Below are 55,630 nucleotides of genomic sequence, written 5' to 3'. Positions count from 1 at the left end.
GGGTGCGCCGCGGTGCCAGTGCCGCGTGAAGAACAGCCGCGTCTTGCCGATGGGGCTGCGCGGGGTCACGTCCGCAACCGGGACGTCCACTGCCTTGGCCATGCGGACATCATGGCCGGTCGTGGTCACGAGCGGGCCAAGACAGTGGCAAACGACGCCAAAATCGGGGTTCACCCCTACGGGTGGACGATTTGCTTTCGAGCTGCGTCCGTTGGCAAGGTGTGCCGCCATGATGCCGAAACGAGTTGTGGCCGCGGTCCTGATCGGCGCGCTGGTGCTGGCCGGCGGCGGGGTTCTCGCGGGCCTGTTCTTCTGACCCACCAGCCCCTGACCCGCGGGCGTGAGCAGAATGGGCGCATGACGCACAACCTGCTCGGCCCCGAGCCGACGCTGCTGCCCGAGCACACCGCCGCCCAGGCCGCGCTCGACGCCGGGAACGACCCGGCGACCGTCGCGGCCGAACACCCCTACTACAGCGAGGCGTGGGCGTCGCTGGCCGAGAAGGCCTTCGAGTCGGGTGAGACCGTCGCCGCCTACGCCTACGCGCGCACCGGCTACCACCGCGGTCTCGACCAGCTGCGCCGCGCGGGCTGGAAGGGCTTCGGCCCGGTGCCGTGGACGCACCGCCCGAACCAGGGCTTCCTGCGCGCCCTCGCCGTGCTGGGCAAGGCCGCCGGCAAGATCGGCGAGACCGAGGAGTACGACCGCTGCCGGACGTTCCTCGCCGACTCCGACCCGGCCGCCGCGGAAGCCACCGGCCTGAAGTGACCCACCCGTCGTGAGTGGTAATGAGGGTTCTAACCCGAATTACCACTCACGACCGGCCACGGCAGACCCGGAAACGCATCAGGTGAGGTGGGTCACCATGTCGAGCCCCGCTCCGCGCGGGCGGCCGCGGAAGCTCCCGGTCGCGGAGCAGCGCGCCCGCGTGCTGCAGGCGACGGCGAAGGTCGTCGCGCAGCACGGGATGCAGGGCGCGACGATCGAGCAGATCGCGCGCGAGGCCGGCGTCTCGCGCCAGGCCGTCTACGAACGGTTCGGCGACCGGACGGCGCTCTTCGCCGAGGTCGTGGCCGAGATCGAGGAGCGGGCCTTCACGGCCATCGCCGGCGCGTCGGTGGCCGATCCGCAGGCCAGGCTGCGCGGCTGGGCGCGGGCCAACTACGCCACCATGGTCACGTTCGTCGCCGACAGCCCGGAGGCCTACGGCGTGCTCCGGGCGGCGGAACGCGCGGGCGACCCCGCGCTCACGCGGCTGCGGGAGCGGCTGGCCGTCGTCTACGCCGACGCCAGCGCCAAGCGGTGGGCCGCGCACGGCATCGACTCCGGCCGCGCCGACCGCGCGCTCGTCACGCTCTTCTTCGCGATGACCGAGTCACTGGTCCAGGCGACCTGGGACGGCGAGCCGCCGCCGCAGGACGCCCTGATCGACCTGCTGACCGAGTTCACCGTGGGTGGCGTCGCCCGCCTGCAGACCAAGGCGAGCGACGTCATCGACCGGCTGCGGTGAGCTAAGCCGCCGCCATCGCCAGGTCCGGCGACCCGACGACGCGGTTGCGCCCACCGTCCTTCGCCGCGTACACGGCCGCGTCGGCGGACGCCATCACCGCCTCGATGGACGTTCCGTCGAGTGGGTACGCGGCGACGCCGATGGACGCCGTCTGCCGTCGGATGTCCACCGCCTCACCCTCGTTGGTGGTGGTGCTGATGATCAGCTCGCTGACCCGTTGCCGGATGCGTTCCGCCGTCACGATCGCGTCCGCTTTGGACGTCGACGGCAGCAGCGCGACGAACTCCTCGCCGCCGAACCGGCCGACCAGGTCGTGCGCCCTGGTCTCCTGCTTGACCACGGCCGCGACCGCCTTGAGCACGTCGTCCCCCGCGAGGTGCCCGTAGGTGTCGTTGATCCGCTTGAAGTGGTCGAGGTCGATCATCATGGCGCCGAAGCTGCCGTTCTCCCGCTCAGCGCGGGAGATCTCGCGCGTGGCGCCGTCCTGCCAGGTGGTCGCGTTGAGCAGCTGCGTCTTCTGGTCGGTGGTCGCGAGCTCCTCGAGCCGCTTGATCAGCACCGACCGCTGCAGCACGTACAGCGGCAGGATCACCAGCACCGACAGCAGCGGCTCGTCGGTCAGCACCATCACCAGCAGCGCGCCGACGCACAATGTGGACAGTTCCAGCAGGTTGTCGTCCATGGTGCCGAGGCACGACACGGGGGTCGCGCTCTCGGGGTCGGCGAGGTAGAGGCCGAGACCGGTGAGCGCGGTGTTGACCGTGAAGAAGGCGAGTCCGGCCAGCGTCACGGTCGCGACACCGCTGCCGAGGGTCATGTGACCCACGACACCCCCGGCGAAGGCCGACAAGATCATCGTCGTCGCGTTCGCGGCCACGCGGTGAAATTCACCCGGACGGGTGCCAGACCAACTACGGAACGCGAGGTACACGTAGAGCACAACCCCGAGCGCGGCCACCAGTTGGGCCGGCAGCAGCAGGCCGGCGGGCAGCAGCCACACCGAAGTCATCGAGATGTACGGCCCCCGGCTGAGGATGCGACGCTGTCGCTCCAGCCGCCGGCTGACCTCCGTTTGGGCCACGGCCAGCGCTGTGAGCAGCGCAAACGTGCCCAGTTGGGCGAGTGTGACCGGCACGGTCAACAGCGAAACGGCCGTCCACGTGAGCATGACCGTGATGGCGGTCAGTGTGGCGATGATCCAGTCGCGCGGGCGAGTCCACAGTGCCCAGTCCCGCACGCGAGAAATCAAGTCTTGGCCGCGCTGTTCCCCCGATGTGACCATTTTTCCCCCAGCCCCTTGCGCAGATCTACGGTGACAAAGTACTCACAGACAGTTTCAGACCGTTTGCCCGCTGTCCACAAGGGCAATCGGTGTGTACTTTTTCTTTGACACCGGAACGAGAGGTGGCCAGCGATGCGCGGCAAAGAACAGTGACCGCACAGCGCACCGCAAGGTCGCGCAGGTCGAGCCCACGCGCGGGGCATGTCATGCATGTTCGGCGCGTGCGGCTTCTTTGTCGTTCCCTCGTTTCGGCTCGCTCGTCAGGGCCCGGGCCCACAGCGCCGCCAGTGGCAGGGTGAGCACCACCCCGGCGATGCCGAAGATCCCGACGGTGCCGTGCGGGGTCAGCTGATCCGCGAGCACCCCGCCGATCAGCGGGCTGACGCCCATCATCGTGGTCAGCCCGGTGTTGGACAGGCCCATCACCTGCGCCCGCTGCTCGTCGGGCACGGCCAGCGTCAGTGACGCGGTCGCCTGCAGCAGGCAGACGGTGCCGAAGCCGCCGGAGACGATGAACAGCACGATCGACGAGACCGGCCCGGGGTTCAGGAAGCACAGCACGAGCGGGACGGCGCACAGCGCCGAGAGCGGGCCGATCAGCTTCGGTCGCAGCCGCGCGGGCACCCAGCGCGTGTAGATGAAGGTCGCGATGACGCTGCCGATCGGGTCGGCCGCGAGCAGCAGGCCGATCGCCGAGGGACCACCGCCCGACGCGGCCACGTACGGCGCCGCGATGCCCTCGTAAACCGGCAGGAGCCCCATCAGCCAGGTGAACAGCACCAGGGTGCGCAGCGACGAGTTCGCGAACGCCGTCCGGCTACCGCCGCCGAGCGTCGCGAAGAAGGACTTGCGCTGTTCGCCGGTCGCCGCGGCCGGCCGGGCGCGGACGCCGAAGCGAATGAACAGCGCGGAGAGCATGAACGTGCCGGCGTCGATGATCAGCGCGACGTGCGGGTCGAGCGCGATCAGCAGCGCGCCGCCGCCGGCGAACCCGAGCAGCTGGGCGCTCTGCACGGTCATGCTGCGGATACCCATCCCGACGACGAACCGGTCGCCTTCGAGCACCTGCGGCAGCAGCGCCAGCTGGGACGCCTTGAACGGCGGGTTGACCAGGGAGACGGCGCCGACCAGCACGGACATCAGCCAGAACGGCATGTCGGGCAGGGCGACGAGCAGGATCAGCCCGGCCCGCAGCAGGTCGACGAGCACCATCACGGAGCGGCGGGGGAAGCGGTCGGCGAAGCCGGTCAGGAAGATCCCGCCCAGCAGGGACGGGGCGTAGGTGAGCGCGTAGGTCAGGCCGGTCAGGGTCGCCGAGTTGGTGCCGGTGAACACCAGGATGGACAGCGCGACTCTCGCCAGCTGGTCGCCCGCGATCGACAGCAGTTCCCCGAACCAGAGCGCACGGAACTCGGCGATTCCGAACACCTCGCGGAACGTGACCCGGTCCGGCGGTGCTGCCATACGTCTTCTCCCGACCTCTTGTGCACACCGCGTCCTTCGCATGACCGCCGGTGACAAGACGACCAGTCGGTCATAAGGCAGTCACGGTACGTGAGTTACCTCAGACAGTGTCCCGTGACTGTTGGTGAATTCCTAGGTTCTTTCGCCGGTATCGAAGGTGTCACGGAGCTTTCCCGAACGGGTCAAACGATAGCCCGCAGTGTCTGACCGATCGCTCAGGAGTCACCAATGGATCATTCCGTACCCGTTGGCCCAGGACCAGAGGCAAAAGTAGCCACCTCGCGCGGGGCGAGGTGGCTACTTGAGGGAAAGAGACTCAGCCGTCGACGGCGAGGGCGTCCTCCGCGGGGGTCCGGGTGGTCCCGGCGGCCCGGGCCGCGTCGCGCTTGGCGACCTCTTCGCGGACGATCGGGATGACGTAGCGGCCGAAGTCGATCGTGTCGCCGAGCATGTCGTAGCCCCGGGCCGACAGGATCTCGACGCCGAGGTCGTAGTAGTCCAGCAACGCCTGCGCGACCGTCTCCGGCGTGCCGACCAGCGCGTTCGAGTTGCCCGCGCCACCCGTCGCGGCCGCCGTCGGCGTCCACAGAGCACGGTCGAACCGCTCGCCCTGCGCCGCGACCGCCAGGAGCCGCTGGGAGCCCGTGTTCTCCGGCTCGGTCAGCTTGTGCCGGCGGGTCAGCGGCTGCCCGCCCTTCGTGCGGTTCTTGATCGCGCCGACCGTGCGGTGGGCCTTCTCCCAGGCCAGCTCCTCCGTCGGGGCGATGATCGGGCGGAACGCGACCTGGATGCGCGGCACGTCCGTGCGGCCGGCCGCCAGTGCCGCCGCCTTGACCGACTCGATCTGCTCGGCGGTCTGGGCCAGCGGCTCGCCCCACAGGCAGAAGATGTCGGCTTCGGCGCCACCGGCGGCGTACGCGGCCGGCGAGGACCCGCCGAAGGAGACGCCCGGCCGCGGCTGCTGCACCGGCTTGATGTCGCTGACGTAGTCGGCGAAGCGGTAGTACTCGCCCTCGAAGTCGAACGGCTCGTCCGACGTCCAGGCCTTCTTGATGATCTGGATGGCCTCGCGGGTGCGCCCGTAGCGCTGGTCCTTCGTCAGGAAGTCGCCCTCGCGCTGCTGCTCGTGGTCGTTGCCGCCGGTGATGAAGTGGACGGTCAGCCGGCCGTCGGAGATCCGGTCGAGCGTCGCGAACGTCTTCGCGGCGAACGTCGGGTACGAGACGTTCGCCCGGTGCGCGAGCAGGATCTGCAGCTTGTCCAGCTTCGTGGCGACGTACGCGGCCGCCTGCGCGGGATCCGGCGAACCCGAGCCGTAGGCGAACAGCACCCGGTCCCAGCCGAAGTCTTCGTGCGCGCGGGCCAGGCGCAGCGTGTACTCCTTGTCGAACACCCCGCCCGAGCGGGCGTGCGTCTCCGACCCGTCGTGCGTGCCTCCGATGCCCAGGAACTCCACCGGCATGACGTCCACCTTCTCTCGCGTCGCTCCCTCAACGGCTACGCCTGGGCGCACCGGTGCGGCAACGACGTCCGCAGGGTGGAACGCACGCGAAATTCCGCAGAGTGGGAAGGACTTCCGGGGCTCGAAGCCCGGCGTAGCTTCGAACACGTGGCCGATCTCGCGCCGTTCACACTCGCCGTCGTGGGCGCCGGACCCCGCGGGGTCGGCGTCCTCGAACGGCTCGGCGCGAACGCCGCCGAGCTGCTCGGCGGCCGGCGGCTCGAAGTCCACCTGATCGACCCGTTCCCGCCCGGGCCGGGCCGCGTGTGGCGCTACGACCAGTCGCCGTTGCTGCGGATGAACTCCATGCCCGAGGACGTCACGATGTTCACCGACGAGTCGGTGAAGATGGCGGGCCCGGTGCTGCCCGGGCCGGCGCTGCTGGAGTGGGCGCGGCAGGTGCGGGACGGCTCGCTCGAGGCCGAGGTGCCCGCGGACGTCGTCGCCGAGCTGACCGCGCTGGACGCCTTCCACTTCCCGACGCGGCGGCTGCAGAGCGCGTACCTGACCTGGGTGTACCGGAAGATCCTCGGCGACCTGCCCGGCGGCATCGACGTCGTCGAGCACGCGGCGCGGGCGGTGGACGTCGACGGCTCGCTCGTCCGGCTCTCCGACGGCGCGGAACTGCGCGCGGACGCTGTCGTGTTCACGGTCGGGCACCTCGACGCGGAACCGGACGAGCGGGAGCGCGAGCTGGCGTCGTTCGCCGGGCGCCACGGGCTGGCCTACTACCCGGCCGGCTACACCGCCGACGTCGACTACTCCGCCGTCGAACCGGGGGAAACCGTGCTGGTGCGCGGGTTCGGCCTGGCGTTCGTCGACCTGATGCTGCTGCTCACCGAAGGCCGCGGCGGCCGCTTCGAGGAGCTCGACGGCGGCGGCCTGCGCTACCACCCGAGCGGCACCGAGCCGGTGCTGCACGTCGGCTCGCGGCGCGGCGTGCCCTACCACGCGAAGATCGGCTACCGGCTGCGCGGGAAACCGTTGCGGCTGCCCCGGTTCTTCGACGCCTACGCCATCGACGAGCTGGCCGGGGCGCCGGGCGCGCTCGACTTCCGCGCCGACGTCTGGCCGCGGGTGGCGAAGGAGCTGGCCTGGGGCTACTACAGCGAGCTGTTCACCGGGCACCCGGACCGGGTGCGGCTGGACTTCGCCGTGTTCGCCGACGCCTTCGCCGACCTGGCCTGGGATTCGCCGGGGATGCGGGACCTCGTCGCGCGGGCCGTGCCCGCCGAGGAGGACCGCCTCGACCTCGACCGGCTGGACCGGCCGATGGCGGGCCGCGCGTTCGGGACGGCCGAGGAGTTCGGCAAGGAACTGCGCGAATACCTCGAGGCCGACCTCTCGCGCCGCGCCGACCAGACGTTCAGCGCCGACCTGGGCGCGTTCATGGCGTTGCTCTCGGTGTACGGCCAGATGCCGGCGCTGGTCCAAAAGCGACGGTTGAACGCGGCTTCCCAAGTGTCCGATATGGACGGCTGGTTCCACGGGTTCTTCTCCTACTACGCCAGCGGTCCGCCGCCGCGCCGGCTGGAAGAGCTGCTCGCGCTGCACGAAGCCGGGGTGGTTTCGTTCGCGGGCGCGGACATGCGCGTGACGGCGGACGCCGCGCGTGGCGTCTTCGTGGCGTCCGGCGCGAGCTACCCGGGCGAGGTCGTGTCGCGCACGCTGATCGAGGCACGCCTGCCGGGCCCGAGCGTGACGCGCGCGGCCGACGTCCTGCTGCGGCAGCTGCGTGACACGGGCCAGCTGGCGGAGGAGACGGTGGCGGACCCGGAGACCGGCGTGCACCTGCCGTCGGGCCGGATCCACACGCGCGTCTCGGACTCCCGCCTCCTCGACGGCGCGGGCCACCCGCACACGCACCGCTTCGCCGTGGGCCCGCACACCAGCGCCCGCTCGGCGGCGGCCTTCACCCGGCCGCGGACGAACGCGTCGTCGTTCCGGCAGAACGACGCCGTGGCGCGCGAGATCCTGGCGCTGGTCAACCCGCCCAGCTGACGAGCTCGTCGAGCACCTGCTCCGGCGCGGGCATGGCCGCGATCTCCCGGGCGACGCCTTGGGCGATGGCGCGCGGCTTCGGGTCGGCCAGCAGCTCGCGGGCCGCGGCTTCGATCGCGTCCATCCGCACGGCCTCGCCCACCAGGGACTGCGCCGCGCCCAGGGCGGTGAGCGTCTCGGCGTTGACGAACTGGTCGGCGCCCTGCGGCAGCACCAGCTGGGGCAGGCCGGCGGCGAGCGCGGCGAGCACCGTGCCCGTGCCGCCGTGGTGCACCACCAGGCCCGCGTGCCTCAGCACCTCGGCCTGCGGCACGAACCCGGCGGCCCGCACCCGGGCCGGCAGCTCGCCCAGCAGCGCGGGATCGCCGGGGCCGAGCGCCACCAGCACGTCGGCCGGCAGCCGGGCCAGCGCGTGCAGCGCCCCGCGCAACACTGTCGTCGCGCCGAACACCACCGTGCCCAGCGTCAGGTAGACGAACCCGTCGGCCGGCAGCGGCGGCAGCGGGACGTCGGGGTCGACCGGCGTCGGGCGCATCCGGAACACCTTCGGCACGCCTGCGGTGCCCGGGTCGCGGAGGCTGTCGGGCCAGACGTCCACGCAGGCGTCGCCGAACATGGCGTCCGCGGGGAGCGTGCCCCAGAGCGGGGCCAGCCGTTCGGTGGCGAGGGCCAGCAGCTCCGGCGGCATGGACCGGCCGATCACGACGGAGACGGCGGGGATCCCCGCGCGGCGGGCCGCCACGCCGGCGCCGACGTCACTCTGCTCGTAGACGACGAGGTCCGGGCGCAGCCGCGGGAGCAGCGGCGTCAGGTCGTCGAGCAGCGCCACCGGCAGCAGCTCGCCGAACATCGTGATGCCGACCTCGGCGAACCCGGCGTCTTCGCCGTGGCGCCGTTTGGCCTCGGTTTCGGCGTCGCTGATCGCGATGCCGGCGCGGTGGGCCTCGAAACCGAGGTCGCGCACGGTGGCGAGGAAGGCCTCACCGGTGCCGAACACGACGTCGTGGCCGGCGGCTTTCGCCGCGTCGGCCAAGGGCAGCAGGGGGAAGAGGTGGCCGTACGCCGGGCGGCACGAGAAGAGGATTCGCACCACCCGAGCGTACTGGTCAGCCCTTCACGACCGGGGCGATCTGCTGCACCCACTGCCACGGCGCGGACGTGCCGCCGGGCAGGGAGTCGAAGTACTCCCAGCCGTCGATCCCGCCGAAGTCCGGGTACTTAGAGACGAGACCGCGCACCGTCGACTGGAGGGTCGACATGGCGACGTAACCACTGCAGTTGGCCGGGTTCGTCACGGTCCCGGCGACGACCTTGCTCGCGGGCACGATGCCGCGCTTGATGATGTTGTCGTAGCCGGAGGTGCTGCTCAGCGAGCCCCAGCCGCAGTAGAACTGCGTGTTGAACCAGGAGATCTGCGCGCCGCGGTCGCGGTAGAGGGTGTCGTAGTTCAGCCCGGACAGCCCGCCGCCGCCGGTCAGCTCGCTCGCCACCGGGGCGAGCGTGACGAGGAACGAGCTGCCGAAGTCCGCCCGCAGCGCGTCGATCAGCTTGTTGAGCGCGCCGTTGGACATGTGCTCTTCGACGTCCAGGTCGATGCCGGACAGCGAGTACGTCCGGATCAGGTTGCGCAGCAAGGGGTAGTAGGTGTCGAACTGCGTTTCGAGCCGCTGGAAGCTGCCCGCCGCGGCCCCGCCGACGAAGGCGAGCACGTGCACCCCCTGGCTGCGCAGGGTCGCGAGGTCCTGCCACATCCGCGTGAACTTCGACGCGTTCGGCGGATCGTCGTTGAGGTGCACGACACTGTTCGTGTCGAGGTGGATCGCCCCGACGACGACGTCGGTGACGCCGGTGTTGTTCTGGGTGAGTGTGAGCGGTGAGACGTAGGTGGAGCCGTTGTAGATGGTCTGGTAGTAGACGATCACCCTGCGCCCGGCGGCGGCCGAAGCCGGCACCGCACCCGAAAGCAGCATCACCAAGGCCACGAAGGCCACGCCGATCCTCCGCATGGTCCAGACCATACGTCGCGGTGGGTGGTGAGGAAAGAACTCACCGTCGATCCTGTCCGGTTTTGTCTCAACCGACCTCCTGGACCGACCGCCCCGGGATCGCCGCCAGCAGTTCCTTCGTGTACTCCGCCTTCGGCTCGTGCAGCACTTGCGCGGCCGGGCCCAGCTCCACCAGGGTTCCCGCCCGCAGCACGCCCACCTGGTCCGCGAGCTGCCGGACCACCGCCAGGTCGTGCGAGATGAACAGGTACGACAGCCCCAGCTCCGACTGCAGTTCCGCCAGCAGCCGCAGGATCTGGGCCTGCACCGAGACGTCCAGCGCCGACACCGGCTCGTCGCACACCACCAGGTCCGGCCGCAGCGCCAACGCCCGCGCGATCGCCACCCGCTGCCGCTGGCCACCCGACAGCTCGGCCGGCTTCCGGCGGGCCACCGACGCCGGCAGCGCGACCTGCTCCAGCAGTTCCGGAACCCGGGTGCGCGGCAGACCGAACGCCCGCAGCGGCTCCGCGACGACGTCCTCGATCGAGAACTTCGGGTTCAGCGACGCGTACGGGTTCTGGTAGACGATCTGCATCCGGCGCCGCAGCCGGCGCAGCTCGTTGCCGCCGAGCGACGTGATGTCCTGGCCGTCGAACTCGATCGAACCGGCGGACGGCGTTTCGAGCCGCAGCAGCATCCGGGCCGTCGTCGACTTGCCCGAGCCGGACTCGCCGACCAGCGCGAGGGTCTGGCCGCGCGGGATGTCGAACGAGATGCCGTCGACCGCTCGGATGCCGCCGTCGAACGTCTTCGCCAGGTCCCGCACCGTCACCAACGGCTCGGCGGCCGGAGCCGCCGGACGCAGCGTGCTCGTCATGCTCGGTGCCGCCGCGAGCAGTTGCCGCGTGTACGGCTGCGAAGGCGCGCTGACGATTTCGGCGGTCTTGCCCTCTTCGGCGACTTCGCCGCGGGAGAGCACGACGATCCGTGACGCGCGATCGGCCGCGACGCCCAGGTCGTGCGTGATCAGCAGGATCGCCGTCCCCGCCTGGGCGGCCAGCGACGTCAGGTGGTCGAGGATCCGCCGCTGCACGGTGACGTCGAGCGCGCTGGTCGGCTCGTCCGCGATGATCAGCTTCGGCCGCCCGGCCAGCGCGGCCGCGATCAGCACGCGTTGCCGCAGCCCGCCCGACAACTGGTGCGGGTACTGCTTCGCCCGCAGCTCCGGCGAAGGTACGCCCGCGCGTTCCAGCAGCTCGACGGCCTGCAGCGAAGCGGCGCGGCGGTCGGCGAGGCCGTGGATCCGCAGCACCTCCGCGACCTGCTCGCCGATCCGGTGCACCGGGTTGAGCGAGACGGCCGGGTCCTGCGGCACCAGCGCGATCTCCCGGCCGCGCACACTCCGCCACTGCTTGGGGGACAACGACGTCAGGTCGCGGTTGCCGAACGTGATCGCGCCGCCGTCGATCCGGCCGCCGCGGGGCAGCAGGCCGATCGCCGCGTGCGCGGTCGTCGACTTGCCCGAGCCGGACTCGCCGACGACCGCGACGACCTCGCCTTCGCCGACGTCGAGGCTGACGTCCTGGACGGCCGGGACCAGCCCGGCCCGCGTCCGGTACGACACGGCCAGGTTTTCGATGCGCAGCAGGGTCATCGCTCGCCTCCGTCCAGTGCGCGGGAAAGCCGGTTCGCGGACAGGACCACCGCCGCGACCGTCAATCCCGGGAACGTCGTCATCCACCAGGCCGTGGCCAGGAAACTCCGGCCGACGGCGACGAGCGAGCCCCACTCCGGCGTCGGCGGGGTCGCGCCGAAGCCGAGGAAGCTCAGCGCCGACACCTCGAGCACGGCCGTGCCGAGGGTGAGCGTCGCGAGCGCGAGCACCGGGCCCGCCGCATTCGGCAGCACGTGCCGCAGCAGCACGCCGGACCAGCGCACTCCGCTGGCTCGCGCGGCTTCGACGAACACGCCGCTTCGCACGCGAAGCACCTCCGCGCGCATGACTCGCGCGAAGGACGCGAGGTTTGCGATGCCGACGGCGATCGCGACGTTCGTCGTGCCGAAGCCCAGCGCCGTGACCAGGGCCAGCGACAGCAGGATCGGCGGGATGGCCAGGAAGACGTCCACGATCCGCATGATCACGGTGTCGGCCCAGCCGCCGCGGAACCCGGCGAGCAGGCCCAGCGCCGAGCCCGCGATCAACGCCGTCAGCACGGCGATCGCGGTCGCGCGCAGCGAGAGCGACGCGCCGTGGATCACCCGCGCGTAGACGTCGCGCCCGGTTTCGTCGGTGCCGAAGAAGTGGTGCAGCGACGGCCCTTGCAGCCGTTCGGCCGGGACGCCGGTGATCGGGTCGTAGCTGGTCAACAGTCCTGGCACGAAGGCCGCGAGTAGCACGAACGCCAGCACGACGACAGCGATCACCAGACCGGGCGGGAACGCCACTTTCACGTGAAAGTGCCGCTTGGTGGCGAGGTCAACCACGGGCCACCGCCTCGGGGGTACGCGCGATCCGCGGATCGAGCAGGGGATAAAGCAGGTCGACGCTCAGGTTGAGCACCACGAACACCAGCGCGGCCAGCACGATCACCGCCTGCACCACCGGGACGTCCTGCGCGGTGACGGCGGCCGCGGTCACCCGGCCGACGCCGTCGCGCGAGAACACCGTCTCGGTGATCACCGAACCGGCGACCAGGTTGCCCGCCACCACGCCGGCGACGGTCAGCGTCGGCACGGCGGCGTTGCGCAGCAGGTGTCCGAAGTGGACGCGCCAGCGGCTCGCGCCCTTGGCCGCGGCGATCTCCGCGTACGGCTGCTCCTGCTGCGTGGCCAGGCTCTTCGCCAGCACCTGGCCGATGATCGCGCCGGTCGGCAGCGCGAGGGTGATCGCGGGCAGGATGATCGTCTCGAAGCCCTGCGTGCCGAGCGCGGGCAGCAGCCGCAGCCGGAACGAGAAGAACTGGATCAGCACCAGGCCCACCCAGAACGGCGGCAGCGAGATCGCCAGCGACGGCAGGGACAGCAGCGCCTGCCGCAGCCAGCGGAACCGGGTGAACGTGCCCAGGAACGCCGAGCCGCCGCCGAACACGACCGCGAACACCAGCGCCAGGCTCGTCACCGCGAGCGTCGGAGGCAACGCCGTGACGACCATGTGCGTCGCGTCGTCGCCGGTCGCGACACTGCGGCCGAAGTCGCCGTGCAGCGCCGAGACCAGCCGTTTCAGGTACTGGACCGGGAACGGCGAGTCGAGACCGTACTCCGCGCGGGCCGCGGCGAGCTGCTCCGGCGTCGTCGACGATCCGGCCTCCCCGCCGGCGAGCTTCGCCGAAACGGCGTCCCCCGGCAGCAAGTAGAGGATCAGGAACGACAGCGTGAACGCCGCCCACAGCACGAAGACCGCTTGCGCGACCCGGCGGAGCAGGTAGTTCCTCACGACAGCCACGCGTCGAACAGCTGCAGCCGTGACGACGCTTCGAAGTCGACGGCGTGCGCCTTGGCGCTCTCCGCGACGACCTGGGTCAGCTCGAACACCGGCACCGCGTAGGCGTGGTCGACGATCAGCTTCTGCGCCTCGTCGGCCGACGGCTTGCGCTTGGCGTTGTCCACAGTGGACGACTGGGCGTCGAGGGCGACGTCGAGCGGGTTGCCCGGCGTGAGCCGGCTGCGGTTGCCGGCCTTCGTGGAGAACTGGCCGCGCAGGATGTCCGGGTCGGCGCGGGTCACGTTGTACCAGAGGAAGTCGTAGTTGCCGCTCAACTGGATCTGAGTGGTCTCGGCGTTGGTGTGCTGCTCGATCTTGAGGTCGAAACCGATCTTGCGCAGCTGCTGCTGGATCAGCTCCAGCACGCTGCGGTTCTGGTTGAACACCGGCGAGAACACGACGGCCGCGCTCAGTCGCTGCCCGTTCTTCGTGCGGATGCCGTCGGCGCCGGGCACCCAGCCGTCGCCGTCCAGCAGCGCCGCGGCGCCCTTCTGGTCGTACGCGAGCTGCGCGGACAGGTCGCTGTGCAACGGCGTCGCCGAACCCAGGATGCTGGTGGCCGGCTTGTAGCTCGGCGTCAGCACGGTGTTCACGACCTCGGTGCGGTCGACGCCCTTGAGCACGGCCTGGCGCACCTTTTCGTCGGTGAGCACACCGCGGGTGGTGTTCGCGTGCAGGTTGAACACGACCCCCGGGTTCGGCCGGATGTTCTCGGTGAAGCCGTTGCTCGTGAACTGCGGCTCGTCGACCGGCTGGACGTCGGTGATCGCGTCGAGCTGCCCGGAGGCGAGGCTGCCGGTGCGGACGCCGGGCTCCGGCACGATCTTGTAGTCGATCTTGTCGAGGTACGCCTCACCCTGGTGCTTGAACAGCGACGAGCCCCAGGTGTAGCCCTTGCGCTTGGCCAGCACGATCTCCTGGTTCTGCTTCAGGCTTTCGAAGGTGAACGGCCCGGAGCCGACCAGGCCGTTGCCCTGGCAGCGCTGCTCCGGCGTCTTCTTGAACGCCGCGGGGGCCAGCACGCCGAGCGACACCGTCGAGCTGGCCTGCAGGAACTGGGCGCTGGGCGCGGAGAACTCGAGGCGCGCGGTCTGCGAATCGACGACGGTCGTGCTCTTGTAGGCCGCGAGGTAGCCGTAGCCGAGCTGGGCCTTCGTGCCGAGGGCCTTGATGCCGTCGAAGCTGGTCTTGATCGCCGCGGCGTCGACCGGGGTGCCGTCGGAGAACGTCGCGCCGGCGCGCAGGTGGAAGGTGAACGCCGTCGAATCGGCGTTGCTCTCCCACTTCTCGGCCAGCCACGGCTTGATCTCGCCGCTCTTCGGGTCCTGGTCGGTCAGCGAGTCGACCAGCTGGCGCGCGACGTTGATGGACGCGTTCGTGGCGGTCTGCTGCGGGTCGATGCAGTCGGGCGCGGACGAGATGCCGAGCCGGAGCGTGCCGCCGGCCTTGGGCGGACCGGCGTCGGCGGCGCTCTGTTCGCCGCCCGCTGTGGAGCAGGCGGTCAGCAGCAGGGGCAGGGCGAGCAGGGCCGCGGCGTTGCGGGCACGGGAAAGCTGGGACACCGACGGCCTCCAGGGGAGCGGTTGCGACTTCAAGCGCGACGCTAGTTCCGCACTTGAGGCCGTCCCACAGAGCGAGCCGGGGTCCCAACCCCTGACACCGCAACGATTCCCCCTTGACACGCCGTGAGGGGCACCTTCAGGGACTCAGAGTCCCTGAAGGTGCCCCTCACGGCGAACTGGAGGTCAGCAGCGGACGAGCATGTCCGTCAGGGCCGTCTTCTCCGCGGTGTTGACGGTGAGCTTGAACTTCGTCTTCACCGCGACCCACATCTTCGCGTAGGTGCACCAGTAGCTCGTGAGCGGCGGCTTCCACTGGTCGGGCGACTTGTCGCCCTTCGACTGGTTGACGTTGTCCGTCACGGCGATGAGCTGCGGGTCGGTCAGGTCGTTCGCGTACGCCTGGCGCTGGGCCGTCGTCCACGACGACGCCCCGGTGCGCCACGCGGCGGCCAGCGGCACCACGTGGTCGATGTCCACATCGGACGCCGCCGTCCAGGTCTCGCCGTCGTACGGGCTGAACCAGCTGCCGGAGGTGGCGGCGCAGTTCGACCCGGTGACGACGTTCGTGCCGTCGCGCTTCAACACGACTTCGCGCGTGTCGCAGCTGTTGCCCTGGTCGATCCAGTGCGGGAACTTGTCGCGGCTGTAGCCGGTCTGGGACCCGTCGGCCTTCACGGTCAGCGAAGCCAGCTCGGACTTCGCCGTCGCGGCGGACGGGACGCCCGGCGGAGTAGCGTCGGCGACGCCGGCCAATGTTCCGGAGAGCACCGCGGTGGCGGCGAGGACAGCCAAGGAATGACGAACAGCACGCCTGGTTGGCATATTGCTGCCTCCATGTCAGGTGTGGGGACAGCTAACCCTGATACACCTGAGTGGCGTGTGCAACACGTATAGGTGACATGTTGCTGCCCGTTCGCCAACGCTGAGTGTCCACTGGCTCACTTGAGAGTGAAAAACGCAGGTCAGACTGCTCCACGAACGAGTCGCAGATCCTCCGTGTGCCGGTACCAGGTCCACTTGTTCACCGCGCGGTCGAAGACCACGTCGTCGCGCACCGGCCGCGTGGGGATGCAGCCGATCTGGAAGGCGCGCGAGTACAGCGTCGTCGGCCGCTTGAAGACGGTCCCCTTCACCACGCGCACGGCCAGGCCCGGCCCGCCCGGATCCGGCGTCACCTCGATCGACGCGGCCGGCCCGCGCAGCGCGACCTGCTCGTCGCAGTAGGCCACCCCGCGAACGAGCCGCAGCAGCCCGCGCCCGACGAGCACGCCGCCGACGTCGTCGCGGATCAGCGGCACCGGGTCGACCTCGCCGCGCAACGCCAGCGCGAGCGCCTGCAGCGGCGTCTTCGGCAGCCCCCAGAGCGCGGCGACCGACGAGTCCGGCGAGGACGGCACGAACCCGACCGACACGCCGGAGATCGCGTCCTTCCGCAACAGTCGCAGCACGACCGCGGCGAGATCGGCGTCCGTGCCCGACACCACCAGGTGATCGTGTTCGCCCAGCAAGGGGTCGATTTCCGCTTTGCCGGGACGGCTCGGCACGCGGACCGATTCGACGTCATCGACTTCTTCGAAGCCGGCCGCGTCGTCGCCACAGGCCACCACTATTCCGCGCACCCGCGGGTCCTCCGTTACAGTCATGCACCGGCATTTACCAGCGCCACCGGTGTCCGCCCCGGACATCAAACCTCACGTCGTCGAACACCTTGGAGTGTCACATGCCGGCCATCGTGCTCATCGGTGCCCAATGGGGAGACGAAGGCAAGGGCAAGGCCACCGACCTGATGGGTGACCGCGTCCAGTGGGTCGTCCGCTACCAGGGTGGCAACAACGCCGGTCACACGGTCGTCCTGCCGAACGGCGAGAACTTCGCCCTGCACCTCATCCCGTCCGGCATCCTCACCCCCGGCGTGACCAACGTCATCGGCAACGGCGTGGTCGTCGATCCGGGTGTGCTGCTGGACGAGCTGTCCGGACTCGAAGCGCGGGACGTCGACACGTCCAAGCTGCTGATCTCCGCCGACGCGCACTTGATCATGCCGTACCACGTGGCCATCGACAAAGTCACCGAGCGCTACCTGGGCAGCCGCAAGATCGGCACCACCGGCCGCGGCATCGGGCCGTGCTACCAGGACAAGATCGCCCGCGTCGGCGTCCGCGTGCAGGACCTGCTCGACGAGAAGATCTTCCGGCAGAAGGTCGAAGCCGCGCTGGAGTTCAAGAACCAGGTGCTGGTGAAGGTCTACAACCGCAAGGCGCTGGAGGCGAACCAGGTCGCCGACGAGGTGCTCGCCGCGGGCGAGAAGTTCGCGCACCGCATCGCCGACACCCGGCTGCAGCTCAACCAGGCCCTCGAGCGCGGCGAGACCGTGCTGCTCGAAGGCTCACAGGGCACGCTGCTCGACGTCGACCACGGCACCTACCCGTTCGTGACGTCGTCGAACCCGACGTCCGGCGGCGCGAGCGCCGGTTCGGGCATCGGCCCGGGCCGGATCGGCACGGTGCTCGGCATCCTCAAGGCCTACACCACGCGCGTCGGCTCCGGCCCGTTCCCGACCGAGCTGAACGACGAGTCCGGCGAGTACCTGCGCAAGCAGGGCGGCGAGTTCGGCGTCACGACGGGCCGCTCGCGGCGCACCGGCTGGTTCGACGCGGTGATCGCGCGCTACGCGGTCCGCGTCAACGGCATCACCGACTACTTCCTCACCAAGCTGGACGTGCTGTCCGGGCTGGAGAAGGTGCCGGTGTGCGTGGGTTACGAGGTCGACGGCTTCCGCACGCAGGACATGCCGATGACGCAGACCGACGTGCACCACGCGATCCCCATCTACGAAGAGCACCCGGGCTGGTTCGAGGACATCTCGGCGTGCCGCACGTTCGAGGAGCTCCCGGCGAACGCGCGCGCGTACGTCGAGCGCCTCGAAGAGCTGTCGGGCGCCCGGATCTCGGCGATCGGCGTCGGCCCGGGCCGCGAGCAGACGATCGTGCGGCACCAGTTCGTCTGAGGTTCGCTCAGGTCAGCTTCGTGCTGACCGGCGTCTCGTTGCGGAACAGGTCGAGCACCGGGCAGTGCTCGTCGACCTCGCGCTTGAGGTCTTCGTAGCGCTCCCGGCTCGCCGGCCCTTCGAGCTCGACGGACACCCGGACGTCCCCGAAGCCGGGGCGGGTGTTGAGCGAGAAGCCGAAGAAGCCGTGCAGGTCGAGGTCGCCGTCGACGGTGACCTTGACCGAGTCGAGCGGGATCCCGCGCTTGGCCGCCCAGAACTGGTACGTGATCACCTGGCACGACCCGAGCGCGGCAAGCGCGAACTCGACGGGGTTCGCGGCCTGGTTGGCACCGCCGAGCGCCGGCGGCTCGTCGACGGTGAACTCGTGCCCCCGTACCTTGACGGCGACTTCGGTCTTGGTGCCGGGCTTCAGGGTGTGCTCCACGCTGAAGGACACGGCGGCGTTGTGCGGGTCGGCGTCGACGGCCTTGCGAGTGCCGTCGATGACGTCGGTCAGCGACATGGGATCTCCTGAGGATGGTGATCGGGATCTCGCCCAGGGTGGGCGATTTCCTCACGGTTCGCGCGAGTTCCCACGCGCTGGGAGCGCCGGTTCCCGGAATGCGGAAGCGCTTGCCTGACCGGCTGATGCGGGGATCATGGCGCGGTGGTCCGCCCGCTGGATTCACCACGGTGGGGCGGCTTCGAGCTGCGGGTTCGGCCCGCGCGAGGAGACTTCCGGGCCGGCACGGCCATCCCGCCGCCCGCCCGGGCGTGTTGGCCACTCCGGTCACTGTGTTGGCCGTTCCGGTCACTGTGTTGGCCACTCCCGTCGGTGTGTTGGCCGTTCCGGGCGGGAGTCTCGCCAGGGCCCAGCCAGGGAGCGGTGGGAATGTCTGGTCCCTGCTGGGCCGGCTTGCGGAGAAGCCGCTTTTCGTTGCCCTAAAAGGCCAATTTCGCGCCCGGAGCGGTCAACATGAAGGCAGATCGGTTGTCGGCCGTTGCGGATCGGGTGTCGGCCGTTGCGCGAGGAACGCGGCCATCCGCCGCCGAAGCCCACCCCGCCCTTCCCTGGCAGGGTCGCGGTTTCGCCCCCGACTCTCACAACTGTTACAGGCCAAGTCCCGCTTGCAACCGCCGTACGCCCCATACATGACCCATGACGTCCTGAATGGGGCGTACGGCGGTTCCCGGCCCGGACGGCCGACCCCGGTGAGGTGGATGTGCCGAGCCCTATTTCAGGCTCACCACGTCGCAGGCCACCGCCTGAGCGAAACCGACCCGCCGAAACCCGAGATGAACACACCGGAACGGCCAATACAGTGACCGGACTGGCCAACACAGTGACCGGAACGGCCAACACGCCCGGGACTACCTGGGGGGCCGGTCCCGCCTCCAGCGTATCGGTACCCCCGGTCCGAAAACGGGGTCGGGCGAAATCTGTGGACAACCGAACCCGATGTGGATAACTCCGCTTCCCACGCGCTGGGAAGCCGGAAACCGGTGGCATCGCTCGCTAACTTGGAACGCATGACCATCGGAGTCACGCTTCCCTCAGGCGACACCGCCGCCGCGCCCAACCTCGTCGACGAGCTCCTGGCGCAGGCCAGGCAAGCCGCCGGTGCCGGGCTCAAGTCCGTGTGGTTCTCGCAGCTTCCGCTCAGCCAGGACGCCATCACCGTCGCCGCCCTCGCGGGGCGGGAGAATCCCGGGCTCGAGGTCGGCACCTCCGTGGTGCCCATCTACCCGCGGCATCCGCTGGTGGTCGCGAACGCGGCGCAGACCGCCCACGCCGCCACCCACGGCCGTTTCACCCTCGGCGTCGGGCTCGGCTCGAAGGGCTTTCTCGGGCCCGTCTACGGCGTCGAGTACCCGCCGCCCATCAAGCACCTGCGCGAGTACCTGACCGTGCTCAAGCAGGTCTTCACCGGCGAGGCCGTCGACTTCGACGGTGAGACCGTCCAGGCCCACGCGCCGGGACTGTCCACTGTGGGCGGTGACGTGCCGATCATCGTCGCCGCGATGGGGCCGCAGGCGCTGCGCGTCACCGGTGAGCTGGCCGACGGCACCCTGCCGTTCCTCGCCGGGCCGCGGGCGCTCGCCGAACAGATCGTGCCGCACCTGCCCGCGGGCAAGCGGATCCTCGCCGCCGTGCCCGCGATCGTCACGAACGAGCCCGACGCCGTGCGCGCCCTCGCCGTCGAACAGATGGCCTTTTACGCGCAGATCCCTTCGTATCAACGGATCCTGGCCGCGGAAGGTGTCGATCATCCGGCGGACCTGGCGATCATCGGTGACGAGAAGACCGTCCTCGCCGGGCTCCGGCGGTACTACGACGCCGGCGCGACCGACGTCCTCGTGTCGCAGACCGGCATCCGCTCGTCCGAAGAGCGGCGACGGACGTGGGAGGTGATCAGCTCAATCGGTTCGTGAGCGTCGTCGAGACCGACAGCTCCTCCAGGTCCAGCTCGCGCAGCATCTTCCCGAGGATCTCGTCGTCGAGCCGGCCCGCGCGGTTCTCCTCGATCATCGCCTTGCGCTGGGTGATCAGCAGCTCGCGCCGGGCCTTCGCGAACTGCGCCTGCGGGCTGCCGGAGCGGTCCTCGCCGGACAGCGTGATCGCCGCCTTGGCGAAGCGGTAGCGCGTGTCGACGAGCCGTTCGAGCCGCTCCTTCAGGCGCTGGACCTTCTCCGGCGGCAGGTCCAGCTCGGCGAGCCGGTCGCGGCTGATCTCGCGCAACCGCGCGTGCGCCGCCTTCTGCGCGACCTCGCGGGCCGCGAGTTCCTCGGCCTCGTCTCGCGAGGTCTCCGACGGGTCCTGCACCTTCAGCACCCGGATCAACGGCGGCAGCGTGAGGCCCTGGATGAGCACCGTGCCGATCGCCACCGCGAACGCGAACAGCTGGATCTCCTCGCGGCCGGGGGTGTCGGCCGGGACACCGGCCGCGGCGGCGAGCGTGACGACGCCGCGCATGCCGGTCCACGAGATCACCGCGATGGTCTGCCAGCCGGGCGCCCGGCGCACCTGGCCGAACAGCCGCAACGTCTTCGGCAGGTACGCGAAGAGGGCCACCGCCGGGATCCGCACCAGCATCGTCACCGCGAGCACGGCCAGCGCCACCAGCGCGAGGGTGCCGTTGTCGCGGGCCGCGTGCGCCGCGTCGTCGAGCACGAACGGCAGCTGCAGGCCCATCAGCGCGAACACCAGCGCCTCCAGCAGGACGTCGATCGACGCCCAGACGGATCTGTCCTGCATCCGCGTCGCGGGTGACGCGTAGAGCGAGCGGTGGCCGAGGTAGAGGCCCGCGGCGACGACGGCGAGCACGCCGGACCCGCTGAACTCCTCGCCGAACGGGTGCAGGTGCTCGGCGGTGACGTACGCGCCGAACGGCACGATGATCCCGAACGCCGACTCCAGCAGCGGGTCGTCGAGCAGCCGCCGGATCCCCACGACGAGCGCGCCGATCGCCAGGCCGACCGCGATGCCCAGCACGGTCGCGACGCCGAACACCGCGAAGCCGTGCCCGGCCGAGCCCGCGGTGCCGGCGACGGCGGCCAGCGCGACCTTGTAGAGCGTCAGCGCGGCGGCGTCGTTGACCAGGCTTTCGCCGGTCAGCACGCTCATCACGCGCCGCGGCAGGCCGAGCTTGCGGCCGATCGCCACCGCCGTCACGGCGTCCGGCGGCGCGACGACCGCGCCGAGGACGAGCGCGGAGGCGAACGGCACGTCCGGCAGCAGCAGGTGCACGACCAGCGCGACGACCACCGCGGTGACGGCCACGAGCACCACGCCCAGCGCGACGATCGGGCGCAGGTTGCGCTTGAAGTGCGTCACCGAGCTTTCGAGCGACGTCGAGTAGAGCAGCGGCGGCAGCACGACGGTGAGGACCAGCTCCGGCTCCAGCTCGAGCCGCGGCACGCCGGGAATCAGCGCGACCCCGAGCGCGACCACGACGACCAGCAGTGGTGCGGACAGGTTGTAGCGCCGCGCGAACGCCGTCAGCGCGAGCGAGCCGGTGAGCACGCTCATCAGGACCAGGATCTCCACGCGCGTGATCTTCCCGCAGGTAGAGAGCCTGCGCTTGCCTTCCGGTGAATGGAAGTGACCTGGATTACGTCGTACCCCCTGTGCATACTTGTGCGCACTACGCACACCTGTGCGGATGACGTGCACCGACGCACATCCGGAGGTTCCCCATGTCCCCTGGCACTCGCTCCTGGGTCGTGCCCTTGGCCTGGACCGCCGTTCTGCTCGACGGGTTCGACCTCGTCGTGCTCGGCTCCGTGCTGCCTGTGCTCCTGCGTGACCACGTCTGGGGCCTGACGCCCGCCACGGCGTCGATCGTCTCGACGGTCGGCCTGGCCGGCATGATGCTGGGTGGCCTGGCGATCGGCACGATCACCGACGTCATCGGCCGCCGGAAGTCCCTGATCATCTCGGTGGCGCTGTTCTCGCTGTGCACGCTGTTGTGCGCCTTCGCACCGTCGACGTTCGTCTTCGGCCTGCTGCGCTTCGTCGCCGGGCTCGGCCTCGGCGGCTGCCTGCCGACGGCCATCACGCTGGTCACGGAGTACGCGCGCCGCGGCAAGGCCGGCAGCGCGACGACCACGGTGATGACCGGCTACCACGTCGGCGCGGTGCTGACGGCGCTGCTGGCGATCGTGCTGATCTCGCCGCTGGGCTGGCGCGCGATGTTCGTCGCCGGCGCCCTGCCCGCGGTGGTGCTGATCCCGCTGATGCTGAAGTTCCTGCCGGAGTCCGAGTCGTTCCAGCGGGTCCGCGAGACCGAGCGCTCGGCCGGGCACGCGGTCGCCGGGCTGTTCCGCGGCGGGCTGCTGCGCGCCACCATCGCGTTCTGGGTGACGTCGTTCATGGGCCTGCTGCTGGTCTACGGCTTGAACACCTGGCTGCCGGAGATCATGCGCCAGGCCGGCTACCCGCTCGGCGCCGCGCTCAGCCTGCTGCTGACGCTGAACGTCGGCGGCATCGTGGGCCTGCTCGTCGCGGGCCGGGTCGCCGACCGCGTCGGCATCCGGCCGTCCGCGCGCGTCTGGTTCATCGCGGGTGCGGTGTTCCTGGCGCTGCTGAGCGTGCGGCTGCCGGCCGTCGGGCTGTACGCGGCGGTGTTCCTGACCGGCTGCTTCGTCTTCAGCGCCCAGGTGCTGGTGTACGCCTACATCGGCCGGATCTACCCGGACGCGATCCGCGCGACCGGCCTCGGCTGGTCCGCCGGCATCGGCCGGATCGGCGCGATCTCCGGCCCGCTGCTGGGCGGCGCGCTGCTGACGGCCGGAATCGCGTACCCGTGGGGCTTCTACGCCTTCGCCGCGGTCGGCGCCCTGGGCGCGGTGGCGGTCACGGTCGTCCGCCCGGGCCACGAGGTCCGGGTCGAGGACTCCGTCCCGGCGCCGGAGTCACGCCCAGCCACCACCTAAAGCCGTGAATGGCACATTGAGGGACTCTAAGTCCCTCAATGTGCCATTCACGGACTTTCAGCCGAGTTCCTTGAGTTCTTGTTCCACGGCGGCGAGTTCGGCTTCGGAGCCCTGGACCTTGGGGCCCTTGAACCACTTCCGCGCCGAGAGCACCCACCACAGTCCCGCGCCGCCGAGCACCACGAGGAACGCGACCGGTGTGTAGTTGAACGAGTCCACCGTCACCGGGGAAACCTGCGGCAGCATGAACAGGATGAAGATCAACACCACCCACACTGTCGCGACGATGCCGACAGGCTTGCCCCAGCGGCCGAGGTGCCACGGGCCGCGCTCGAAGTCGTCACCCTGGCGGACGCGCAGGAACACCGGGATCACGTACGCCACGTACAGCCCCACCACGGCGATCGAGGTCACCGCCGCGTAGGCCGTCGCGCTCCACAGGTACGGCAGCGCCAGCACCAGCGCGCCGCCCGCGCCGAGCCAGACGGCGTTGGTCGGCGTCTGCGTGCGCTTGTTGATCTTGTGCCAGAACTTCGACCCGGGGATCGCGCCGTCGCGGGCGAACGCGTAGATCATCCGCGAGTTCGCCGTCACCGACGCCATGCCGCAGAACAGCTGCGCGCCGATGCAGATCAGCAGCAGGAACTTGCCGGTGACCGCGCCGGTCGCGTCGATGAAGATCTGCGCGGGCGGGACGCCGGTGGTCGAGCCGACCTCGCCGGCGTAGTCCTGGATCGCGAACGTGAGGCCGATCAGCAGGATCCAGCCCGCGACGAGCGAGACGACGATCGACATCACGATGCCGCGCGGCCCGGCCGTCGCCGCGCTCTTCGTCTCCTCGGTCATGTGCGCCGACGCGTCGTAGCCGGTCAGCGTGTACTGCGCGACCAGCAATCCGAGCGCGAAGACGTAGAACGCCGAGCCCCAGCCCGTCTGGTTCACGAAGCTGCCGAAGACGAACGACGCGTCCTGGTGCTTGGCCGGCACGAAGATCAGCACGCCGACGATCACCAGCACGCCGATGAGGTGCCACCACACGCTGACGTTGTTGAGGATCGCCACGATCCGGACGCCGAAGGTGTTCAGCAGGCCGTGCACCACGAGGATGATCGCGAGCAGCAGGATCGTGTGCCCCGGCGTCGCCGAGAAGCCCCACTGCAGGTCGAGGAACGCGTTGAGGAACAGCGCCGCGCCGAAGTCGATGCCCGCGGTGACGGCGATCTGCCCGACGAGGTTGAACCAGCCGGTGAACCACGACCACGCGGGGCCGTTCTTCCGCGCCAGCCGCGCCGCCCAGTAGTACAGCCCGCCCGCGGTCGGGTAGCTGGAGCAGACCTCGGCCATGCCCAGGCCGACCAGGACGACGAAGATCCCGACGAGTGGCCAGCCCCAGATCATCGCGGCCGGCCCGCCGGTCTTCATGCCGAACCCGTAGAGCGTCAGGCAGCCGGACAGGATGGAGATGATGGTGAACGAGACGGCGAAGTTCGAGAACCCCGACATCGTCCGCTTGAGCTCCTGCGCGTAGCCGAGCTGGTGCAAGCGTGCGGAGTCGTCGTCTTGGGCGGGGTCATGGTCGGGAGTGGTCTGCTGGTCGGAGACATCCATCGGGCACCCCTTGAAAGGTATGCGGCCAGACCATTGAATTCGCCGAAGTTAGCCCTGGTGCCCGAGGGGTGTCAAGGCTTCGTCAAGAACTCGTCCAGCTGCTTGAGCAGCGGTCCGCCGCCGCGGTGGTCGTTCGAGACGAGCGTCGCGGTGACGCCGCCGGAATGCGTGCTCCGGAACGAGACGCCGTGGTCGCCGCCTTCGAGCCGCACGGCGCCGGGCCACGGCAGCCAGAAGCCGAGCCCGTAGCCCGGGGCGTGCGGGCGCAACATCCGGGCCACCCACTCGCGGGGCACGATCCGGCCGTCGAGGAACGCGGGCCAGAACCTCCGGAAGTCCGGCGCGGTGCTGTAGCTCCCGCCGTCGCCGTGCCCGCGCACCGGCAGGCTGAACACGTTGGTGCGGCCGTCTTCCAGGTAGCCGGTGGCGGTCCGGCCGGGCAGCGCGTCCGACCGGAGGAACGCCGTGTCCGCCATTCCGGCGGGCTCGCAGACGCGCTCGTGCACGAGGTCGTGGAACGGCCGGCCCGCGACCCGTTCGGCGAGCAGGCCGAGGACGGCGAACGCGCCGTTGTTGTAGCGGAACTCCGTGCCGGGCGCGGACCTCTGCGGAAAGCCGTCGAGGGCGGCGAGGTAGTCGGCGGACGTGGCGAGGGACGGCGTCGGCGGCGGGTCCGCCTCTTCGTCGCAGTAGTCGCCGATGCCGGAGGTGTGGGTCAGCAAGTGCTCGATCGTCACGGCGTCGTCGATCAACGGCAGGTCGCCGCCCAGCACCGAGCGGGCCGTCGTCTCCAGCGAAAGCCGTCCTTCGGCGATCAGCCCGACGACGACCAGTGCGGTGAACCCCTTGGTGCCGCTGGCGATCGCGAACCGGGTGTCGACGGTGTTCTCGACGCCGTAGCCGCGGTGCGCGTACCCGGCCGCCTCGGCGAGCAGCGTCTCGTCACCGCGGCTGACCAGCACCACGCCGGAGAACGCCGTGAGGGGCACCTTCATGGACGAAGCGTCCCTGAAGGTGCCCCTCACGGCAAAGCGTTTAGTGACCCAGGAACGCGTGCAGCGACTCGAGGGCGGTGTCGCCCTGGTCGGCGAAGAAGCCGTCGACGCCCGCCTTGAGGAAGGCCGCCTCCTCGGTGAAGACGTCACCGTAGGCGTCCGGCTCGGCCGAGGAGCGCAGGTTGGCCGGCAGGAACGGGTTCTCGTTCCGGAACGTGTACGGCTGCACCTTCAGGCCCGCCTTGTGCGCGTCCGCGACGATCGCGGTCGGCTTCGTCAGGTTCCCGGCGGCGTCCAGCGGGATGATCTGGCTCTTGTCCGGCCCGAGGTACTTCGCGTACTTCGCGACGTCCTTCAGCCCGGACGCCGTCACGAGGTCCGCGTACGTCCGCTTGTCGCCCTTCGCGACGAAGTCGGCCGGGGCGCCGGTCGCCGACGTCAGCTGCAGCAGCGGCGTCCGGACCTGCTTGTGCAGCGCGATCAGGTTCGACACCTCGAACGACTGGATGATCGCCGGCGCGTCCGGCCGGTCGAGGCCGTTGCGCTTGAGCGCCGTCACCAGCTTCGGCTCGACCGGGTTCCCGATCGACTGGAAGAACGTCGAGTGCTTGACCTCGGGGTAGGTGCCCAGTGTCCGGTGCAGTTCCCTGCCGAGCCGCTTGGTCAGGTCGAGCACCTCCTGGAAGGAGGCGATCTGGTAGCGCCTGTTGTACAGCGTGTTGTGCGGCCGGTTCGCCGGGATCCGCTCGACCGCGCGCAGCGTCTTCAGCTCGGCCAGCGTGAAGTCCTGGGTGAACCAGCCGGTCGTCGAGACGCCGTCGATCACCAGGGTCTTCTTGCGGGACGCGAACTCCGGGTGCTGCGCGACGTCGGTGGTGCCGCCGATCTCCGGCTCGTGCCGGGCGACCAGCTGGCCGTCCTTCGTGGGCACGAGGTCGACGTCGACCCAGTCCACGCCCAGGCGGTAGGCGAGCTCGTACGAGGCGAGCGTGTGCTCCGGCCGGTACCCGGGCGCGCCGCGGTGTCCGATGATCACGGGGTCATCGTGACCCCGCCCGTGCGCGGCCGCATCGGCGGACCCGGTCTCGGCCGCGTTCGCCGACCCGATCGCGAACCCGGTGACGCTCAGCAACGCCAGTCCGGCGAGTGCCAGGACGCCGACACGTTTGCGCTTCATCTGGTGACCTTCTTTCACAGGGTGTGCCCTGACTACTCGCGCAACCCTCACTGTCGCAAGCATCCGAAGTGCGTATCCGGGCGAAAGCGGCGGTAAACGGCACGTGGACACCCGTCCCGGGGACGGCGAAATGTCCGCCGCGAAGCCGTCCGGATACGCTGTGCGGCGTGCGCGTACTGGTAATCGGCTCCGGCGCCCGTGAGCACGCTCTCGTCCTCGCGGCGTCCGGCGACCCCACGGTCACCGCCCTGGCCTGCGCGCCCGGCAATGCCGGGACGGCCGCGATGGCCGAGCAGCTCGGCGTCGAAGCGGCGGACCCGGAGGCGGTCGCGGCCCTCGCGAAGAGCTGGCAGGCCGATCTGGTGGTGATCGGGCCCGAGGTCCCGCTCGTCGCCGGCGTCGCCGACGCCGTCCGCAAGGCCGGTATCGCCTGCTTCGGCCCGTCGGCCTCGGCGGCCCGCATCGAAGGTTCGAAGGCGTTCGCCAAGGACGTCATGGCCGCGGCGAACGTGCCGACCGCGCGCAGCGAGGTGGTCGACAACCCGGCCCGCCTCGACGCCGCGCTCGCCCGCTTCGGCCCGACCTGGGTGGTCAAGGACGACGGCCTCGCCGCGGGCAAGGGCGTCGTCGTCACGACCGACTACGACGTCGCGCGCAAGCACGCCATCATGCTGCTCGACGGCGGCCACCCGGTCCTCCTGGAGTCCTTTTTGGACGGTCCGGAGGCCTCGCTCTTCTGCTTCGTCGACGGCCACACCGTCGTGCCGCTGCTGCCCGCGCAGGACTTCAAGCGCGTCGGCGACGACGACGCCGGCCCGAACACCGGCGGCATGGGCGCCTACGCCCCGCTGCCCTGGGCGCCCGAGAACCTGGTCGACGACCTGGTCGAGCGGGTCGTCCAGCCGGTCGCCGACGAGCTGGTCGCGCGCGGCGCCTCGTTCTCCGGCCTGCTCTACGCCGGGCTCGCGCTGACGTCCGATGGCCCGCAGGTCATCGAGTTCAACTGTCGCTTCGGCGACCCGGAGACCCAGGTCGTGCTGGCCCTGCTGCGCACGCCGATCGCCGGGCTGATGCAGGCCACCGCCACCGGCAAGCTCGCCGAGCACCCGCCACTGGAGTGGGCCGGCGGCGCCGCGGTCACCGTCGTGATCGCGGCCGACGGCTACCCGGGCAAGCCGCGCACCGGCGACGTCATCACCGGCGGCGAGATCGACGGCGTCCTGCACGCCGGCACCCGGCGGCGTGACGACGGCGCGGTCGTGTCCACCGGCGGCCGCGTGCTGTCGGTCGTCGCCACCGGCAAGACGCTCAAGTCGGCGCGCAAGCACGCGTACGAAACGGTGGAAAAAGTGCACCTCGCGGGCTCGCACCACCGCACGGACATCGCGCTCAAGGCGGCGAACGGCGAGGTCGGCGCCCCGGTGGCGCAGCAGAACGCCTGATCTGACGGACAAGGGGAACCGGCGGGCGACGAACTTCGTCGAATCTCAGGCTCCGGCTACGTCGTGGTTGGTAGCCTCAACGGGAATCGACCGGTCACTGTCGGTATCACGTCAGGGGAGAGCATGTCAGGACCCTCGTACGACCTCAGCACGGCCGTCCCGGTGGCGCCGGCCGCCGCGGACGTCCTGGTCCACCCGGACAAGGTCCTCGACGTCGCCCGGATCGTCGAAGAGCAGGCCAACGCGCTCGAAGACCAGCTGCTCACGCGGCTCGGCGAGCTGCGGATCGACGCGCCGTCCGCCGACGTGATCAGCACCCAGTCGATGGCGGCCTGGAACTCCGTGATCGCCGACGGCGACCGCTCCTACGCGGGCCAGGTCCGCGAGTACGTCGCGGGTCTCAAGCGCCTGGTTTCGCAGCTGCGAGACGCGGCGAAGGATTACCAAGTCAGCGAAGACGAGAAGGCGGCGGTGTTCGGTGACCGCGGCAAGCACGGTGCGTAACCGGACCTTGCGGATCACCGGTGGTGTGCTCGCGACAGCGGCGCTCGCCGGCTGCTCGGCGGGCACCGAAGGCACCCCCTACCCGGTCGAGACGGCCGCGACCGCGGCGTCGCAGAGCGCCAAGGCGGCTCAGCTGCCGCAACGGCCGGCCGAGCTGACGCTGCAGGGTGTCGACCTGTGCGACGTCTTCCCGCAGGTGCAGCTCGACGCGCTGAAGATCACCAGTGCGCCCCGGGAGGCGCCGGAGCAGGACGGGCCGACCTGCGTGTTCGACGCGGACGGCGCCGAGCCGGTGCACTCCTACCACGTGCGGGCGGTGTCGTCCGACCTCGACCAGTGGATCACCGGCGCCCGCAAGAAGAACAGCATGACCACCGAACCGAAGAACATCGGCGGTTATCCGGCGCTGACGAACTACCGCGCGGCCGGCGAACCGGCCGACTGCGAAACGCTCGTCGGCGTGGCGAGGGGCCAGACGCTGGCCGTCCAGACCTTCGCCGTCACCCGCGGCCAGCTCACGCAGCCGCAGCTGTGCGACATGTCGGCGCACGCCGCCGACCTGGCGCTGCAGTCCTTGAAGTCACGCAACTAGGGAGGGCGCGTGGAATTCTCCGAGCTCGCGGCCGGGATCCGGAATCACCGGTTCGACGGCTGGACCAACACCGCGATCGCCGACCAGATCACGCGGATGATCACCGGCGACGGCACCGGCAGCATCGGGACCGCCGTCGACGCGCTGAAGGCCGTCGCGACCGCGCTCGCCCACACCGACCAGACGCTGCGCGCCCAGCTGCTCAAGCTCGGCGTCGAGTGGCAGAGCCAGGCCGGCGGCGCGGCGAGCCAGGTGCTCACCGAGCAGGCCGGGTTTTCCCAGGACGCCACCACGAAGGTCGCGCACGCCGCGGAGATGGTGTTCGAGCAGGGTGAGGCGTTCAACCGCACCAAGTACAAGCTCCCGGACGCCGAGACCGTCCGGAAGGGCGCGGGCGGTTACACCCTGGGCGACGGCCTGCTGCTGAGCCTGATCGGCTTCGAGACCGACCACGCCCGGCAGGTCGAGGCCGCGAACAACGCCAAGGCGCAGGCGACGCAGGCGCTGAACGAGTACGCGCAGGACAGCGGCACCAACCTGCTCTCGACGCAGTCGCTGTCGGACCCGGAGTCGCTGAAGCTGGCCGCTCCCGGCGTCACGCCCGGCGTGCTGGACGTCGCCGGCGCGGCCGTCGCGGTCACCCCGGACGGCAGCGTGCGGCCGGCGTCGGACAAGGTCCGCTCGGTCCACGTCGACCCGCCGGTGGTGCAGCCGGTGTCGCACACGGTCCACGCCGACCCGCCGACCCCGGTCTACGGCACCCCGGTGCAGCAGCAGCCGTCGCGGCCGGTGGCGCCGCCGCCGCGGCACACCGGCGTGACCGTCCCGGCGAGCCAGGGCACGACGCCCAGCTCCGCGACGGCACCGTCGGCCGCGAAGCCACCGACGTCACCCGGCCCCGGCTGGGTCAACGCTCCGGGCCGCGGCACGTCCGGCGAGCCCGGCCGGCCCGGCGGGTTCAACCCCGGCCAGCCCGGTGGCGGCGACCCGAACACCTTCGTCCCGCCGGGCGCGCCCGGTTCGTCCGGTCCCGGCTCTGGCCCCGGCCAGCTGCCGGGCGGGCCCGCGACCGGCTCGACGCAGACGTCGCCGATCAAGTCACTCGGCGGTGGCGGCGCTTCCGGCAGTGGCGTGACGGGGCTCGAAGGCTCGGCCAGCGGCGCGAACCGCGGCGCGGACGGCCTGCTGGCGAAGGGCCGCACGGTCGGCGCCGCCCCGCAGGCCCCGATCGCGCCCGGCCAGTTCACGGCCGAACGCGGGTTCGCGGCGAAGCCGGGCGCGACCCCGGGCGAGCTGGGTGCGGGTGCGGCGGCGGTCGGCGCGGGTGCGGCCGGTGGCGCGCTCGCGGGCGACAAGGACCGCGAGAAGCGCGGCCAGAACCAGCCGAAGGGCCCGGTGCGGCCGCTGCCGGTCGGCGAGCTGCCCGAGGAGGAGGCCGCCGCGCTGCGGAAGTCGGAGCAGATCGGCGCGAAGCAGAAGGGCGAGGACCCGCGGTTCCTGTCGCAGGCCGCGCCGCAGGAGGAGGACGCCGAGCACGTCCGCCGCTTCGGCGTCGACGACAAGGACCTGTTCGCCGACCAGCGCATGGTTTCGCCCGACGTGATCGGTGACCACGGCGGGGACGGGCACTGACCGTGACGCGTGACCACGGCAGCCTCGTGCTGTCCGCGTCCGAGTTCGACGTCCTCTGGGAGTCGCTCGGACTGCCCCGCCGGCACGTCGCGCTGGACGTGCCGAGCGGGGGCACCACCCGCACGGACCGCGCGGACGTCGTGGCGGCGGCGTGGGCGTCGCTGGCCGAGCGGCGCCTGGCCCGCAACCGCCGGGTGTCCGGCGAGGTGGCCGACATGCTGCACCTGCTGGCCCGCCCGCAGTTCGGCATCGACGTGTGGGTGTGGGCCGAGCGCGAGATCCGCGGCCGCGCGGTCAACGTCCGCAGCCAGGCGGTCCTGGCCGTGGTCGACAACGACGAGGTCTGGCTGATCCCGGCGACGGAGGACGGCCTCCCGGAGGCGGCGGTCTCGGTGGCGGGCGACCTGGGCCCGGGCATCGGCCAGACCGTCAGCATCCCGTACGACACGCTGCGCGCGGCGGACGCGGCGGCGAGCGGCGATCCGAAGGCGCTGGTCACGGCCTTGGAAGACCAAGGCGTCGTGCTGTTCCAGGCCCAGGAGCTGTCCGGAATGCTGCTGGGCCAGGAAGCCCGCGGCCAGTTCGGCGCCGAACGCACCGGCCGCGACGGCATGGCCCACCGGGCGCCCCGGGTCCTGGCGTTCTTCGACACGGACGCGGGCCGCTACCTGTTCCAGGTGGCGAAGGACCGCGACGGCCGCGAGTGGGCGACGGTCACCCCGGCGGACAACGCCCTGCTGGCGACCCGGATCCGCGAACTGATGGCGGAGGCCTGACCCCCGCTGGGGGAAGTTGGCGGAGATCGGTACGCACACTGCGCGGGACGTCATAAAGTATGGGGGGAACCGTCCTGGTCGTGACGACGTCTGATCGGGCGGACACAAGTTTTCCGAAGGGGATGACGAACCGTGCCTGTCTACGACGCCGACTCGATGGCCATCGCGGCCGGCCAGGTGGAGAAGCTGAAGGACGAGTTCGAGAAGTCCAAGGGCAAGCTCACCGGCATGGACCACGAGAAGGAAAGCCCCTTCGGCGGGATGGACGCCAACGGCGAGGCGCACAGCTCGGTCGGCAAGTTCAAGGACGGCGTGCACAGCCAGTTCGACGCCGCGGGCAAGCACATGGAGGCGCTGGGGTTCGCCATGCGCAAGGCCGCCGGCCTGATCGCCGAAACCGACCAGGTCGGGGCGAGCGACCTCAAGCTGCACGTCGACAAGTGAACTGAGCAGGGGGCACGAGAGTGGCATTGAACGGGGTCGGCGCCGGGACGCCCGACAATTGGGACGCCTTCCTGCAAAAGGTGAACCAGGTCGAAAAGGTCGATCTGAACAAAATCACCGCAGCGGCGACGCAGTTCCGAGAGGCCGGCAAGAACGCCGGCGACCACACCGCGTCGTTGAAGAATTCGACCGACGCACTCAACGGCGGTGTGTGGGCGGGCCCGGCGGCGGACCAGTTCTTCCAGTACGTCCGGCAGGTCCGCGACGCCGGCACCAAGGTGCAGACCCACCTCGAAGACGTCGCCAAGGACCTCGACACCCTGCAGGCCAACCTCGCCGAGATCAAGCGCAAGGTCCAGGACAAGCAGAACTCCGCCGAGACCGCCGTCAACACCCGCAACACCCAGGCCGAGACCGCCATCAAGGCGGCCAACAACCAGGCTGCGGCGGCGGAGAAGGACCACAACAAGCCGCCGCCCAGCCCCACCGCCGCGGAGATCCTGGCCACGGCGAAGACGGACATCCACACCATCACCGCCGGCTTCGACGGTGACGTCGCGGGCCTGCAAACCGAGGCCGACACCCAGATCAAGGCTTCGCAGAAGCTGATGTCCCAGCAGATCGAGGGCGGCTACGACCAGGTGCCGCTGCCGGCCAGCACCCCCGCGGCGCCCAAGAGCACCGGCGGCATCCACAGCAACGGCGCGTCCCACGGCGGCGGCGGTGGGGGCGGCGGCGGTGGTGGTGGCGGCGGAGGCGGTGGCCTCGGCCCCAGCGGCGGCCCGCCCGCTTCACCGCCCCCGGGCAACGTCCAGCAGTGGATCCAAGAGGCCATCAAGGCGCTCCAGGCCGCCGGCGTCCCCGTGACCGACGCCGACATCCCCAACATCTGGGCGATCATCCAGCACGAGTCCGGCGGGAACCCGAACGCGATCAACAACTGGGACTGCGTGCCACTGGACACGCTGATCTTGACCAAGCGTGGCGTCCTGAAGCACGACGCGGTCGAGGTCGGCGACGAGACAATCGGCTTCGACCCGGCCACCGGGCGCGGCAAGTGGACGCGGATCACCCGGATCGTCCACCACGAGGACGCCCAGCTGGTCCGGATGAGCAACTCCCGGTGGAGTGCGACCACGACACCGAATCATCGCTGGCTCAACCTGCCGCGGGTCAGTGTCCGGCGCTCCGGCCTGCCGGTGATTTGTCCGGAATGTGGCTGGACGCCGCGTGCGGCACACCAGCCGGAAAACGGCGTGGCGGTGCATCGGCGCAAGAAGCACGGCTTCGTTTCGCCGAAGCAGGAGAACCGGTACGAAAACGAGCCCGGCTTCGTCGCCACCCAGGACGTCGGCTCGCGCGACCGGATCCTGCTGACGGCGCCGGCCGCGACCGAGTCGGCGCTGGAAATCAGCGTGCCGGAAGCCGCGATTCTCGGATGGATCGCCGGTGATGGTCACATCGAAACCCGGCAGCACCGCCCGACCATGTCCATCGCCCAGTCGAAGCCCGAAATGGTGGCGAAGATCCGCCGGCTTCTCGACGGCATTCCGCACGCGATGTACGTCGACGACCGCGGCGGGTGCGGCCCCCGGCACCAGTTCCGCCTGGACCACGACTACGCCCAGGATCTGCTGAGGCGAGCCGGAAATCCCAAGTCCGACGCGGTCGCCCAGGTGCTGGCGATGTCCAGCGGGCAGCGTGCGGCCTGGCTGGAAGCGGTCATCGACGCCGAGGGAAGCCGATACTCGCGGCCCGGCTATTCACGACCTCAGGTCGTCGTTTACCAGGCGGCCGGTGCCGTTCTCGACGCCATCGCGCTGGCCGGTTACCTGTCCGGATCGCGGCCTCGCGTTCTCCCGGTCGAACGGGCGAACCAGCCGGAAACGTGGCGCCGAGAGTTCTCCGTCCACCTGAACAACCCGATCGTCACGGGAGCCTTCCTGCGCAAGGAAGCCGCCGGCCGGGGTGACGTGTGGTGCGTGACGACGGAACTGGGCACGTGGACGGCTCAGGAAGGGGACAACATCTTCCTGACCGGAAACTCGAACGCGGCCGCGGGTCACCCGTCCAAGGGGCTCATGCAGTGCATCGACTCGACGTTCAACGCGCACAAGCTGCCCGGGCACGACAACATCTACAACCCGGTCGACAACATCATCGCCGGCGTGAAGTACTCGGTCGACCGCTACGGCGGCCTCGGCAACGTGCCCGGCATCAAGGCGATGGCGCACGGCGGCGCCTACCAGGGCTACTGAGCCGAAAGCCGTGAAGGCCTCCTTACCGGCGCTAAGAGCCGGGAAGGAGGCCTTCACGGCTTTCGGTGACCGGGAGCTAGCCTGGCGGCATGGTCGACCTCGGAGCCTTCGCCGGGCCCGCGCTGCGGGCCGCGGTGCCGCCCTTCCACGTCATGGACGTCATCTCCGCGGCGGGGGCGCGGCAGCGCAGTCACGGCGATCTCGTGTCGCTCGCCGCCGGGCAGCCGTCCGTGCCCGCGCCGAAGCCCGTCCTCGAAGCCGCGGAGAAGGCGCTCCGGAGCAGCACTCTCGGCTACACCGAGCAGCTCGGCGTCCCGGAGCTGCGGGACGCCGTCGCGGGGCACTACCGGCGGAAGTACGGCCTCGACGTCAGCGCGCAGGACGTCGTCATGACGACCGGGTCGTCCGGCGGGTTCCTGCTGGCCTTCCTCAGCGCGTTCGACCCCGGCGCGCGGGTCGCGATGGCGCGACCCGGCTACCCGGCCTACCGGAACCTGCTGTCCGTGCTCGGCTGCGAGGTCGTCGAGTTCGCGACGACCGCCGAGACGAACTTCCAGCCCACCGTGGCCCTGCTCGACGAGCTGGGCCCGATCGACGGCCTGATCGTCGCGAGCCCCAGCAATCCGACCGGCACCGTGCTGCCGCCCGGGGAGCTCGCCGCGATCACCGGCTGGTGCGCGTCGCACGGCGTTCAGCTGATCAGCGACGAGATCTACCACGGCGTCTCCTACGGCGCCGAGCTTGACTGCGCATGGCAGTTCGGCCGTGAGCCGATGGTGCTCGGCAGCTTCTCGAAGTACTTCGCGATGACCGGCTGGCGGCTCGGCTGGATGCTCGTGCCGCAGCGCCTGCACCGCGCGGTCGACGTCCTGACCGGCAACTTCACCATCTGCCCGCCCGCGGTCTCGCAGTACGCGGCCATCGCGGCGTTCACGCCGGAGGCGTACGCCGAGGCCGACGCGCACGTCGAGCACTACCGCGCCAACCGCGACCGGCTCTTCGCCGGCCTGAAGGGCATCGGCCTCGACAAGCTGGCCCCCGCCGACGGCGCCTTCTACGCCTACGCCGACGTCAGCGCCCACACCGACGACAGCCTCAGCTGGTGTCAGCGGCTGCTGGCCGACACCGGGCTCGCCATCACGCCCGGCGTCGACTTCGACCCGGTCGACGGCGGCAAGTACGTGCGCTTCTCCTTCGCCGGCAGCGCCGGCGACATCGACGAGGGCGTCCGCCGCCTGGGGGCCTGGCTGGGCCAGGGGGAACCCTGATTCATCCCTGAACGTTGCTCTTGCGAGGGGAGTTTCCCCGGCCGAGGTGGCACGCTTGAGTCACCAGGCCGGAGGGGCCACGGGAACACATCGGAGGAAGCCATGTTCTGGAAGATCGTCGGCGGCCTGATCGTCGCCTGGGTGGCGTTCATGGTGCTAGGCGCCGTGATCGGCTTCGTGTTCAAGGCCGTCCTGTGGATCGCCATCATCGGCGGCGTGATCTTCCTCGGCACGGCCGCCTACGGCGCCATCAGCGGCAAGAAGGACCCCAAGCGCATCAACCGCTACTGAGCGGACACCGGAGCGGCGCCGGGCGGCTCACTCGAGCCACGCCCGCGCCGCCTCGGCACCGTTCCACAGCTGGGCCTTGAGCCCGACCGCCCGCGCGCCGTCCACATTGGACTGACGGTCGTCGAAGAACAGGCAGTCGCCCGGCTCGGCCCCGAGCTGCTCCAGCAGCAGCTCGAAGATCTTCGCGTCCGGTTTCACGCACCGGACGTCGCCCGAGAACAGGGTCACCTTGAAGAGCCGCGCCCAGTCCTGCGCGCGGACCCACTCGCCGAACACCGACGGCGCGTTCGAGAGCAGGGCCAGTGACGCGCCCGCCTCGGCCAGCGCCTCGAGCAGGTCCTTCGACGACGGCTCCAGGTGCGCCCAGCCCTCGACGTCGATCCGGGTCAGCTCGTCCGACAGTGCCTCGTCGACGGGCCGGCCCAGCGCGTCGCCGACCGTCTGCCAGTACTCCAGCGGCGTGCTGCCGGCGTCGTAGGGGATCCGCAGGTCCCAGTAGGCCCGTTCGAACTCGGGCAGCGGCGCGCCCAGCTTGGCGGCCAGCTCCGGGCGGGCCGCGCTCGGCTTGCTGAGCACGTCGCCGTAGTCGAAGACGATCCAGTTCACTGCTTCTCCATCCGGCGCAAGGCTTCGTCGATGTCGGCCGCGCTCAGGTCCCGGTGCGTGACGAACCGGACCTTGCCCGACATCGGCCCGGTGCGGATGCCCAGCGAGTCGAGCCAGGCCAGCGCCGTCGGCACGTCGGGCACCTCGGCCAGCACGATGTTCGTGTCCGGCGTGGTGGTCGGCCAGCCGTGTTCGTTCAGGCCTTCGGCCAGCCGCCGCGCGTTCTCGTGCGAGGCGGCCAGGTCGGGGACGCGGTCCAGGGCGATCAGGCAGGCCGCGGCCAGGACGCCGCCCTGCCGGACGCCGCCGCCGAGCATCTGCCGCATCCGGCGGGCCCGCTCGACGAAGTCCACGCTGCCCGCGACGACCGAGCCGACCGGCGCGCCGAGGCCCTTGCTGAAGCAGGCCGACACGGTGTCGACGCCGACCGTCAACGCCGCCGGCGGCACCTCCAGGGCCACCGCGGCCTGCCAGAGCCGGGCGCCGTCGAGGTGCACGGTCAGCCCGGCCTCCTTCGCGACGGCCAGCAGCTGGGCGTGCTCGTCGGGCGGGGTCACCGCGCCGCCGGCCGCGTTGTGCGTGTTCTCGAGGCAGAGGAGCGATGTCCGTAATGTGAAATACGGCCCGGGTTGTCCGATCGCCGCCTCGAGGGTGCTCGGCGAAGGGCGGCCCGGGCCGCCGTCGTGCTCCAGCGCCTCCGGCATGCCGCCGGCCAGCCACGCGGCCGAGCCCAGCTCGTTGGCGAGCACGTGCGCCCCGCGCGTGGCCAGGAACCGGTCGCCGCGCTGCAGGTGCAGGCTCAGCGCGACGAGGTTGGCCATCGTCCCGCTCGGCACCCACAGGGCGGCCGGCATGCCCAGGACGTGCGCGGCCTTCTCTTCGAGCTCGGCGACGGTCGGGTCGCGTTCGAGGACGTTGTCCCCGACCTCGGCGGAAGCCATCGCCGCCCGCATCGTGTCGTCCGGCCGGGTGACGGTGTCGGAACGGAAGTCCAGCGGAGGCAGCGTGAAGGTCACGGAGTGATCACATCACACCGGCCGGACGGGGATCAATGAGCCCTTGAGTGGTCGAACCCGGGTGGTCCGTGCAACCGTGGACGCCCCTGATTCCGTCCTACCCACCGACGACAGCAGAGCGGAGCACGACAGCGCGTGGACCAGCGCGACGAACAGGAGTTCGCGGAGTACTTCGCCGCCCGGCGGGACGCCGTGCGCCGGACCGCGTACATGCTCTGCGGCGACTGGCACCGGGCGGACGACCTCGCGCAGACGGCGTTCGTCGCGCTGCACCGGAGGTGGAAGAAGATCAGGGATCGCGCGGCGACCGACGCGTACGTGCGCAAGACGCTCGTGCGGGCGTCGATCGACGAATCGCGGCGTCCGTGGCGGCGCGAGTGGCAGACCGAAGTGCTGCCGGAACGCGTCGACGACGGACCCGGGCTCGACGACCTCGTCGCGACCAGGGAGGACCTGCTCGCGGCGTTGAAGGAAGTGCCGCCCAAGCAGCGGGCGGTGCTGGTCATGCGGTTCTTCGAAGGACTGGACGTGACCGGCGCGGCGCAGGCGCTGGGCTGCAGCGAAGGCAACGTGAAGAGCCAGACCGCCCGCGGGCTGGCGAACCTGAAGCAGGTACTGGAACGGGAGGTGGAGACCAATGGATGAGCAGGAGCTGCGGTCGTTGTTCTCCGCCGCGCCCGGGGACGCGCCGTCGCCCTCGTTCGACCAGGGTGACGTCGTCCGCGAGTCCCGCCGCCAGACCGTGCGGCGCCGGAACCGGATCACCGCCGGGGTGAGCGCCGCGGCCCTGGTCGTCGTCGGGTTCGGCGCTTACGGGCTGCTCTCCGGGGGTACCCCCGGGTCGCTGACCGCGGCGAGCGACGACGCCGTGTCGGCGCAGTCGGGCCCGGGTTCGGGACAACCGAATCCCAGCGTGGCCCGTCCTCAAGCCGGTGGGGAGTCACCGAACTTCTCGTCCACGCCGCCCCAGCAGGGGGGCAGCGGAGACGGGAAGACCGGCCAGCTGGCCGAAGGCGCCTCCGGGTGCGAAGAGGTGGACGGGGAGCTCGCCATCGCCCTCGCTGGCGAGCTTCCCGGCCACGTCGCCGCCGCCCAGGCGTCCCCGGGCAGCGCCTGTACGACGGCGTCGCGGTCCGCGGGGTTCCCGGTTCCGGGCGGCGAGGTCGCCGCGGCGGTGTACCCGAAGGGCATTCCGGTGGCCTTCAAGTCCCAGCCGGCCGGCACGGTGACAGCGCAGGTGGCCACGGCGTCCGGTGGCACGTTGGTGCTGGTCAGCGTCCCGGGTGCGGCGAACGCGGCCCCGTACGCGGGTGATGTGGACCGGTTCGCGAGCGAACTCGCGCCCCGCTTCTGAGGCGCCGCCGGGCCGCTTGGCAGAATGAACGGCCATGACCGCTGCGGCAACGCCCAAGGGGGAACGACGGCGCGGCGCGCTCGTCGAGGCCGCCGCGAAGCTGCTCGTCGAGGGCGGGTTCGACGCCGTGCGGCACCGTGCGGTGGCCGAGCGGGCCGGGCTGCCGCTCGCGTCCACGACGTACTACTTCGACTCGCTGGAAGACCTGGTCGCCGCGGCCGTCGAGCACCACGGCAACGCCGAGCTCGAGACCGGCCGCCGCCGGCTGGAGGAGCTCGCGACGCGCAACCGCGGCGTCCAGGCGATGGTCGAGCTGGTGCTCGACATGCTGCTGGGCCCGGAGAGCGGCGACGAGGAAGCGGACGCCGAAGCCGTGCTGCTGCGCTACGAGCGCCTGGTCGCCACCGGCCGCCGGCCGTACCTGCGGCCGTTGATGCGGACGCTGTCGGTCCAGCTCAACGAGCTGCTGACGGAGATCTTCGCCCGCTCGGGCACACCGGTGCGCGAGGCCGAGCTGGAGAAGCTGGTGGCGCTGGTCGACGGCGCGGTCGTCAACGCGCTGATCGCCGTCGACCCGGCGCCCCGCGCCGCCGCGGCCCGCATGCTGCAGGCGGCGCTCGACGGCTCGTGAGTGCGTAACAGTGTTCTAACACTGTTACGCACTCACGACCGCGTGCGCTGAGCCTTCGCCAGGTCGTCGCGGGACTTGGTGACCAGCGCCAGCATCGCCTGCTCGGCCGCGGCCGGGTCCTGGGCGATGATCGCGTCCAGCACCTTGCGGTGCGACGGCACCGGGTCCTCCGCCGCCGAAGCGCCGTGCACCACCTTGTCGCGCTCGGCCAGGCCGATCGCGATGATCCGCTCCATCCGCATCAGGAAGTTGTTGTGGGTGGCCGTCATCAGCCGCCGGTGGAACGCCAGGTCGGCCTGGACGCTGGCCTCCGGGCCCTCCGCCGCGGCCATGTCCGACAGCGCCTCCCGCAGCGACTCGATGTCCTCGTCGGACGCTCGTTCCGCCGCGATCCGGGCCGCCGCCGGTTCGACGACCGCGCGGACCTCCGTCAGCTCGTCGAGCAGGCCCGGGTCGTCGGCGGCCGCGGTCTGCCAGCGCATGACGTCGGCGTCGAGCATGTTCCACTTTTCGCGCGGCTGGACGAACGTGCCGCGCTTCTGGCGCGCGTCGATCATGCCCTTCGCGGCCAGCACCTTCAGGGCCTCCCGCAGCGCGGTGAGGCTGATGTCGAGCTCTTCGCGCAGCGCCGGCAGGTCGAGGACGGCGCCCTCGCCCCACTCGTTCGAGAGGATCCGGCTGGCCAGCGCCTCCACGGTCTGGCCGTGCAGCCCGCGTGGCCGGTGTTCGGTCAATGGAGGAGCCCTCTCAGCTGGCGGCGGTCTGGCTGAGCGCATCTTACGCCGACAGCGAAGTCGTAATAAATTATGAATAAATCTTGACAGCGATGGCGCCCGGTTGCACTGCTTTGGCAGCAGTTACGCCCGCCGAGGCCTGCGCGGGCGGCGGCGGCCGCACGGACCTCGGAGGACGGCGACACGGTCGTGGTCCTGGCGTGGAACACGGGCGCCTTGACCGGGGCACCGCTGGTCCCGGGCCGGTCGTCACGGCTACGCCTCTCGGCGTGCCCGGAGTCGTCCTATGTGGACGCTTCCGGCGCGCACTACTCGGGCACACATCTCAGGTACGCGGGCCCCCCGTTCGCCCGGACCCCAGACCACGACGCCGACGTCGTCATCTTCACGGCTTTCAGGGCAGCGAGACCGGTAGCACGAACGTCGGCGACCCCGCCGGGTAGCGGCGCAGCTCCGCGTCACCCGACGCGGTCAGCGTGAACGCCGTGACCGCGTCGTCGCTCTGCGCCGCGACGTAACAAAGCCCGTCCACCAGGGCGAAGTGCCGCGGGTTCGCGCCGGACGGCTGGTCCGACACCGCGGCCGCGTCGTCGAGGGCGAACTCCGTGACGCAGTCCGGGCCGCGGTTCGAGACGTACATCCGCGAGCCGGCCAGCTCCAGGTGGGCCACCAGGTTCGGCGTCACCGGCGACAGTGTCGACGGCGTCACGGCCACGACGTCGAACGCGCCCGGCGACGTCTCGCGGACCGTCACCAGCGTTCCGGCCAGCTCGCCGACCACGTACGCCAGGTCGGTGCCCGGCCGGCGGACCAGCTGACGTGGGCCCGTGCCCGGCGGCAGGGCAGAGACCGCGAGCGGCTCCAGAAGACCGTCAGAAGACAGCGTGTAGCTGCGGATCTCGTCCGTGCCCAGGTCGACCGCGCTCACCACCGTCGAATCCGCCGACGGGACCGCCATGTGGACGTGTGCCGCCTCCTGTCGATCCGGGTCGGGGCCGCTGCCGGTGTGCTGGACCAAGGCCGTCCGGGAGACCAAGGCGCCCGAAGGCGACAGCGAGAACACCGCCAGGCTGCCGCCGGTGTAGTTGGCGCACAACAGGAACCGGCCGTCCGGGGTCACCGCCAGGTGGCACGGGTGCGCGCCACCCGTCTCGATAGCGCCCAAAACCGAGAGCGACCCGGAAGGAGACAACGACAGTGCCGTCACAAAGCCGGTGGCCGTCTCGTTCGCCGCGTACAGCACCGGTAGCGACGGGTGCCGGACCAGCCACGACGGCGACTCGAGCGGCAGCGAAGCGACCTCGGTCAAGTCGCCGGACGACGACCGCGAGAACGTCGTGATCCCGGTGCCGTTTCCCGCCTCGCCGGTGTAGCAGCCGACGAAGACCAGCTCAGCCATGCGTGCTCCTCAGCAACGTCTCGACCCGGACGGCGATCTCCTCGGTGGTGCCGCGGGTCAGCGCCGAGCCGACCCCGCAGGCCACCGCGCCCGCCGCCAGCCAGCGTGGCACGTCGTCCGGGCCGATGCCGCCGGTGGGTACCAGCGGCGCCTGTGGCAGCGCCGCCCGCACGTCCGAGATCCACGACGGCGCCAGCGCGGACGCCGGGAACACCTTCACCGCATCCGCGCCTTCCTCCAGTGCCCGCACGATCTCCGTCACCGAGCCCGCGCCGGGGAACGCCGCGACGCCGTACCGGTGCGCGGTCCGGATCACCGCGGCGTTCACCGACGGCGACACCAGGAACCGTGCGCCGGCGCGGATGGCCAGGACCGCCGACGCCTCGTCGAGCACCGTGCCGGCGCCGATCGTCGCGTCCGGGTAGGCCGCGGAGAGTCCCGAGATCGCGTCCAGCGCGCCGGGGTTGGTCAGCGGCAGCTCCACCGAGCGCAGCCCGGCTTCGATGACCGCGCGCGCCGCTTCGACAGCCGATTCCGCGTCGTGCGTCCGTACGATTCCGACGACGCCCTGGCGCAGCGCATGCGCCGTGATCTCCCAGCGGTAGGTCATCGGTCCACCTCCGTGCCGATCAGTGCTTTGGTGAGTTCGCCCTGGTCGGGCCGACTTTCGAGGTCGGTCCGCGTGCCGACGACCAGTGCCGCGCCCGCGCGCAACGCCGCGGCCGGGGACTTCGGCGTTCATCGAGGACGAGCATAGCGCGTGAAATCTTAATTTAGGATTTATTCTTGACGGAGGATCGCGCGCCCCGGCATGCTGCTCGACGGCTGGCTCGACGCTGTTTCACTGGAGAAGGGTGTCCGGCGACATGCTCCTGAAGAGATCCCTGGCGGTGATCGCGGCCCAGGCCACACCGGCCGTCGACCAAGGCGCTCCCGACTACTACGAGAGCGGGGTCGCCAAGACCCCCGTACATGGGCTGGAACACCTGCTACGGCCTGGGCGCGCCCAGTGAGGCGTCGGTCGGGTCCGTCGCGGACCCGCGGGACCAGAGCGGAAACCTCCTCGCGGACCCGGCGAAGTTCCCGAGTGGACTGTCCACTTTGGTCGGCTACGGCTACGGCCCGCTCGTCGCCGACTCCTGGCGCACCAGCGCGGACATCGCGTTCGGCACGCCGTACGAGGGATCTGGACCGACGGCTGTGGGCCAACGAGTGGTCCGGCACCTGGGCGGGCTGGTTCAACCGGCCGGAGTACCCGAGCGGGAGCATCGTGGGAACCCTCGGCGCGGCCTCCGACGGCGCGTCGCTGTGGCTCGCCGCCCGCGGGCCGGACGACCATGTCCACGTAGCCAAGTTCTAGGAACGGGAGAGGCGATGTCTGCGCGTACCGCGGTGGTGACCGGAGCGGCGTCCGGGATCGGGGCGGCGACCGCTCGGAAACTGCTCGACGACGGCTACCGCGTACTCGGCGTGGACATCGCCGAACTCCCCGGCGGCGTCACGCCGATCCGGGGCGACGTCACCGACGAGGCGACCTGGGCGGCCATCGGCGAGGTGGACGCCCTGGTCAGCAACGCCTACGTCCCCAGCACCGGGCCGCTGCACGAGATCGACCGCGCCGAGTGGCGGCGGCAGCTCGACGTCAACCTGACCGGCGCGTACCTCGCCGTGAAGGCCTGCTTGCCGTCGCTGCGGGCGCGGGGCGGGGCGATCGTGCTCGTCTCGTCGGTGCACGCGCACTTCGGCCTGCCGGGCCACCCCGCGTACGCCGCGAGCAAGGGCGCGCTGGTCGCGCTGGCCCGGCAGCTGGCCGTGGAGTACGCCCCGGCCGTGCGCGTCAACTCCGTGCTGCCGGGGCCGGTGCTCACCGAGGCCTGGAGCCGCATCTCGCCCGAGGACCGCGAGCGCAGTGCCCGCGCGACGCCGGCCGGGCGGCTCGGCGAGCCGGCCGAGGTGGCGGACGTGATCGCCTTCCTGCTCTCGGACGCCGCGTCGTTCGTCACCGGCGCCGAGCTGACCGTCGACGGCGGCTGGTCCGCCGCCAAGGATTCCGCATGAGGGGGACGCAGATGGGGGACACGGGTGAAGATCAGCGGGGTTGAAACGTTTCTGGTCGCGCCGCGCTGGCTGTTCCTCAAGGTCAGCACGGACGAGGGCATCAGTGGCTGGGGCGAGCCCGTGGTCGAGGGCCGCGCGGAGACCGTGCGCGCGGCCGTGCACGAGCTGTCCGAGCTGCTGATCGGCCAGGACCCGCTGCGCATCGAGGACCACTGGCAGGTGCTGCGCCGCGGCGGCTTCTACCGCGGCGGGCCGGTGCTTTCGAGTGCCTTGGCCGGGTTCGACCACGCGCTGTGGGACATCGCCGGGAAGGTCCGCGACGCGCCGGTCCACGAGCTGCTCGGCGGGCCGGTCCGCGACCGCGTCCGGGTCTACAGCTGGGTCGGCGGCGACCGGCCGTCCGGCATCCGCGAAGCGGTGACCGCCCAGGTCGAGGCGGGGTTCACGGCGGTGAAGATGAACGTCGCCGGACCGCTGACGGCGATCGCGTCGCCGCGCGAAGCCGACGCGGCGGTCGCCCGCGCGTGGGAAGCGCGCGAGGCCCTCGGCCCGGACCGCGACCTCGCCATCGACTTCCACGGCCGCGTCTCGCCCGCGATGGCCCGGCGGCTGGTCAAGCTGCTGGAAGACGTCCAGCCGATGTTCGTCGAGGAGCCGATCCTGCCGGAGACGCAGGGGGACGCGCTGCGCTCGGTCGTCGAGGCGTCGACCGTGCCGATCGCGGTCGGCGAGCGGCTGTATTCGCGCTGGGAGTTCAAGCCGGTGCTCGACGCCGGGGTCGCGGTCGTGCAGCCGGACCCGTCGCACGCCGGTGGCATCTCCGAGCTGCGGCGGATCGGCGCGCTGGCCGAGATGTACGGCGCGTCGCTCGCACCGCACTGCCCGCTCGGGCCGATCTCGCTCGCCGCGTCGCTGCAGGTCTCGTTCGCGACGCCGAACTTCCTGATCCAGGAACAGAGTCTCGGCATGCACTACCACGAGGGCACCGAGCACTCCTACCTCGTCGACCCGTCGATCTTCACCTTCCAGGACGGCTACGCGGCCCGCCCGCTCGGCCCGGGCCTCGGCATCGAGGTCGACGAAGCCGCCGTCCGCCGGGCCGACGAGATCGGGCACGCCTGGCGTTCGCCGGTGTGGCGCCACGACGACGGTGGCCTCGCCGAATGGTGACCTGGCTCGACCGCGGCGACCTGCGGCTCGGCCTGGTGCCCCAGCTGGGCGGCCGGCTGCTGTCGGTGCGCCACCGCGGCGTCGAGCTGCTGTGGCGCAACCCGGCGCTGCTCGGAGCCGACCTGCGCGGCGACTACGCGCCGAACGCCGGCCGGATGGGCGACTGGGTCAACTACTGCGGCGACAAGACGTGGCCCGCGCCCCAGGGCTGGGACGGTCCGGACCAGTGGGCCGGCCCGCCGGATCCGGTGCTGGACTCCGGCCCGTACGCCGTGGCCGCCGACGGCGACACGGTCACCATGACCAGCGCGCCGGACCCGCGCACCGGCCTGCGGTTCACCCGCGCGATCACGATCCTCGACGACGGCTACCGGCTGGACCTGCGCGCGGAGAACGTCTCCTCGCGGGTGGTGCGCTGGGCGCTGTGGAACGTGACACAGTGCCCCGGCGGCGGCTCGGTCGTCGCCGGGCTCCGGCGGCCGGACGTCGTCGCGCTGGTGGCCGGGACGGGCACGCCGGAGTACACAGTGGACGGTGACCGGCTGGTCGTGCCGCCGCAGGACGTCGTCGGCAAGCTGGGTGTGCCGGGCACGGCGGGCTGGGTGTCCTACGGCGCGTTGACGCTGTCCTTCGACGTCGACCCGGCCGGCGAATACCCGGACGAGGGCTCGCCGCTGGAGATCTGGCTGGAGCACCCGCTGCCGAAGCCGCTCGCGGAGCTGGGTGACCTGGACCCGCCCGCGCGGATCGTCGAGCTGGAGGTCCTCGGCCCGCTGACGACGCTGGAGCCGGGGGCCCCGACCGCCCTCACGATCCGCGCGACCCTCGCCTGACGAGGTGCCCAAACGCCACATTGGGGCGCAAGCGGTGACCGGGGGCCAAGTCGCGCTGACCTGCACAGGTATCGTGAAAGCCGTGACGGACAAGCCCCGCATTCCCAACGTGCTCGCCGCCCGCTACGCGTCGCCGGAGCTGGTTTCGCTCTGGTCGCCGGAGTACAAGGTCGTGCTGGAGCGGCAACTCTGGCTCGCCGTCCTGCGCGCGCAGAAGGACCTCGGGGTCGACGTGCCCGACGGCGTCGTCGAGGCGTACGAGCGCGTCATCGACCAGGTCGACCTCGGGTCGATCGCGGCCCGGGAGCGCGTCACCCGCCACGACGTCAAGGCGCGCATCGAGGAGTTCAGCGACCTGGCCGGGCAGGAGCACATCCACAAGGGGATGACCTCGCGCGACCTCACCGAGAACGTCGAGCAGCTGCAGCTGCTCCGTTCGCTGGAGCTGGTCCGTGCCCGCGTCGCCGCCGTGCTCGCCCGGCTGGCCGTGCTCGCCGTCGAGCACACCGACACCGTCATGGCCGGGCGCTCGCACAACGTCGCCGCGCAGGCCACCACCCTCGGCAAGCGGTTCGCCACCGCCGCCGACGAGCTGCTGGTCGCCTTCGAGCGGCTCGGCAACCTCATCGGCCGCTACCCGCTGCGCGGCATCAAGGGCCCGGTCGGCACCGCGCAGGACATGCTCGACCTGCTCGGCGACGAGTCCACTTTGGACGAACTCGAAGACCGTGTGATGCGGCACCTCGGCTTCAACCGCCGGTTCGTCAGCGTCGGCCAGGTCTACCCGCGCTCGCTCGACTTCGACGTGCTGTCCACTGTGGTCCAGGTCGCCGCGGCGCCGTCCAGCCTGGCCAAGACGATCCGGCTGATGGCCGGCCACGAGCTGGTCACCGAGGGCTTCAAACCCGGCCAGGTCGGCTCGTCCGCCATGCCGCACAAGATGAACACCCGCTCCTGCGAGCGCGTCAACGGCCTCGCCGTCGTGCTGCGCGGCTATCTGTCGATGATCGGCGAGCTGGCCGGCGACCAGTGGAACGAGGGGGACGTCTCCGACTCCGTCGTCCGCCGCGTTGCGCTGCCGGACGCCTTCTTCGCGCTCGACGGCCTGCTGGAGACGTTCCTCACGGTGCTGGCCGAGTTCGGCGCCTTCCCGGCCGTCATCGAACGTGAGCTGGATCGCTACCTGCCGTTCCTCACCACGACGAAGGTGCTCATGGCGTCGGTCCGCGCGGGCGTCGGACGTGAGACGGCCCACGAAGCCATCAAGGAGCACTCCGTCGCCGTCGCGCTGGAGATGCGCGAAGGGCGCGCCGAGAACGACCTGCTCGACCGGTTCGCGGCCGACGAGCGCATCCCGCTCGACCGCGGTGAGCTGGACAAGCTGCTCGCCGACCGGATCTCGTTCACCGGGACGGCCGGGCGCCAGGTGACGCAGGTCGCCGAGCGCGTCGCGCAGGTGCTCGAGCAGTTCCCGGAAGCGGCGGGCTACGCGCCCCAGCCGATCCTGTGAGCTGACGCACGAGTCCACGGACTGGAACGAATCCACACGAACGGGCGAAATCCCTAATCTCGATCGCTGAACCCGGAGCGTCAGAGCGTCTACCAGATGACCTGACGTGCTTTCCTCGCGCCACCGGCGCGCCAACCTCTGGAAGAAGCGATGAGATCCACGCTGTCGAAGATCGCCGCCGTCGTCACCGCGGGCGCGCTGACGCTGACCCTGGCCGCCTGCGGTGGTGCCGACTCCTCGGCCGCGAGCAAGACCCTGCGCGTCGGCACGCTGAGCGACGCCCCGCCGTCGATCTACCTGGAGAACGGCCGGTTCACCGGCTACGACAACGAGCTGCTGCGCGACATCGCGAAGCGTGAGGGCTTCGAGGTCGAGTTCGTCGGCACCGAGTTCTCCGGCCTGCTGGCCGGCGTCGCGACCGGCAAGTTCGACATCGGCAGCTCGACGATTTCGAGCACCGAGGCGCGCAAGAAGACGGTCTCCTTCTCCAACGGCTACAACACCGGCTTCACGACGATCGTGACCAAGAAGGGCGCGAACCTCAAGGACCCGGCGGCGTTCGCGGGCAAGCGGCTCGGCGTCGTCCAGGGTTCGGTGCAGGACGAGTTCGCGGGCAAGACCAACGGGGCCCAGGTCGTCCGCTTCCCCGACTATAACGCGGGTTTCGCGCAGCTGAAGAACGGCACGCTGGACGGCTGGGTCGTGCCGCAGGACATCGGCCAGAAGTACCTGGACCAGAACCCCGCGGTGCCGCTGGAGCTCGGCTACACCGTCGAGGACAAGGACACGCCGTCGGCGTTCGCCGTCGCCAAGACCAATCCGGACCTGCTGAAGAAGCTGAACGACGGGCTCGGGAAGGCCATCGCGGACGGCACGGTCGCGCGCATCTACGGCCAGTTCTACAAGACGACGCCGCTGTCGAAGGAACTCCAGCAGGGCGGCCCCGGCCTGCCCGTGAAGAACCTGGGTGCGTGACATGAAGAAGCTGATCGTCACCGTACTGGCCGCGGCCCTCACGCTCACCGCGTGCGGCAGTGGCTCGGACAGCGCTTCCCCGACGCTGCACGTCGGCACCCTCAGCGACGCGCCGCCGAACATCTTTCTCAAGGACGGCAACTACACCGGCTTCGACAACGAGCTGCTCAAGGCCATCGCGGCCAAGCAGAACCTGAAGCTGGAGTTCGCCGCGACGGACTTCTCCGCGCTGCTCGGCCAGGTCGCGTCCGGCCGCTACGACATCGCCAGCTCGGCGATCGCGCAGACGGACGAGCGGAAGAAGACCGTCGACTTCTCGGCGGCCTACGACTTCGAGACCATGAGCATCCAGGCCAAGCAGGGCACGCCGGTCACCGACGAGAAGGCGTTGGCGGGCAAGCGGGTCGCCGTCATCCAGGCGACCGTCGGCGACCACTGGCTGGGCACCACGGTGCCGACCGCGCAGGCCGTGCGCTTCCCGGACTACGCCGCCGCGCTGACCGCGTTGAAGACCGGCGCCGTCGACGCGTACATCCTGGACCAGAGCATCGCCGAGAAGAACGTCACCGACAACCCCGGCGCCAAGCTCGTCGTCGTGAAGAGCTTCGTCACGGACGTGCCGCACGGCTTCGCGGTGAAGAAGGGCAACACCGAACTGCTCGGCAAGATCGACGACGGGCTCAAGCAGGTGATCTCCGACGGCACCTGGCTTAAGCTGCACCAGCAGTTCCTGCCGACCGCTCCGGTGCCGGCCGGGTTCCAGGGTTAGGAGACCCATGAAGAAGACACTGGTCACGGCGATCGCGGCGACGCTGCTGGCCGCGCTCACGGCGTGTGGCGGCGGCTCGGACAGCGGCGGCGGTGACAAGACCCTGCGCGTCGGCACGCTGAGCGACTCGAAGCCGAACGCCTACCAGGAGAACGGCACCTTCACCGGCTTCGACAACGAGCTGCTCAAGGCCATCGCGCAGAAAGAGGGCCTGAAGCTCGAATTCGTCGCGACGGACTTCTCCGCGCTGCTCGGCCAGGTCGCGAACGGCACCTTCGACATCGGCAGCTCGGCGATCTCGCAGACCGACGCCCGCAAGAAGACCGTCGACTTCTCGGCGCCGTACAACTACCAGTCCCTCGGCATCGAGGCCAAGGAGACCGCCGGCATCACGGACGAGAACTCCTTGGCGAGCAAGCGGATCGGCGTCGTCCAGGGCACGGTCTCGGACACCTGGCTGGGCACGAACGCGCCGACCGCGCAGGCCGTCCGGTTCCCGAACGACGCCGCCGCGCTGGCCGCGCTCAAGACCGGCGCGGTCGACGGCGCGGTGTTCGACCAGGCCACCGCCGAGGACTACGCGAAGAACAACCCGGACGCGAAACTCAAGGTGACCAAGGCGATCACCACGACCATCCCGCACGGGTTCGCCTTCAAGAAGGGCAACACCGACCTGATCACCAAGGTCAACGACGGCCTCAAGAAGGTCATCGCGGACGGCACCTGGGTGAAGGTGCACGACCAGTTCGAGGCCACCGCGCCCGTTCCCGCGGAATTCAAGGCGGGGCAGTAACACAGCATGGAAAATCCAGTAGCGCGAAGCGCTTCCGTTGAGGGTGGAGGTGGGTGACGGGTGGGACAGTTCTTCGACACCTTCCTCGACTGGGAGTACATCTGGCAGGTCTTTCCCGACCTGCTGAAGACCGGTCTGCTCAACACGCTGATCCTGGCGTTCACCTCCGCGGTGATCGGCACCGTGCTCGGCATGGTCGTCGCGGTGATGGGCCTGTCCACCAAGGCGTGGCTGCGCTGGCCGGCCCGGGTGTACACCGACATCTTCCGCGGCCTGCCGGCGATCCTGACCATCCTCGTGATCGGCCAGGGGCTCGGCACGCTCGCCCGGGACGTCGTCGGCACCAACCCGTACCCGCTGGGCATCCTGGCGCTGAGCCTGATCGCCGCCGCCTACATCGGCGAGATCTTCCGGGCCGGCATCCAGAGTGTCGAAAAAGGACAGCTGGAGGCCAGCCGCGCGCTCGGGATGAGCTACAGCAGGGCGATGCTGCTGATCGTCATCCCGCAGGGCGTCCGCCGGGTGCTGCCCGCCTTGGTGAACCAGTTCATCTCGCTGGTCAAGGACTCCAGCCTGGTGTACTTCCTCGGCCTGCTGTCCGAGCAGCGCGAGCTGTTCCGGATCGGGCAGGACCTGGCGGCCAACACCGGGAACCTGTCGCCGCTGGTCGCGGCCGGGTTCGTCTACCTGGTGATCACGGTGCCGCTGACGCACCTGGTGAACTACATCGACAAGAAGCTCCGGACCGGGCGCAAGGTCCGCGCCGACGAGCCGGACGAAGGCGACCCGGTGGAGATCGGTCCCGGCGGAAGGGTGAGCGCGTGGTGACGAAGACAGCGGTGCGTTCGTCCAGTGTGGAACTGCGGGACATCCACGTCAGCTTCGGCACGCTGGAAGTCCTGCGCGGGGTCGACCTGAAGGTGCCGAGCGGCAGGACGACCTGCGTGATCGGGCCGTCCGGCTCCGGCAAGTCGACGCTCCTGCGGTGCGTGAACCGCTTGCAGGAGCCCGACTCCGGCGACCTGCTGCTCGACGGCGAGTCCGTGATCCGGTCCGACCCGGACGCCCTGCGCCAGCGCGTCGGCATGGTGTTCCAGCACTTCAACCTCTTCGGTCACCGGAGCGTGCTGGACAACATCGTGCTGCCGCTGCGCAGTGTGAAGAGACTGAGCAAGGAGGAAGCGGCGGCGATCGCCCGCGCCCGGCTGGCGGACGTCGGCCTGGCCGACAAGGCGCCGTACCGGCCCAGCGCGTTGTCGGGCGGGCAGCAGCAGCGCGTCGCGATCGCCCGGGCGCTGGCGATGGACCCCGAGGTCATGCTGTTCGACGAGGCCACCAGCGCGCTCGACCCGGAGCTGGTCAAGGGCGTGCTGACGCTGATGGCGGGCCTGGCCGAACGCGGGCTGACGCTGATCGTGGTCACCCACGAGATGGGCTTCGCCCGCAGCGTGGCCGACGAGGTCGCGTTCATGGACGCGGGCAAGATCGTGGAGCAGGGCCCACCGGCGCAGCTGTTCGACGACCCGCAAAGCCCGCGCCTGCAACGGTTCCTCTCGCAGGTGCTTTAAGGGGGCGCGTCGGCCGCGCGGTCGCCGGTAGCCTGCGGGCATGGCGAGGATCGCGCGGCTGACGTACTACCCGGTGAAGGGCTGTGCCGGCACTTCGGTGCCGGTCACCGACGTCGGCCCGGCCGGGCCGACGCACGACCGGGCCTTCCAGGTGGTCGCGCCGGACGGCGACTTCCGCAGCCAGCGGCGTTACCCGGTGCTGGCCGCGGTCCGGCCGCGCGTCTCCGGCGAACGACTCACGCTGTCCGCTCCGGGCGTCGAAGACCTCGTAGTCGACGTCCGGCGGGACGGCCCGCGGCACCCGGCGTCGACCTTCTCCTGGCACGGCGACGGCATCCACCAGGGCGCCGCGGCCGCCGAGTGGTTCTCAGCCGTGCTCGGCCTGCCCTCGGTACTGGTCGGCGTCGCGCCGGACCACGAGCGCGTCACCAGCGGTGAACACCCGGGCACGGCCGCGTTCGCCGACGGGCACGCGCTGCTCATCGCCTCCGAGTCCTCTTTGGACAACCTGAACGAGCGCATCGTGGCACGCGGCGGCGAGCCCGTCCCGATGGACCGCTTCCGGGCCAACGTGATCCTCTCCGGCTGGCCTGAGCCGCACCGCGAGGACGACGTCCGGGTGATGTCGGCCGGCACCGCGAAGTTCGGCTACGCCCAGCAATGCGTGCGCTGCACCGTGCCGATGGTCGACCAGGCGACCGGCGCGAAGGCCGGGCCCGAGCCGATCCGCACCCTCGCCGGCTACCGCCGGCACCCCGACGGTGGTGTGGTGTTCGGCATGAAGGCCGCCGTGCTCCGGCCGGGTCAGGTGGCCGTCGGCGACGAGGTGATCGTGCACTCCTGGGCCGGGCCCAGCCCGAGCACGGCCGCCGCCGAGCCGCCGTTGACGGCGACGGCGAGCCGGCCCGCCGAGTCCGCGTAGAGCACGCTCGCCCCGGCCGGCACGTCCGCGAACGTCCGCCCGACCGCCGTGATCACCGCGACCCGCTCGCTGTGCACCGAAACCGCGCCGGTCAGCCCGCTCAGCTCGAGATCCGCCGGCGTCGCGGCCAGCTGGACGTTGCCGAAGTGGTCGACCGTCAGCACTTCCGACACCAGCTTGCCGGGGAACGCCGCCACGAACGGCTCGGGCAGCTCCACCAGCGTCTCGACGGCGTTGCCGAATGCAGACGGCAAGACGCCCAACGCAAGGTGTGCGGCCGCGGGCGCGAAGACGTCACGCCCGTGGAACGTCGCCGACGTCACCGGCAGCCGCAGCGACGGCTCGGTCAGCTCGTACGCGGCCCGGACCCCGCCGAGAGCCCGCGCGGCGGGCAGCAGCAGGCCGTTGTCCGGCCCGACCAGCAGCCCGCCCTCGGCGACGACGACCACGCCGCGCCGCGCCGTGCCGACGCCCGGGTCGACCACCGCGACGTGCACGGCCTCCGGCAGGTAGGGCGCCGTCTGCGCCAGCGCCATGGCTCCGTGGCGGACGTTCTGGGGCGGCACCTCGTGCGTCACGTCGATGACCCGCACGGCGGGCGCCAGCCGCGCGATCACGCCGTGGCAGGCCGCCACGAAGCCGTCGCGCAGCCCGTAGTCGGTGGTCATCGAGGCCCATGTCAGCGGCATGTGCAGCATCATCCTCGGTGGCGGAGCGTGCCCGTTAGGGTTCAGTGCGTGACACCCCTCCCCAGACACCCCAAGCTCGCCACCGGCAAGGTCCGCGACCTGTACGACGCGGGCGACGACCGGCTCCTGATTGTTGCTTCCGACCGCATTTCGGCCTTTGAGCGTGTATTTGTCACCCCCGTTCCGGACAAGGGACGGGTGCTCACGGCGATGAGCGTGTTCTGGTTCGGCGAGCTCGCCGACGTCCTGCCGAACCACCTCGTGGCCAGTGACGGTCCGGGGATCCCCGATGCCGTGCGTGGCCGGGCGATGCTGGTCGAGCGGCTCGAGATGCTGCCGGTGGAGGCCGTCGTCCGCGGCTACCTGACCGGCCGCGGCTACGCCGACTACCGCCGTGACGGCGCGGTGTGCGGCGTCGTGCCGCCGCCCGGGCTCGCCGAGGCGGCCCGGCTGCCCGAGCCGATCTTCACGCCGTCCACCAAGGCCCGCCCCGGCGAACCCGACGAGAACATCGACTTCGACACGTTCGTCTCGGTCCTCGGCCGCGCGCTCGCGGAGGAGGTCCGGGAGGCGTCGCTCGAGCTGTACCGCCGTGGTGCCGCACGTGCCGCGGAGCAGGGCCTGCTGCTGGCCGACACGAAGTTCGAGTTCGGCATCGGCGCGCACGGCGGCCTGGTGCTGGCCGACGAGGTGCTGACGCCGGATTCGGCGCGCTACTGGCCCGCCGACGGCCACCGGCCCGGCCGGCCGTCGTTCGACAAGCAGCACGTGCGCGACTGGCTCGTCGACCCGATGTCCGGTTGGGACTGTGCGTCCCCGCTGCCGCCGTTGCCGCCCGAAGTGGTGACCGCCACGCGGGACCGCTACATCGAGGCATATCACCGCATCACCGGGCTGTGCCTGGCAGACTGGCCCCGTGATCCTGCTGATCTGCGGCAGCCTGCGAGCAGGCTCGGGCAATGCGGCGGTACTGGGGACCGTCGCGACCCTCACGGAGAGCACGACGTTCACCGGACTCGGCGATCTCCCGCACTTCAACCCCGATGACGACCGCGACCCACTGCACCCCGCGGTCGCTTCGCTGCGCGCGGCCATCGCGGCCGCGACGTCGGTGCTGATCTGCACCCCGGAGTACGCCGGCGGCCTGCCCGGGTCGTTCAAGAACCTGCTCGACTGGACGGTCGGCGGCGGCGAGATCTACGGTAAGCCGGTCGCCTGGATCAACGCCTCGTCCGTTGCGGCGCCGACTGGCGGCGGCGACGCACACGACTCCCTGCGCAAGGTGCTGACGTACGCGGGCGCCAAGATCGTCGAGGAAGCCTGCGCGCGGATCCCGGTCCCGCGCGCCGCGGTCGCCGACGGCGTGGTCACCGACCCCGACCTGCGCGAGCGCATCGCCGTGGCGGTGCAGCGCCTGAGTGAAGGCGGCTGACCCTTCCGGCAACGGCCGCCCGCCCGTTCTGCGCAGTTCACGCCGACGTCAGACGCGTGCGTCCCAATGGTGGCGTGGACGCTCAGTTGCTGGTTTCGCTGTCGGGCATCACCCCGCGCACGCTGCACCGGTGCGCCGATCTCGCGGCCGAGCTCGACCGCCGCAAAGTGCCGCTGTCGGTGCTGTACGCCGCGCGCACCGGCGAAGGCCCGGTGACGGAGTGGGTGCGCACCCGCGCCCGCCGTGGTGATTCCGTGCTGCTGCACGGCTACGACCACGTCGTCACGCCCACGCACCGCACGGTGTACCTGGGCAAGAAGGCGGAGTTCGCGACGCTGCCCGCGCACGAGGCGCGGCTGCGGCTGATCGCCGCGAAGGCCGCGCTGGACGCCGCCGGGCTGGGCGTGGACGGCTTCGCGCCGCCGCGCTGGATCGCGTCCCAGGGCACGCTCCAGGCCTTGGGCGAGCACGGCTTCCGCCTGTGCGCGGACCTCGGCGCGGTGCGCGACCTCGTCACCGGCGAGGTGCGCCGCGCCCGCGTCCAGGAGTTCACCAGCCAGTCGCAGCGCACCGAGACGGTCCGCTGCTTCGCGCTGGTGCTGGCGGCCGCGCGCGCCGCACGCCGGGGCGGCCTGGTCCGGCTCGGCGTCGACGCCATCGACCTCACCCGCCCCGGCCTCCGCCAGGCCCTCCTCGACGCGGTCGACGTCGCCCTGGAGAACCGCGCGTTCGGCGCGACCTACGGCTCACTGCGCGCCGTCGCCGCCTAGGCACTACCGGAGCAAGTCAAGCTCGCGGTCTTCGCGCCCAAGCGGCCCATCGAGCAGACTCACTCCGGCAGCGCCTAGATGATTGATTCCGTGAAGTTGGTGTTAGTGATCGTAGGCGATCAGTGACCTTTTGCTGGTCAGACCGGTCTGCCAGTTGTGCCAGATGCCGGCTGCCATCGCCAGCAGACGCTGCGCGACAC

54 protein-coding genes and 3 pseudogenes (1 of these 57 cut by a window edge) are annotated in these 55,630 nt (G+C 70.8%); 33 read left to right on the top strand and 24 right to left on the bottom strand.

Features of this window, described 5'->3' with window-relative positions; all coding sequences use genetic code 11:
• On the bottom strand, nucleotides 1–102 hold the beginning of the coding sequence (locus tag ACLJQZ_RS45435) for a hypothetical protein (protein ID WP_410627617.1). The gene continues 1,080 nt to the left of window position 1, outside the view; the window shows 102 of its 1,182 coding nt (coding positions 1–102); it begins with the start codon at nucleotides 100–102; its stop codon lies off the left edge, out of view.
• Between the two features lie 255 nt (nucleotides 103–357).
• On the opposite strand from ACLJQZ_RS45435, the gene ACLJQZ_RS45430 reads away from it, so the two are divergent.
• Together ACLJQZ_RS45430 and ACLJQZ_RS45425 are read left to right on the top strand one after the other, a co-directional pair.
• A complete protein-coding gene (locus ACLJQZ_RS45430) occupies nucleotides 358–768 on the top strand; it encodes a DUF3151 domain-containing protein (protein ID WP_247059272.1) in 411 nt (136 codons plus the stop codon).
• Between the two features lie 97 nt (nucleotides 769–865).
• Nucleotides 866–1,510: a TetR/AcrR family transcriptional regulator gene (locus ACLJQZ_RS45425; RefSeq protein ID WP_410627615.1), complete on the top strand. Its 645-nt coding sequence runs from the start codon at nucleotides 866–868 to the stop codon at nucleotides 1,508–1,510.
• A 1-nt stretch (nucleotide 1,511) separates the two neighbouring features.
• Here ACLJQZ_RS45425 and ACLJQZ_RS45420 read toward each other — a convergent pair whose 3' ends face one another.
• The 3 genes from ACLJQZ_RS45420 to ACLJQZ_RS45410 form a co-directional block, all read right to left on the bottom strand.
• Nucleotides 1,512–2,678 carry a GGDEF domain-containing protein gene (locus ACLJQZ_RS45420; protein ID WP_410627630.1) on the bottom strand — a complete coding sequence of 389 codons (1,167 nt, stop codon included), beginning with the start codon at nucleotides 2,676–2,678 and terminating at the stop codon, nucleotides 1,512–1,514.
• A 318-nt stretch (nucleotides 2,679–2,996) separates the two neighbouring features.
• On the bottom strand, nucleotides 2,997–4,256 hold the full coding sequence (locus ACLJQZ_RS45415) for an MFS transporter (protein WP_410627614.1): 1,260 nt from the start codon (nucleotides 4,254–4,256) through the stop codon (nucleotides 2,997–2,999).
• A gap of 316 nt (nucleotides 4,257–4,572) precedes the next feature.
• Complete coding sequence (locus tag ACLJQZ_RS45410) at nucleotides 4,573–5,718, bottom strand: LLM class flavin-dependent oxidoreductase (RefSeq protein ID WP_410627612.1); 1,146 nt, start codon at nucleotides 5,716–5,718, stop codon at nucleotides 4,573–4,575.
• A gap of 147 nt (nucleotides 5,719–5,865) precedes the next feature.
• Between ACLJQZ_RS45410 and ACLJQZ_RS45405 the strand changes: the two genes are divergently transcribed.
• A complete protein-coding gene (locus ACLJQZ_RS45405; protein WP_410627611.1) occupies nucleotides 5,866–7,758 on the top strand; it encodes an FAD/NAD(P)-binding protein in 1,893 nt (630 codons plus the stop codon).
• Here ACLJQZ_RS45405 and ACLJQZ_RS45400 read toward each other — a convergent pair.
• The 8 genes from ACLJQZ_RS45400 to ACLJQZ_RS45365 form a co-directional block, all read right to left on the bottom strand.
• On the bottom strand, nucleotides 7,742–8,848 hold the full coding sequence (locus tag ACLJQZ_RS45400) for a glycosyltransferase (RefSeq protein ID WP_410627609.1): 1,107 nt from the start codon (nucleotides 8,846–8,848) through the stop codon (nucleotides 7,742–7,744). The genes ACLJQZ_RS45405 and ACLJQZ_RS45400 overlap by 17 nt on opposite strands.
• A 16-nt stretch (nucleotides 8,849–8,864) precedes the next feature.
• Nucleotides 8,865–9,764 carry a glycosyl hydrolase family 18 protein gene (locus ACLJQZ_RS45395; RefSeq protein ID WP_410627607.1) on the bottom strand — a complete coding sequence of 300 codons (900 nt, stop codon included), beginning with the start codon at nucleotides 9,762–9,764 and terminating at the stop codon, nucleotides 8,865–8,867.
• Nucleotides 9,765–9,831: 67 nt separating this feature from the next.
• Nucleotides 9,832–11,400 carry a dipeptide ABC transporter ATP-binding protein gene (locus ACLJQZ_RS45390; protein WP_410627605.1) on the bottom strand — a complete coding sequence of 523 codons (1,569 nt, stop codon included), beginning with the start codon at nucleotides 11,398–11,400 and terminating at the stop codon, nucleotides 9,832–9,834.
• Nucleotides 11,397–12,230 carry an ABC transporter permease gene (locus ACLJQZ_RS45385; protein ID WP_410627604.1) on the bottom strand — a complete coding sequence of 278 codons (834 nt, stop codon included), beginning with the start codon at nucleotides 12,228–12,230 and terminating at the stop codon, nucleotides 11,397–11,399. The genes ACLJQZ_RS45390 and ACLJQZ_RS45385 overlap by 4 nt, the downstream gene beginning before the upstream one ends.
• Nucleotides 12,223–13,179, bottom strand: coding sequence for an ABC transporter permease (locus tag ACLJQZ_RS45380; protein ID WP_410627628.1), 957 nt, complete (start codon nucleotides 13,177–13,179; stop codon nucleotides 12,223–12,225). Before ACLJQZ_RS45380 ends, ACLJQZ_RS45385 begins: the two co-directional genes overlap by 8 nt.
• Nucleotides 13,176–14,789: an ABC transporter substrate-binding protein gene (locus ACLJQZ_RS45375; RefSeq protein WP_410627602.1), complete on the bottom strand. Its 1,614-nt coding sequence runs from the start codon at nucleotides 14,787–14,789 to the stop codon at nucleotides 13,176–13,178. Before ACLJQZ_RS45375 ends, ACLJQZ_RS45380 begins: the two co-directional genes overlap by 4 nt.
• A 183-nt stretch (nucleotides 14,790–14,972) precedes the next feature.
• Complete coding sequence (locus ACLJQZ_RS45370; protein ID WP_410627601.1) at nucleotides 14,973–15,611, bottom strand: HNH endonuclease family protein; 639 nt, start codon at nucleotides 15,609–15,611, stop codon at nucleotides 14,973–14,975.
• A 140-nt stretch (nucleotides 15,612–15,751) separates the two neighbouring features.
• Nucleotides 15,752–16,432: a hypothetical protein gene (locus ACLJQZ_RS45365; protein ID WP_410627599.1), complete on the bottom strand. Its 681-nt coding sequence runs from the start codon at nucleotides 16,430–16,432 to the stop codon at nucleotides 15,752–15,754.
• A gap of 77 nt (nucleotides 16,433–16,509) precedes the next feature.
• Here ACLJQZ_RS45365 and ACLJQZ_RS45360 point away from each other — a divergent pair, with 77 nt between their 5' ends.
• On the top strand, nucleotides 16,510–17,796 hold the full coding sequence (locus tag ACLJQZ_RS45360; protein WP_247059256.1) for an adenylosuccinate synthase: 1,287 nt from the start codon (nucleotides 16,510–16,512) through the stop codon (nucleotides 17,794–17,796).
• A 7-nt stretch (nucleotides 17,797–17,803) separates the two neighbouring features.
• Here the strand turns inward: ACLJQZ_RS45360 and ACLJQZ_RS45355 are convergent, their stop codons facing one another.
• Complete coding sequence (locus ACLJQZ_RS45355) at nucleotides 17,804–18,301, bottom strand: OsmC family protein (protein ID WP_410627597.1); 498 nt, start codon at nucleotides 18,299–18,301, stop codon at nucleotides 17,804–17,806.
• A gap of 1,007 nt (nucleotides 18,302–19,308) precedes the next feature.
• Here ACLJQZ_RS45355 and ACLJQZ_RS45350 point away from each other — a divergent pair.
• On the top strand, nucleotides 19,309–20,211 hold the full coding sequence (locus ACLJQZ_RS45350) for a TIGR03564 family F420-dependent LLM class oxidoreductase (RefSeq protein WP_410627596.1): 903 nt from the start codon (nucleotides 19,309–19,311) through the stop codon (nucleotides 20,209–20,211).
• On the opposite strand, the gene ACLJQZ_RS45345 is transcribed toward ACLJQZ_RS45350, so the two are convergent.
• The gene (locus tag ACLJQZ_RS45345; RefSeq protein ID WP_410627594.1) at nucleotides 20,192–21,826 is read right to left on the bottom strand and encodes a Na+/H+ antiporter; all 1,635 of its coding nucleotides are present in this window, start codon (nucleotides 21,824–21,826) and stop codon (nucleotides 20,192–20,194) included. The genes ACLJQZ_RS45350 and ACLJQZ_RS45345 overlap by 20 nt on opposite strands.
• Before the next feature lie 149 nt (nucleotides 21,827–21,975).
• On the opposite strand from ACLJQZ_RS45345, the gene ACLJQZ_RS45340 reads away from it, so the two are divergent.
• Nucleotides 21,976–23,214: an MFS transporter gene (locus tag ACLJQZ_RS45340; protein ID WP_410627592.1), complete on the top strand. Its 1,239-nt coding sequence runs from the start codon at nucleotides 21,976–21,978 to the stop codon at nucleotides 23,212–23,214.
• A gap of 57 nt (nucleotides 23,215–23,271) precedes the next feature.
• On the opposite strand, the gene ACLJQZ_RS45335 is transcribed toward ACLJQZ_RS45340, so the two are convergent.
• From ACLJQZ_RS45335 to ACLJQZ_RS45325, 3 genes are all read right to left on the bottom strand, one after another.
• Entirely contained in the window at nucleotides 23,272–24,822 is a 1,551-nt protein-coding gene (locus ACLJQZ_RS45335) for an amino acid permease (RefSeq protein WP_410627590.1), read from the bottom strand.
• Nucleotides 24,823–24,893: 71 nt separating this feature from the next.
• Complete coding sequence (locus ACLJQZ_RS45330; protein ID WP_410627588.1) at nucleotides 24,894–25,817, bottom strand: serine hydrolase domain-containing protein; 924 nt, start codon at nucleotides 25,815–25,817, stop codon at nucleotides 24,894–24,896.
• Nucleotides 25,818–25,857: 40 nt separating this feature from the next.
• Complete coding sequence (locus tag ACLJQZ_RS45325) at nucleotides 25,858–26,994, bottom strand: glycerophosphodiester phosphodiesterase (RefSeq protein ID WP_410627587.1); 1,137 nt, start codon at nucleotides 26,992–26,994, stop codon at nucleotides 25,858–25,860.
• Between the two features lie 167 nt (nucleotides 26,995–27,161).
• Here ACLJQZ_RS45325 and purD point away from each other — a divergent pair, with 167 nt between their 5' ends.
• From purD to ACLJQZ_RS45275, 10 genes and pseudogenes are all read left to right on the top strand, one after another.
• A complete protein-coding gene (purD, locus tag ACLJQZ_RS45320; protein ID WP_410627586.1) occupies nucleotides 27,162–28,436 on the top strand; it encodes a phosphoribosylamine--glycine ligase in 1,275 nt (424 codons plus the stop codon).
• Between the two features lie 123 nt (nucleotides 28,437–28,559).
• A complete protein-coding gene (locus ACLJQZ_RS45315; RefSeq protein WP_247059243.1) occupies nucleotides 28,560–28,940 on the top strand; it encodes a hypothetical protein in 381 nt (126 codons plus the stop codon).
• 25 nt (nucleotides 28,941–28,965) lie between these two features.
• A complete protein-coding gene (locus tag ACLJQZ_RS45310; protein ID WP_326959998.1) occupies nucleotides 28,966–29,532 on the top strand; it encodes a DUF3558 domain-containing protein in 567 nt (188 codons plus the stop codon).
• Between the two features lie 9 nt (nucleotides 29,533–29,541).
• Nucleotides 29,542–31,164 (top strand): hypothetical protein, encoded by a 1,623-nt coding sequence (locus ACLJQZ_RS45305; RefSeq protein ID WP_410627584.1) that lies wholly within the window; start codon nucleotides 29,542–29,544, stop codon nucleotides 31,162–31,164.
• Between the two features lie 2 nt (nucleotides 31,165–31,166).
• Entirely contained in the window at nucleotides 31,167–31,940 is a 774-nt protein-coding gene (locus ACLJQZ_RS45300; protein ID WP_410627582.1) for an ESX secretion-associated protein EspG, read from the top strand.
• A 132-nt stretch (nucleotides 31,941–32,072) separates the two neighbouring features.
• A complete protein-coding gene (locus ACLJQZ_RS45295; protein ID WP_326945191.1) occupies nucleotides 32,073–32,384 on the top strand; it encodes a hypothetical protein in 312 nt (103 codons plus the stop codon).
• 20 nt (nucleotides 32,385–32,404) lie between these two features.
• Nucleotides 32,405–33,331: pseudogene (locus ACLJQZ_RS45290) on the top strand (WXG100 family type VII secretion target); the annotation flags it as partial.
• 1,095 nt (nucleotides 33,332–34,426) lie between these two features.
• Nucleotides 34,427–34,642, top strand: a pseudogene (locus ACLJQZ_RS45285) (transglycosylase SLT domain-containing protein); the annotation flags it as partial.
• 89 nt (nucleotides 34,643–34,731) lie between these two features.
• Nucleotides 34,732–35,910 (top strand): pyridoxal phosphate-dependent aminotransferase, encoded by a 1,179-nt coding sequence (locus ACLJQZ_RS45280; protein ID WP_410627580.1) that lies wholly within the window; start codon nucleotides 34,732–34,734, stop codon nucleotides 35,908–35,910.
• Between the two features lie 102 nt (nucleotides 35,911–36,012).
• Complete coding sequence (locus tag ACLJQZ_RS45275; protein WP_247059237.1) at nucleotides 36,013–36,201, top strand: hypothetical protein; 189 nt, start codon at nucleotides 36,013–36,015, stop codon at nucleotides 36,199–36,201.
• Nucleotides 36,202–36,228: 27 nt separating this feature from the next.
• Here the strand turns inward: ACLJQZ_RS45275 and ACLJQZ_RS45270 are convergent, their stop codons facing one another.
• Entirely contained in the window at nucleotides 36,229–36,807 is a 579-nt protein-coding gene (locus ACLJQZ_RS45270; protein ID WP_410627579.1) for an HAD family hydrolase, read from the bottom strand.
• A complete protein-coding gene (locus tag ACLJQZ_RS45265; protein WP_410627578.1) occupies nucleotides 36,804–37,823 on the bottom strand; it encodes a threonine aldolase family protein in 1,020 nt (339 codons plus the stop codon). Before ACLJQZ_RS45265 ends, ACLJQZ_RS45270 begins: the two co-directional genes overlap by 4 nt.
• Nucleotides 37,824–37,958: 135 nt before the next feature.
• Here ACLJQZ_RS45265 and ACLJQZ_RS45260 point away from each other — a divergent pair, with 135 nt between their 5' ends.
• The 3 genes from ACLJQZ_RS45260 to ACLJQZ_RS45250 are packed head-to-tail and all read left to right on the top strand — an operon-like array spanning nucleotide 37,959 to nucleotide 39,808.
• Nucleotides 37,959–38,468 carry a SigE family RNA polymerase sigma factor gene (locus tag ACLJQZ_RS45260; protein ID WP_410627576.1) on the top strand — a complete coding sequence of 170 codons (510 nt, stop codon included), beginning with the start codon at nucleotides 37,959–37,961 and terminating at the stop codon, nucleotides 38,466–38,468.
• Entirely contained in the window at nucleotides 38,461–39,177 is a 717-nt protein-coding gene (locus ACLJQZ_RS45255; RefSeq protein ID WP_410627575.1) for a hypothetical protein, read from the top strand. Before ACLJQZ_RS45260 ends, ACLJQZ_RS45255 begins: the two co-directional genes overlap by 8 nt.
• Nucleotides 39,178–39,211: 34 nt before the next feature.
• Nucleotides 39,212–39,808, top strand: coding sequence for a TetR/AcrR family transcriptional regulator (locus ACLJQZ_RS45250; protein ID WP_410627573.1), 597 nt, complete (start codon nucleotides 39,212–39,214; stop codon nucleotides 39,806–39,808).
• A 32-nt stretch (nucleotides 39,809–39,840) separates the two neighbouring features.
• Here ACLJQZ_RS45250 and ACLJQZ_RS45245 read toward each other — a convergent pair whose 3' ends face one another.
• The 3 genes from ACLJQZ_RS45245 to ACLJQZ_RS45235 all read right to left on the bottom strand — a co-directional run bounded on the left by ACLJQZ_RS45245 (nucleotide 39,841) and on the right by ACLJQZ_RS45235 (nucleotide 42,551).
• Nucleotides 39,841–40,542: a FadR/GntR family transcriptional regulator gene (locus ACLJQZ_RS45245; protein ID WP_410627571.1), complete on the bottom strand. Its 702-nt coding sequence runs from the start codon at nucleotides 40,540–40,542 to the stop codon at nucleotides 39,841–39,843.
• Between the two features lie 394 nt (nucleotides 40,543–40,936).
• Nucleotides 40,937–41,941: a lactonase family protein gene (locus tag ACLJQZ_RS45240; RefSeq protein WP_410627569.1), complete on the bottom strand. Its 1,005-nt coding sequence runs from the start codon at nucleotides 41,939–41,941 to the stop codon at nucleotides 40,937–40,939.
• Entirely contained in the window at nucleotides 41,934–42,551 is a 618-nt protein-coding gene (locus tag ACLJQZ_RS45235) for a bifunctional 4-hydroxy-2-oxoglutarate aldolase/2-dehydro-3-deoxy-phosphogluconate aldolase (protein WP_410627567.1), read from the bottom strand. Before ACLJQZ_RS45235 ends, ACLJQZ_RS45240 begins: the two co-directional genes overlap by 8 nt.
• 256 nt (nucleotides 42,552–42,807) lie before the next feature.
• On the opposite strand from ACLJQZ_RS45235, the gene ACLJQZ_RS45230 reads away from it, so the two are divergent.
• From ACLJQZ_RS45230 to ACLJQZ_RS45180, 11 genes are all read left to right on the top strand, one after another.
• Nucleotides 42,808–42,954 carry a hypothetical protein gene (locus ACLJQZ_RS45230; protein WP_410627566.1) on the top strand — a complete coding sequence of 49 codons (147 nt, stop codon included), beginning with the start codon at nucleotides 42,808–42,810 and terminating at the stop codon, nucleotides 42,952–42,954.
• A 361-nt stretch (nucleotides 42,955–43,315) separates the two neighbouring features.
• Nucleotides 43,316–43,999, top strand: coding sequence for an SDR family NAD(P)-dependent oxidoreductase (locus ACLJQZ_RS45225; protein ID WP_410627564.1), 684 nt, complete (start codon nucleotides 43,316–43,318; stop codon nucleotides 43,997–43,999).
• A 24-nt stretch (nucleotides 44,000–44,023) separates the two neighbouring features.
• Nucleotides 44,024–45,169: a galactonate dehydratase gene (gene dgoD / locus ACLJQZ_RS45220; RefSeq protein WP_410627563.1), complete on the top strand. Its 1,146-nt coding sequence runs from the start codon at nucleotides 44,024–44,026 to the stop codon at nucleotides 45,167–45,169.
• Complete coding sequence (locus ACLJQZ_RS45215) at nucleotides 45,163–46,002, top strand: DUF4380 domain-containing protein (protein WP_410627561.1); 840 nt, start codon at nucleotides 45,163–45,165, stop codon at nucleotides 46,000–46,002. The genes dgoD and ACLJQZ_RS45215 overlap by 7 nt, the downstream gene beginning before the upstream one ends.
• Before the next feature lie 82 nt (nucleotides 46,003–46,084).
• The gene (purB, locus tag ACLJQZ_RS45210) at nucleotides 46,085–47,512 is read left to right on the top strand and encodes an adenylosuccinate lyase (RefSeq protein WP_410627559.1); all 1,428 of its coding nucleotides are present in this window, start codon (nucleotides 46,085–46,087) and stop codon (nucleotides 47,510–47,512) included.
• A 150-nt stretch (nucleotides 47,513–47,662) separates the two neighbouring features.
• Complete coding sequence (locus ACLJQZ_RS45205; protein WP_410627557.1) at nucleotides 47,663–48,487, top strand: transporter substrate-binding domain-containing protein; 825 nt, start codon at nucleotides 47,663–47,665, stop codon at nucleotides 48,485–48,487.
• Nucleotide 48,488: 1 nt separating this feature from the next.
• Nucleotides 48,489–49,256, top strand: a complete 768-nt coding sequence (locus ACLJQZ_RS45200) for an ABC transporter substrate-binding protein (protein ID WP_410627555.1) — start codon at nucleotides 48,489–48,491, stop codon at nucleotides 49,254–49,256.
• Between the two features lie 7 nt (nucleotides 49,257–49,263).
• Nucleotides 49,264–50,049 (top strand): ABC transporter substrate-binding protein, encoded by a 786-nt coding sequence (locus ACLJQZ_RS45195; protein WP_247059211.1) that lies wholly within the window; start codon nucleotides 49,264–49,266, stop codon nucleotides 50,047–50,049.
• Nucleotides 50,050–50,109: 60 nt separating this feature from the next.
• On the top strand, nucleotides 50,110–50,877 hold the full coding sequence (locus ACLJQZ_RS45190; RefSeq protein WP_410627553.1) for an amino acid ABC transporter permease: 768 nt from the start codon (nucleotides 50,110–50,112) through the stop codon (nucleotides 50,875–50,877).
• A complete protein-coding gene (locus ACLJQZ_RS45185) occupies nucleotides 50,874–51,617 on the top strand; it encodes an amino acid ABC transporter ATP-binding protein (protein ID WP_410627625.1) in 744 nt (247 codons plus the stop codon). Before ACLJQZ_RS45190 ends, ACLJQZ_RS45185 begins: the two co-directional genes overlap by 4 nt.
• Nucleotides 51,618–51,657: 40 nt before the next feature.
• Nucleotides 51,658–52,539: an MOSC domain-containing protein gene (locus tag ACLJQZ_RS45180; protein WP_410627551.1), complete on the top strand. Its 882-nt coding sequence runs from the start codon at nucleotides 51,658–51,660 to the stop codon at nucleotides 52,537–52,539.
• Here ACLJQZ_RS45180 and ACLJQZ_RS45175 read toward each other — a convergent pair.
• A complete protein-coding gene (locus ACLJQZ_RS45175) occupies nucleotides 52,422–53,228 on the bottom strand; it encodes an S-adenosyl-l-methionine hydroxide adenosyltransferase family protein (protein WP_410627549.1) in 807 nt (268 codons plus the stop codon). The genes ACLJQZ_RS45180 and ACLJQZ_RS45175 overlap by 118 nt on opposite strands.
• Before the next feature lie 48 nt (nucleotides 53,229–53,276).
• On the opposite strand from ACLJQZ_RS45175, the gene ACLJQZ_RS45170 reads away from it, so the two are divergent.
• The 3 genes from ACLJQZ_RS45170 to ACLJQZ_RS45160 all read left to right on the top strand — a co-directional run bounded on the left by ACLJQZ_RS45170 (nucleotide 53,277) and on the right by ACLJQZ_RS45160 (nucleotide 55,430).
• Nucleotides 53,277–54,275, top strand: a complete 999-nt coding sequence (locus ACLJQZ_RS45170) for a phosphoribosylaminoimidazolesuccinocarboxamide synthase (protein ID WP_410627548.1) — start codon at nucleotides 53,277–53,279, stop codon at nucleotides 54,273–54,275.
• Nucleotides 54,169–54,660 carry an NADPH-dependent FMN reductase gene (locus tag ACLJQZ_RS45165; protein ID WP_410627623.1) on the top strand — a complete coding sequence of 164 codons (492 nt, stop codon included), beginning with the start codon at nucleotides 54,169–54,171 and terminating at the stop codon, nucleotides 54,658–54,660. Before ACLJQZ_RS45170 ends, ACLJQZ_RS45165 begins: the two co-directional genes overlap by 107 nt.
• A gap of 74 nt (nucleotides 54,661–54,734) precedes the next feature.
• Entirely contained in the window at nucleotides 54,735–55,430 is a 696-nt protein-coding gene (locus tag ACLJQZ_RS45160; protein ID WP_410627546.1) for a DUF2334 domain-containing protein, read from the top strand.
• A 102-nt stretch (nucleotides 55,431–55,532) separates the two neighbouring features.
• Here ACLJQZ_RS45160 and ACLJQZ_RS45155 read toward each other — a convergent pair.
• A pseudogene (locus tag ACLJQZ_RS45155) lies at nucleotides 55,533–55,630 on the bottom strand (IS982 family transposase); the annotation flags it as partial.

It is taken from the genome of Amycolatopsis sp. cmx-8-4 (assembly GCF_046548675.1).
Lineage (GTDB): Bacteria > Actinomycetota > Actinomycetes > Mycobacteriales > Pseudonocardiaceae > Amycolatopsis.
The sequence above is the reverse complement of the archived record's forward strand: the minus strand, read 5'-3'. Positions and strand labels throughout refer to the sequence as shown.

Bases quoted from the DNA above. Each gene is read 5' to 3' on its own strand.
- ACLJQZ_RS45430 (WP_247059272.1), top strand. From the start codon at position 358: ATGACGCACAACCTGCTCGGCCCCGAGCCGACGCTGCTGCCCGAGCAC.
- ACLJQZ_RS45425 (WP_410627615.1), top strand. From the start codon at position 866: ATGTCGAGCCCCGCTCCGCGCGGGCGGCCGCGGAAGCTCCCGGTCGCG.
- ACLJQZ_RS45420 (WP_410627630.1), bottom strand. From the start codon at position 2,678: ATGCTCACGTGGACGGCCGTTTCGCTGTTGACCGTGCCGGTCACACTC.
- ACLJQZ_RS45415 (WP_410627614.1), bottom strand. From the start codon at position 4,256: ATGGCAGCACCGCCGGACCGGGTCACGTTCCGCGAGGTGTTCGGAATC.
- ACLJQZ_RS45410 (WP_410627612.1), bottom strand. From the start codon at position 5,718: ATGCCGGTGGAGTTCCTGGGCATCGGAGGCACGCACGACGGGTCGGAG.
- ACLJQZ_RS45395 (WP_410627607.1), bottom strand. From the start codon at position 9,764: ATGCGGAGGATCGGCGTGGCCTTCGTGGCCTTGGTGATGCTGCTTTCG.
- ACLJQZ_RS45390 (WP_410627605.1), bottom strand. From the start codon at position 11,400: ATGACCCTGCTGCGCATCGAAAACCTGGCCGTGTCGTACCGGACGCGG.
- ACLJQZ_RS45370 (WP_410627601.1), bottom strand. From the start codon at position 15,611: ATGCCAACCAGGCGTGCTGTTCGTCATTCCTTGGCTGTCCTCGCCGCC.
- ACLJQZ_RS45365 (WP_410627599.1), bottom strand. From the start codon at position 16,432: ATGACTGTAACGGAGGACCCGCGGGTGCGCGGAATAGTGGTGGCCTGT.
- ACLJQZ_RS45360 (WP_247059256.1), top strand. From the start codon at position 16,510: ATGCCGGCCATCGTGCTCATCGGTGCCCAATGGGGAGACGAAGGCAAG.
- ACLJQZ_RS45355 (WP_410627597.1), bottom strand. From the start codon at position 18,301: ATGTCGCTGACCGACGTCATCGACGGCACTCGCAAGGCCGTCGACGCC.
- ACLJQZ_RS45350 (WP_410627596.1), top strand. From the start codon at position 19,309: ATGACCATCGGAGTCACGCTTCCCTCAGGCGACACCGCCGCCGCGCCC.
- ACLJQZ_RS45340 (WP_410627592.1), top strand. From the start codon at position 21,976: ATGTCCCCTGGCACTCGCTCCTGGGTCGTGCCCTTGGCCTGGACCGCC.
- ACLJQZ_RS45335 (WP_410627590.1), bottom strand. From the start codon at position 24,822: ATGGATGTCTCCGACCAGCAGACCACTCCCGACCATGACCCCGCCCAA.
- ACLJQZ_RS45330 (WP_410627588.1), bottom strand. From the start codon at position 25,817: ATGAAGGTGCCCCTCACGGCGTTCTCCGGCGTGGTGCTGGTCAGCCGC.
- ACLJQZ_RS45325 (WP_410627587.1), bottom strand. From the start codon at position 26,994: ATGAAGCGCAAACGTGTCGGCGTCCTGGCACTCGCCGGACTGGCGTTG.
- ACLJQZ_RS45315 (WP_247059243.1), top strand. From the start codon at position 28,560: ATGTCAGGACCCTCGTACGACCTCAGCACGGCCGTCCCGGTGGCGCCG.
- ACLJQZ_RS45280 (WP_410627580.1), top strand. From the start codon at position 34,732: ATGGTCGACCTCGGAGCCTTCGCCGGGCCCGCGCTGCGGGCCGCGGTG.
- ACLJQZ_RS45275 (WP_247059237.1), top strand. From the start codon at position 36,013: ATGTTCTGGAAGATCGTCGGCGGCCTGATCGTCGCCTGGGTGGCGTTC.
- ACLJQZ_RS45255 (WP_410627575.1), top strand. From the start codon at position 38,461: ATGGATGAGCAGGAGCTGCGGTCGTTGTTCTCCGCCGCGCCCGGGGAC.
- ACLJQZ_RS45250 (WP_410627573.1), top strand. From the start codon at position 39,212: ATGACCGCTGCGGCAACGCCCAAGGGGGAACGACGGCGCGGCGCGCTC.
- ACLJQZ_RS45240 (WP_410627569.1), bottom strand. From the start codon at position 41,941: ATGGCTGAGCTGGTCTTCGTCGGCTGCTACACCGGCGAGGCGGGAAAC.
- ACLJQZ_RS45235 (WP_410627567.1), bottom strand. From the start codon at position 42,551: ATGACCTACCGCTGGGAGATCACGGCGCATGCGCTGCGCCAGGGCGTC.
- ACLJQZ_RS45230 (WP_410627566.1), top strand. From the start codon at position 42,808: ATGCTCCTGAAGAGATCCCTGGCGGTGATCGCGGCCCAGGCCACACCG.
- ACLJQZ_RS45225 (WP_410627564.1), top strand. From the start codon at position 43,316: ATGTCTGCGCGTACCGCGGTGGTGACCGGAGCGGCGTCCGGGATCGGG.
- ACLJQZ_RS45215 (WP_410627561.1), top strand. From the start codon at position 45,163: ATGGTGACCTGGCTCGACCGCGGCGACCTGCGGCTCGGCCTGGTGCCC.
- ACLJQZ_RS45205 (WP_410627557.1), top strand. From the start codon at position 47,663: ATGAGATCCACGCTGTCGAAGATCGCCGCCGTCGTCACCGCGGGCGCG.
- ACLJQZ_RS45200 (WP_410627555.1), top strand. From the start codon at position 48,489: ATGAAGAAGCTGATCGTCACCGTACTGGCCGCGGCCCTCACGCTCACC.
- ACLJQZ_RS45195 (WP_247059211.1), top strand. From the start codon at position 49,264: ATGAAGAAGACACTGGTCACGGCGATCGCGGCGACGCTGCTGGCCGCG.
- ACLJQZ_RS45180 (WP_410627551.1), top strand. From the start codon at position 51,658: ATGGCGAGGATCGCGCGGCTGACGTACTACCCGGTGAAGGGCTGTGCC.
- ACLJQZ_RS45175 (WP_410627549.1), bottom strand. From the start codon at position 53,228: ATGCCGCTGACATGGGCCTCGATGACCACCGACTACGGGCTGCGCGAC.